The organism is Streptosporangium longisporum, from assembly GCF_039534895.1.
Taxonomy (GTDB): Bacteria; Actinomycetota; Actinomycetes; order Streptosporangiales; family Streptosporangiaceae; genus Streptosporangium; species Streptosporangium longisporum.
The window spans coordinates 1-54,504 of record NZ_BAAAWD010000002.1 but is presented as its reverse complement, the minus strand read 5'-3'; the positions used below and the strand labels follow the sequence as shown (position 1 = coordinate 54,504).

Annotated in this window: 57 protein-coding genes and 2 pseudogenes (1 of these 59 only partly in view); 33 read left to right on the top strand and 26 right to left on the bottom strand. The window is 73.8% G+C overall.

The window, feature by feature from the left end:
- Positions 1 to 1,026, top strand: partial view of an AI-2E family transporter gene (locus ABD832_RS00755; protein WP_344886865.1) — the 3' portion only. Its footprint begins 114 nt before the window's first position; only the last 1,026 of its 1,140 coding nucleotides appear in the window; its start codon lies beyond the left edge, outside the window; its stop codon occupies positions 1,024 to 1,026.
- Positions 1,027 to 1,072: 46 nt separating this feature from the next.
- Here the strand turns inward: ABD832_RS00755 and ABD832_RS00750 are convergent, their stop codons facing one another.
- Positions 1,073 to 1,675 carry a CGNR zinc finger domain-containing protein gene (locus ABD832_RS00750; RefSeq protein ID WP_344886863.1) on the bottom strand — a complete coding sequence of 201 codons (603 nt, stop codon included), beginning with the start codon at positions 1,673 to 1,675 and terminating at the stop codon, positions 1,073 to 1,075.
- A 166-nt stretch (positions 1,676 to 1,841) separates the two neighbouring features.
- Here ABD832_RS00750 and ABD832_RS00745 point away from each other — a divergent pair, with 166 nt between their 5' ends.
- Positions 1,842 to 2,921, top strand: coding sequence for a methyltransferase (locus tag ABD832_RS00745; RefSeq protein ID WP_344886861.1), 1,080 nt, complete (start codon positions 1,842 to 1,844; stop codon positions 2,919 to 2,921).
- A 73-nt stretch (positions 2,922 to 2,994) separates the two neighbouring features.
- Here the strand turns inward: ABD832_RS00745 and ABD832_RS00740 are convergent, their stop codons facing one another.
- Positions 2,995 to 3,372: a winged helix-turn-helix transcriptional regulator gene (locus ABD832_RS00740; RefSeq protein ID WP_344886859.1), complete on the bottom strand. Its 378-nt coding sequence runs from the start codon at positions 3,370 to 3,372 to the stop codon at positions 2,995 to 2,997.
- 130 nt (positions 3,373 to 3,502) lie between these two features.
- Between ABD832_RS00740 and ABD832_RS00735 the strand changes: the two genes are divergently transcribed.
- Complete coding sequence (locus ABD832_RS00735) at positions 3,503 to 3,868, top strand: DoxX family protein (protein WP_344886857.1); 366 nt, start codon at positions 3,503 to 3,505, stop codon at positions 3,866 to 3,868.
- A 145-nt stretch (positions 3,869 to 4,013) separates the two neighbouring features.
- Here ABD832_RS00735 and ABD832_RS00730 read toward each other — a convergent pair whose 3' ends face one another.
- Complete coding sequence (locus tag ABD832_RS00730; RefSeq protein ID WP_344886855.1) at positions 4,014 to 4,571, bottom strand: TetR/AcrR family transcriptional regulator; 558 nt, start codon at positions 4,569 to 4,571, stop codon at positions 4,014 to 4,016.
- Positions 4,572 to 4,682: 111 nt separating this feature from the next.
- Between ABD832_RS00730 and ABD832_RS00725 the strand changes: the two genes are divergently transcribed.
- Together ABD832_RS00725 and ABD832_RS00720 are read left to right on the top strand one after the other, a co-directional pair.
- Entirely contained in the window at positions 4,683 to 5,336 is a 654-nt protein-coding gene (locus tag ABD832_RS00725; protein WP_344886853.1) for a class I SAM-dependent methyltransferase, read from the top strand.
- A 168-nt stretch (positions 5,337 to 5,504) separates the two neighbouring features.
- Positions 5,505 to 6,221 carry a MerR family transcriptional regulator gene (locus ABD832_RS00720; protein ID WP_344886851.1) on the top strand — a complete coding sequence of 239 codons (717 nt, stop codon included), beginning with the start codon at positions 5,505 to 5,507 and terminating at the stop codon, positions 6,219 to 6,221.
- 15 nt (positions 6,222 to 6,236) lie between these two features.
- Here ABD832_RS00720 and trpS read toward each other — a convergent pair whose 3' ends face one another.
- Positions 6,237 to 7,226 carry a tryptophan--tRNA ligase gene (gene trpS / locus ABD832_RS00715; protein WP_344886849.1) on the bottom strand — a complete coding sequence of 330 codons (990 nt, stop codon included), beginning with the start codon at positions 7,224 to 7,226 and terminating at the stop codon, positions 6,237 to 6,239.
- A gap of 223 nt (positions 7,227 to 7,449) precedes the next feature.
- Here trpS and ABD832_RS00710 point away from each other — a divergent pair, with 223 nt between their 5' ends.
- On the top strand, positions 7,450 to 8,319 hold the full coding sequence (locus ABD832_RS00710; RefSeq protein ID WP_344886847.1) for a GNAT family N-acetyltransferase: 870 nt from the start codon (positions 7,450 to 7,452) through the stop codon (positions 8,317 to 8,319).
- A 66-nt stretch (positions 8,320 to 8,385) separates the two neighbouring features.
- On the opposite strand, the gene ABD832_RS00705 is transcribed toward ABD832_RS00710, so the two are convergent.
- The 4 genes from ABD832_RS00705 to ABD832_RS00690 form a co-directional block, all read right to left on the bottom strand.
- Entirely contained in the window at positions 8,386 to 9,528 is a 1,143-nt protein-coding gene (locus tag ABD832_RS00705) for an S-methyl thiohydantoin desulfurase family protein (protein WP_344886845.1), read from the bottom strand.
- Entirely contained in the window at positions 9,525 to 11,156 is a 1,632-nt protein-coding gene (locus ABD832_RS00700; protein WP_344886843.1) for a hydantoinase/oxoprolinase N-terminal domain-containing protein, read from the bottom strand. Before ABD832_RS00700 ends, ABD832_RS00705 begins: the two co-directional genes overlap by 4 nt.
- Positions 11,157 to 11,228: 72 nt before the next feature.
- Complete coding sequence (locus ABD832_RS00695; protein WP_344886841.1) at positions 11,229 to 12,566, bottom strand: purine-cytosine permease family protein; 1,338 nt, start codon at positions 12,564 to 12,566, stop codon at positions 11,229 to 11,231.
- Positions 12,567 to 12,654: 88 nt separating this feature from the next.
- A complete protein-coding gene (locus ABD832_RS00690) occupies positions 12,655 to 13,248 on the bottom strand; it encodes a TetR family transcriptional regulator (RefSeq protein ID WP_344886839.1) in 594 nt (197 codons plus the stop codon).
- A 75-nt stretch (positions 13,249 to 13,323) separates the two neighbouring features.
- On the opposite strand from ABD832_RS00690, the gene ABD832_RS00685 reads away from it, so the two are divergent.
- On the top strand, positions 13,324 to 14,148 hold the full coding sequence (locus ABD832_RS00685) for a class I SAM-dependent methyltransferase (protein WP_344886837.1): 825 nt from the start codon (positions 13,324 to 13,326) through the stop codon (positions 14,146 to 14,148).
- A 181-nt stretch (positions 14,149 to 14,329) separates the two neighbouring features.
- Here the strand turns inward: ABD832_RS00685 and chrA are convergent, their stop codons facing one another.
- Genes chrA through ABD832_RS00670 form a run of 3 tightly spaced genes read right to left on the bottom strand, consistent with a single transcriptional unit; the run spans position 14,330 to position 16,862 of the window.
- Positions 14,330 to 15,772: a chromate efflux transporter gene (chrA, locus tag ABD832_RS00680; RefSeq protein WP_344886835.1), complete on the bottom strand. Its 1,443-nt coding sequence runs from the start codon at positions 15,770 to 15,772 to the stop codon at positions 14,330 to 14,332.
- 14 nt (positions 15,773 to 15,786) lie between these two features.
- Positions 15,787 to 16,218: a chromate resistance protein ChrB domain-containing protein gene (locus ABD832_RS00675; protein WP_344886833.1), complete on the bottom strand. Its 432-nt coding sequence runs from the start codon at positions 16,216 to 16,218 to the stop codon at positions 15,787 to 15,789.
- Positions 16,215 to 16,862 carry a Chromate resistance protein ChrB gene (locus ABD832_RS00670; RefSeq protein WP_344886831.1) on the bottom strand — a complete coding sequence of 216 codons (648 nt, stop codon included), beginning with the start codon at positions 16,860 to 16,862 and terminating at the stop codon, positions 16,215 to 16,217. The genes ABD832_RS00675 and ABD832_RS00670 overlap by 4 nt, the downstream gene beginning before the upstream one ends.
- 161 nt (positions 16,863 to 17,023) lie before the next feature.
- Here ABD832_RS00670 and ABD832_RS00665 point away from each other — a divergent pair, with 161 nt between their 5' ends.
- The 3 genes from ABD832_RS00665 to ABD832_RS00655 all read left to right on the top strand — a co-directional run bounded on the left by ABD832_RS00665 (position 17,024) and on the right by ABD832_RS00655 (position 19,656).
- Complete coding sequence (locus ABD832_RS00665; protein WP_344886829.1) at positions 17,024 to 17,698, top strand: ABC transporter ATP-binding protein; 675 nt, start codon at positions 17,024 to 17,026, stop codon at positions 17,696 to 17,698.
- A complete protein-coding gene (locus ABD832_RS00660; RefSeq protein ID WP_344886827.1) occupies positions 17,695 to 18,495 on the top strand; it encodes an ABC transporter permease in 801 nt (266 codons plus the stop codon). The genes ABD832_RS00665 and ABD832_RS00660 overlap by 4 nt, the downstream gene beginning before the upstream one ends.
- 156 nt (positions 18,496 to 18,651) lie before the next feature.
- A complete protein-coding gene (locus ABD832_RS00655) occupies positions 18,652 to 19,656 on the top strand; it encodes an RNA polymerase subunit sigma-70 (RefSeq protein WP_344886825.1) in 1,005 nt (334 codons plus the stop codon).
- A gap of 99 nt (positions 19,657 to 19,755) precedes the next feature.
- Here the strand turns inward: ABD832_RS00655 and ABD832_RS00650 are convergent, their stop codons facing one another.
- Together ABD832_RS00650 and ABD832_RS00645 are read right to left on the bottom strand one after the other, a co-directional pair.
- The gene (locus ABD832_RS00650) at positions 19,756 to 20,340 is read right to left on the bottom strand and encodes a dihydrofolate reductase family protein (RefSeq protein ID WP_344886823.1); all 585 of its coding nucleotides are present in this window, start codon (positions 20,338 to 20,340) and stop codon (positions 19,756 to 19,758) included.
- 102 nt (positions 20,341 to 20,442) lie between these two features.
- Entirely contained in the window at positions 20,443 to 21,597 is a 1,155-nt protein-coding gene (locus ABD832_RS00645) for a hypothetical protein (protein ID WP_344886821.1), read from the bottom strand.
- Positions 21,598 to 21,683: 86 nt separating this feature from the next.
- On the opposite strand from ABD832_RS00645, the gene ABD832_RS00640 reads away from it, so the two are divergent.
- The 3 genes and pseudogenes from ABD832_RS00640 to ABD832_RS00630 all read left to right on the top strand — a co-directional run bounded on the left by ABD832_RS00640 (position 21,684) and on the right by ABD832_RS00630 (position 23,519).
- The gene (locus ABD832_RS00640) at positions 21,684 to 22,850 is read left to right on the top strand and encodes a sensor histidine kinase (protein WP_344886819.1); all 1,167 of its coding nucleotides are present in this window, start codon (positions 21,684 to 21,686) and stop codon (positions 22,848 to 22,850) included.
- 53 nt (positions 22,851 to 22,903) lie between these two features.
- Positions 22,904 to 23,047, top strand: a pseudogene (locus ABD832_RS00635) (response regulator); the annotation flags it as partial.
- Positions 23,048 to 23,144: 97 nt separating this feature from the next.
- A complete protein-coding gene (locus ABD832_RS00630) occupies positions 23,145 to 23,519 on the top strand; it encodes a helix-turn-helix domain-containing protein (RefSeq protein ID WP_344886817.1) in 375 nt (124 codons plus the stop codon).
- 14 nt (positions 23,520 to 23,533) lie between these two features.
- Here the strand turns inward: ABD832_RS00630 and ABD832_RS00625 are convergent, their stop codons facing one another.
- Positions 23,534 to 23,962, bottom strand: a complete 429-nt coding sequence (locus tag ABD832_RS00625) for a winged helix-turn-helix transcriptional regulator (RefSeq protein WP_344886815.1) — start codon at positions 23,960 to 23,962, stop codon at positions 23,534 to 23,536.
- 91 nt (positions 23,963 to 24,053) lie between these two features.
- On the opposite strand from ABD832_RS00625, the gene ABD832_RS00620 reads away from it, so the two are divergent.
- The 3 genes from ABD832_RS00620 to ABD832_RS00610 all read left to right on the top strand — a co-directional run bounded on the left by ABD832_RS00620 (position 24,054) and on the right by ABD832_RS00610 (position 27,581).
- The gene (locus tag ABD832_RS00620; RefSeq protein ID WP_344886813.1) at positions 24,054 to 24,911 is read left to right on the top strand and encodes an SDR family oxidoreductase; all 858 of its coding nucleotides are present in this window, start codon (positions 24,054 to 24,056) and stop codon (positions 24,909 to 24,911) included.
- Positions 24,912 to 25,124: 213 nt separating this feature from the next.
- Positions 25,125 to 26,828 (top strand): MFS transporter, encoded by a 1,704-nt coding sequence (locus ABD832_RS00615; RefSeq protein WP_344886811.1) that lies wholly within the window; start codon positions 25,125 to 25,127, stop codon positions 26,826 to 26,828.
- Between the two features lie 240 nt (positions 26,829 to 27,068).
- Positions 27,069 to 27,581 (top strand): calcium-binding protein, encoded by a 513-nt coding sequence (locus tag ABD832_RS00610; RefSeq protein WP_344886809.1) that lies wholly within the window; start codon positions 27,069 to 27,071, stop codon positions 27,579 to 27,581.
- A 93-nt stretch (positions 27,582 to 27,674) separates the two neighbouring features.
- Here the strand turns inward: ABD832_RS00610 and ABD832_RS00605 are convergent, their stop codons facing one another.
- On the bottom strand, positions 27,675 to 28,145 hold the full coding sequence (locus ABD832_RS00605; protein WP_344886807.1) for an STAS domain-containing protein: 471 nt from the start codon (positions 28,143 to 28,145) through the stop codon (positions 27,675 to 27,677).
- Between the two features lie 399 nt (positions 28,146 to 28,544).
- Between ABD832_RS00605 and ABD832_RS00600 the strand changes: the two genes are divergently transcribed.
- The gene (locus ABD832_RS00600) at positions 28,545 to 29,126 is read left to right on the top strand and encodes a hypothetical protein (protein ID WP_344886805.1); all 582 of its coding nucleotides are present in this window, start codon (positions 28,545 to 28,547) and stop codon (positions 29,124 to 29,126) included.
- A 241-nt stretch (positions 29,127 to 29,367) separates the two neighbouring features.
- Here ABD832_RS00600 and ABD832_RS00595 read toward each other — a convergent pair whose 3' ends face one another.
- Together ABD832_RS00595 and ABD832_RS00590 are read right to left on the bottom strand one after the other, a co-directional pair.
- On the bottom strand, positions 29,368 to 30,666 hold the full coding sequence (locus tag ABD832_RS00595; RefSeq protein ID WP_344886803.1) for a sensor histidine kinase: 1,299 nt from the start codon (positions 30,664 to 30,666) through the stop codon (positions 29,368 to 29,370).
- On the bottom strand, positions 30,663 to 31,316 hold the full coding sequence (locus ABD832_RS00590) for a response regulator transcription factor (protein ID WP_344886801.1): 654 nt from the start codon (positions 31,314 to 31,316) through the stop codon (positions 30,663 to 30,665). The genes ABD832_RS00595 and ABD832_RS00590 overlap by 4 nt, the downstream gene beginning before the upstream one ends.
- 290 nt (positions 31,317 to 31,606) lie before the next feature.
- Here ABD832_RS00590 and ABD832_RS00585 point away from each other — a divergent pair, with 290 nt between their 5' ends.
- The 6 genes from ABD832_RS00585 (at position 31,607) to ABD832_RS00560 (ending at position 36,856) form a co-directional block, all read left to right on the top strand.
- Positions 31,607 to 32,677, top strand: a complete 1,071-nt coding sequence (locus tag ABD832_RS00585) for a peptidoglycan-binding protein (RefSeq protein ID WP_344886799.1) — start codon at positions 31,607 to 31,609, stop codon at positions 32,675 to 32,677.
- Positions 32,674 to 33,432 (top strand): ABC transporter ATP-binding protein, encoded by a 759-nt coding sequence (locus tag ABD832_RS00580; protein ID WP_344886797.1) that lies wholly within the window; start codon positions 32,674 to 32,676, stop codon positions 33,430 to 33,432. Before ABD832_RS00585 ends, ABD832_RS00580 begins: the two co-directional genes overlap by 4 nt.
- Entirely contained in the window at positions 33,429 to 34,631 is a 1,203-nt protein-coding gene (locus ABD832_RS00575; RefSeq protein ID WP_344886794.1) for an ABC transporter permease, read from the top strand. Before ABD832_RS00580 ends, ABD832_RS00575 begins: the two co-directional genes overlap by 4 nt.
- 116 nt (positions 34,632 to 34,747) lie before the next feature.
- Complete coding sequence (locus tag ABD832_RS00570; RefSeq protein ID WP_344886792.1) at positions 34,748 to 35,758, top strand: LacI family DNA-binding transcriptional regulator; 1,011 nt, start codon at positions 34,748 to 34,750, stop codon at positions 35,756 to 35,758.
- Positions 35,759 to 35,826: 68 nt separating this feature from the next.
- Positions 35,827 to 36,090, top strand: coding sequence for a hypothetical protein (locus ABD832_RS00565; RefSeq protein ID WP_413224586.1), 264 nt, complete (start codon positions 35,827 to 35,829; stop codon positions 36,088 to 36,090).
- Positions 36,091 to 36,094: 4 nt separating this feature from the next.
- Positions 36,095 to 36,856 carry a class I SAM-dependent methyltransferase gene (locus ABD832_RS00560; RefSeq protein WP_344886790.1) on the top strand — a complete coding sequence of 254 codons (762 nt, stop codon included), beginning with the start codon at positions 36,095 to 36,097 and terminating at the stop codon, positions 36,854 to 36,856.
- Here the strand turns inward: ABD832_RS00560 and ABD832_RS00555 are convergent.
- Positions 36,831 to 37,703, bottom strand: a complete 873-nt coding sequence (locus tag ABD832_RS00555; protein WP_344886788.1) for a S1 family peptidase — start codon at positions 37,701 to 37,703, stop codon at positions 36,831 to 36,833. The genes ABD832_RS00560 and ABD832_RS00555 overlap by 26 nt on opposite strands.
- Positions 37,704 to 37,987: 284 nt before the next feature.
- A complete protein-coding gene (locus ABD832_RS00550) occupies positions 37,988 to 39,175 on the bottom strand; it encodes a DUF4394 domain-containing protein (protein WP_344886786.1) in 1,188 nt (395 codons plus the stop codon).
- A gap of 269 nt (positions 39,176 to 39,444) precedes the next feature.
- Between ABD832_RS00550 and ABD832_RS00545 the strand changes: the two genes are divergently transcribed.
- The 5 genes from ABD832_RS00545 to recD2 all read left to right on the top strand — a co-directional run bounded on the left by ABD832_RS00545 (position 39,445) and on the right by recD2 (position 43,953).
- A complete protein-coding gene (locus ABD832_RS00545; RefSeq protein WP_344886784.1) occupies positions 39,445 to 39,639 on the top strand; it encodes a helix-turn-helix transcriptional regulator in 195 nt (64 codons plus the stop codon).
- Positions 39,626 to 40,036 (top strand): hypothetical protein, encoded by a 411-nt coding sequence (locus ABD832_RS00540; protein ID WP_344886782.1) that lies wholly within the window; start codon positions 39,626 to 39,628, stop codon positions 40,034 to 40,036. Before ABD832_RS00545 ends, ABD832_RS00540 begins: the two co-directional genes overlap by 14 nt.
- A gap of 236 nt (positions 40,037 to 40,272) precedes the next feature.
- Entirely contained in the window at positions 40,273 to 40,476 is a 204-nt protein-coding gene (locus tag ABD832_RS00535; protein WP_344886780.1) for a hypothetical protein, read from the top strand.
- A gap of 298 nt (positions 40,477 to 40,774) precedes the next feature.
- On the top strand, positions 40,775 to 41,611 hold the full coding sequence (locus tag ABD832_RS00530) for an SDR family NAD(P)-dependent oxidoreductase (RefSeq protein ID WP_344886778.1): 837 nt from the start codon (positions 40,775 to 40,777) through the stop codon (positions 41,609 to 41,611).
- A 128-nt stretch (positions 41,612 to 41,739) separates the two neighbouring features.
- The gene (gene recD2, locus ABD832_RS00525; protein WP_344886776.1) at positions 41,740 to 43,953 is read left to right on the top strand and encodes an SF1B family DNA helicase RecD2; all 2,214 of its coding nucleotides are present in this window, start codon (positions 41,740 to 41,742) and stop codon (positions 43,951 to 43,953) included.
- A gap of 207 nt (positions 43,954 to 44,160) precedes the next feature.
- On the opposite strand, the gene ABD832_RS00520 is transcribed toward recD2, so the two are convergent.
- Together ABD832_RS00520 and ABD832_RS00515 are read right to left on the bottom strand one after the other, a co-directional pair.
- Complete coding sequence (locus ABD832_RS00520) at positions 44,161 to 44,928, bottom strand: alpha/beta hydrolase (RefSeq protein WP_344886774.1); 768 nt, start codon at positions 44,926 to 44,928, stop codon at positions 44,161 to 44,163.
- Complete coding sequence (locus tag ABD832_RS00515) at positions 44,925 to 45,320, bottom strand: hypothetical protein (RefSeq protein ID WP_344886772.1); 396 nt, start codon at positions 45,318 to 45,320, stop codon at positions 44,925 to 44,927. Before ABD832_RS00515 ends, ABD832_RS00520 begins: the two co-directional genes overlap by 4 nt.
- Here ABD832_RS00515 and ABD832_RS00510 point away from each other — a divergent pair.
- Both ABD832_RS00510 and ABD832_RS00505 read left to right on the top strand, forming a co-directional pair.
- Entirely contained in the window at positions 45,286 to 46,026 is a 741-nt protein-coding gene (locus ABD832_RS00510; RefSeq protein ID WP_344886770.1) for a sensor histidine kinase, read from the top strand. The two genes, ABD832_RS00515 and ABD832_RS00510, sit on opposite strands and share 35 nt — an antisense overlap.
- Before the next feature lie 13 nt (positions 46,027 to 46,039).
- Positions 46,040 to 46,684, top strand: a complete 645-nt coding sequence (locus tag ABD832_RS00505; RefSeq protein WP_344886768.1) for a LuxR C-terminal-related transcriptional regulator — start codon at positions 46,040 to 46,042, stop codon at positions 46,682 to 46,684.
- A gap of 88 nt (positions 46,685 to 46,772) precedes the next feature.
- Here the strand turns inward: ABD832_RS00505 and ABD832_RS00500 are convergent, their stop codons facing one another.
- From ABD832_RS00500 to ABD832_RS00485, 4 genes are all read right to left on the bottom strand, one after another.
- Complete coding sequence (locus ABD832_RS00500) at positions 46,773 to 47,543, bottom strand: ArsR/SmtB family transcription factor (protein WP_344886766.1); 771 nt, start codon at positions 47,541 to 47,543, stop codon at positions 46,773 to 46,775.
- A 140-nt stretch (positions 47,544 to 47,683) separates the two neighbouring features.
- Positions 47,684 to 48,013 carry an STAS domain-containing protein gene (locus ABD832_RS00495; RefSeq protein ID WP_344886764.1) on the bottom strand — a complete coding sequence of 110 codons (330 nt, stop codon included), beginning with the start codon at positions 48,011 to 48,013 and terminating at the stop codon, positions 47,684 to 47,686.
- Between the two features lie 6 nt (positions 48,014 to 48,019).
- A complete protein-coding gene (locus ABD832_RS00490) occupies positions 48,020 to 49,105 on the bottom strand; it encodes a cobalamin B12-binding domain-containing protein (protein ID WP_344886761.1) in 1,086 nt (361 codons plus the stop codon).
- On the bottom strand, positions 49,102 to 50,880 hold the full coding sequence (locus tag ABD832_RS00485) for a SpoIIE family protein phosphatase (RefSeq protein WP_344886759.1): 1,779 nt from the start codon (positions 50,878 to 50,880) through the stop codon (positions 49,102 to 49,104). The genes ABD832_RS00490 and ABD832_RS00485 overlap by 4 nt, the downstream gene beginning before the upstream one ends.
- Positions 50,881 to 51,262: 382 nt before the next feature.
- Between ABD832_RS00485 and ABD832_RS00480 the strand changes: the two genes are divergently transcribed.
- Positions 51,263 to 52,489 (top strand): L,D-transpeptidase, encoded by a 1,227-nt coding sequence (locus ABD832_RS00480; protein WP_344886757.1) that lies wholly within the window; start codon positions 51,263 to 51,265, stop codon positions 52,487 to 52,489.
- A gap of 105 nt (positions 52,490 to 52,594) precedes the next feature.
- Here the strand turns inward: ABD832_RS00480 and ABD832_RS00475 are convergent, their stop codons facing one another.
- Entirely contained in the window at positions 52,595 to 53,557 is a 963-nt protein-coding gene (locus ABD832_RS00475; RefSeq protein WP_344886755.1) for a radical SAM protein, read from the bottom strand.
- A gap of 146 nt (positions 53,558 to 53,703) precedes the next feature.
- On the opposite strand from ABD832_RS00475, the pseudogene ABD832_RS41975 reads away from it, so the two are divergent.
- Together ABD832_RS41975 and ABD832_RS00465 are read left to right on the top strand one after the other, a co-directional pair.
- Positions 53,704 to 54,031, top strand: a pseudogene (locus tag ABD832_RS41975) (DMT family transporter).
- A gap of 152 nt (positions 54,032 to 54,183) precedes the next feature.
- Positions 54,184 to 54,504: GNAT family N-acetyltransferase (locus ABD832_RS00465; RefSeq protein WP_344887539.1), on the top strand; the 321-nt coding region annotated here is incomplete at its 3' end.

Below are 54,504 nucleotides of genomic sequence, written 5' to 3'. Positions count from 1 at the left end.
GGCCAGATGTGGTCCATCATCTGGCCGCTCGTGATCGCCCTGCTGCTCACCACGCTGACCTGGCCGGTGACCCGCTTCCTGCGCCGGCGCGGCTGGCACCCCACCCTGGCCGCCTCGGTCGTGACCCTGCTCTTCCTGCTGGTCGCCGCCGGCATCGTGGTGCTGATCGCCGTCCCGGTGGCCTCCCAGTCCGGTGAGCTGGTCACCGGCGTGGGCAACGGCATCCAGCGCCTGCGCGACTGGGCCGCCGGGCCGCCGTTCAACTTCGGCGACAACCAGGTCAGCAACGTGTTCGACACCGCGGTCGCCCGCATCCAGTCCAGCGTGGGCAGCATCGTCTCCGCCACCCTCAGCGGGGTGGGCACCGTGGTCAGTGGCCTGGTCACGACCGTCCTGGCGCTGTTCCTGATGTTCTTCTTCCTCAAGGACGGCCCGCGGTTCCTGCCCTGGCTGGCCCTCCAGCTCCCCGGCCGCCTCGCCAGGGACGTGCCGGCCGTGGCCAAGCTCGGCTGGACCACCCTCGGCTCGTTCGTCCTCTCCCAGGCGTTCGTGGGCCTGCTCGACGCCGTCTTCATCGGTATCGGCCTGTGGATCGTGGGGGTGCCGCTGGTCCTTCCCCTGGCCGTCCTGACGTTCGTCGCGGCGTTCGTCCCCATCATCGGGGCCCTGTTCGCCGGCTTCGTCGCGGTCCTCATCGCGCTGGTGTCCAACGGCCTGACGGACGCGCTGATCGTGCTCGCCATCATCGTCGCCGTGCAGCAGCTGGAGGGGAACGTATTCCAGCCCATGGTGCAGAGCCGCGGCCTGGGCCTGCACGCGGCGGTGATCCTGCTGGCGGTGACGCTGGGCGGCAGCCTGGCGGGCATCGTGGGCAGCCTGCTCGCCGTACCGGTCGCCGCCCTGATCGCGGTGGTGTGGCAGTACCTGCGCGAACAGCTCAGCGACCCGATCCCGATCCCGGAGCCCGGACCGGAGACCGCCGTACCGGGCACCGGCACGACCGCCCCCGCGCCGAAGCCCACCTGACGCACGGTCCGTGCCGCGCTCTCCCCTCGCCGTACGTGAGACCGGGTCAGGGGTCCGTGGCCCGGCGGGCGCGCAGGGCGCGGAGCTTGTGGCGGTTGCCGCAGCGCTCCATCGCGCACCAGCGCCGGGCGCCGGGGCGGGAGGAGTCGACGAACACCAGGGGGCAGTCGTCGCTCGCGCACTCGCGGAAGCGGCCGGAGAGCGGACCGGACAGCAGCTCGATCATCTCCCGCGCCAGCGTCGACAGCGCCTGCGCGACCCGTACCGGAGCCGCCCATCCCGCTCTCGTGCCGTCGGCGGCGAGCTCTGGGACCAGCGGGGCCTCGGCCGCGGCCCGGTTGAGGGTCGCGACCGCCCCGGCGGGCAGGGGGCGGCGCGCCGCCCGGGAGTGCGCCGCGTCCCAGATCGCCTGGCGGAGGAGCCTGGCGGCGGCCAGGTCACCGGCCGTCACGGGGACCGTCACGGTCGCGGCCGGGGACGAGCCGGCCAGCCATTCCGCGAGGTCGGCGGGCTCGTGGAGGATCTCGAACACCGCGTAGCGGCCCTCGCCGCCGGTGTGGGCGAAGTCCAGGCAGGCGGCGCCGGCGTCGAACCAGAACGATCCCCCCTTGGGGTCGTGCAGTACCCGTCCGGTCGTGCTCGCACGCATGAACCCACCATAACCGGTGTCGTTCCCGGGGAGGTTCGGGGGTCTCACCGGGCCGGTCCCGGAGGCGCTCCCGGCCGATCTCCGATTCGTCCAAGACCGGCGGATCGGCCGACCCGTAGCTTCCGGACGAGCGAATTCCGATCCCGCGCGAGGGGAGTCTCCCGGTATGACCGGCATCCAGGACGATCACGAGGAACGGCACCGGCGGCCGTCGGAATGGGAGACGGCCTGGGAGGTGCTGGCGCCCGTGACCGACCTGGTCACGCCGATGGCGGTGCGGGTCGCGGCCACGCTGGGACTGGCCGACCTGATGGCCGGCGGCGCGGTGCCCGTCGAGGAGCTGGCCCGCCGCTCCGGGACCGACGCGGACGCGCTGGGCCGGTTGCTGCGTCACCTGGCCTGCCGGGGCGTCTTCGCCGAACGGGAGCCGGGCAGGTTCACGGTCAACGCACCGGCCGCGCTGCTGGCCTCCGACCACCCCGCCCGGATGCGGGAACGCCTGGACCTGAGCGGTTTCGGCGGGCAGATGGACCTGGCGTTCACCGGCCTGCTGCACACCGTCCGCACCGGGGAACCGGCGTGGGAGACGGTCTTCGGCGCCCCGTTCTGGCGCCATCTCGCCGCGGACCCGAGGATGAGCGCGTCGTTCGACGCGACGATGGCCGCCGGAGCGGAGTACGCCGCCGACGCGGCCGGGGAGTGCGACTGGTCCGGCGCGCGGCACGTGGTCGACGTCGGCGGTGGCGCCGGGACCCTGCTCGCCGAGGTGCTGCACGCCCACCCGGGCATCCGGGCCACGCTCGTCGACCTGCCGGACACCGTGGAGCGGGGCCGGCGGTACCTGGCCGGGCGCGGGCTGGAGGGGCGGTGCGCGTTCGCCGGCCAGAGCTTCTTCGATCCGCTGCCCGCAGGCGGTGACGTCTACGTGCTCAGGCGTGTGGTGCACGACTGGGGCGACGACGAGGCCGTGGCGATCCTGCGCCGGTGCGCGGAGGCGGCCGGGCCGCGCGGACGGGTCGTGGTGATCGAGTCGGACGACGGCTCCGGTGACGATCCGGCCCTGTTCGCCGAGATGGACCTGCGCATGCTCGTGCTCAGCGGTGGCCGTGAGCGCACCGTCGAGGACTACATCGCCGTCACCGCCGAGGCCGGGCTCGGCCTCACCGGCGTCCGCACCACCCCGCTCGGGCAGGTCGTCCTGGACTGCGTCCCGGCCGGGCCGACGACCGTGACGCGCACGCCGTGACCGGTCTTCCCCCCGTACGGCGGGACGCGCACGCCGTGACCGTGGCCGGCCGCGACGGCCGGACCGCGAGGGGTCATCGCTCCCGGGTCCGGTAGGCGTCCCGGCTGGCCTCGATGTGCGGGACGTGCTCGATGGCCCATCCGGCGAGGGCCAGGGCGGGGGAGATGAGGCTCTTGCCGGTGGGGGTCAGCGCGTACTCGACCCGTGGCGGGACCTCGGCGTGCACCGTCCGGGAGACCAGGCCGTCGCGTTCGAGGTTCCGCAGCGTGAGGGTCAGCATGCGCTGGGAGATCCCGGTGACCTGCCGGTGCAGGTCGGTGAAGCGCAGGCTTCCCTGATCGAGGGTCGCCACGACCAGCAACGTCCACTTGTTGCAGATGCGGTCGAGGACGGCGCGGAGCGTCCGCCCCCCGTCGCCCCGGATCATGCAGGTGTGCTCGTACTTCGACATGACGGTCCCCTGTGCGTAAGGCACATGGATGTGCCTTTTGTATGGGTTTCAATAGTGACGCATCATGGGGCTCCTTACGAGTGGTAACCATCGTGGCCCGCGCCACGTCCCAGCCTCCGAGGTGTCCTTCATGCAGCTCTCCTATTGGATCGTCGCGGCACTCCTGGCCGCCCTCTACCTCTACGCCGGAGGCAAGAAGATCGTTCAGAGCCGGGAGCGGCTGCGGCCGATGATGGGCTGGGTCGACGACTTCCCCATGCCGCTCGTCCGCGTGATCGGTGTCCTGGAGGTCCTGGGCTCGGCCGGCCTGATCCTGCCGCCGCTGACCGCGATCGCCCCCTGGCTCGCCGTCGCCGCGGCGATCGGCCTCGTCCTGGTCCAGGTGGGCGGTATCGCGGTCCACCTCAGGCGCGGCGAGGCCCGGCTGATCGGGTTCAACGTCGTCCTCCTGGTCGCCGCCGCGGCGGCGGCCTGGCTCGGCACCGCCTGGCTGTGAGCCGTCCGGCTTCCGGCCACCCGCCCGTCCGGCCGGACCAGGCCGGACCAGGCCGGACGGGCGGACGGACGGCGTGACCCGTCCTCGCTCCGCCCACCGACAGCGGCCCCGCGATCCCGGCGGGCCGAGCCGGGGCCGCGGGGCGTCACTCCCGGGCCAGCATCTCCCGCACCCCCGGCCCCACCGCCGCGTGGAAGGCCTCGTCCAGCTCGGCCGGGGTGGCGGTGATCTCCTCGTCCACCCACCGCACCAGCAGGGCCATGAACGCCCCGACGACGCAGGTCACCGTCAGCTCCAGCGACATCGAGGCCGGCGCGCCCCGGGCGAGCAGTTCGTCGCGGACGAGGTCCCGCAGCACCTGCTCGCCGTGGGCCGTCACCGCCCGGCCGCTGCGCCGCCCGAGCAGCGCCCGCACCAGCCTGCGCTGCTCCAGCACGTGCTCGAACATCGCCCGGCTGAAGGCGAACGGCGGCCCGTCGGCGCTGATCGCCGGCCGCAGGAAGGCCATCTCCGACAGGTTGGCGAACAACACCGCCTGCTTGCCGTCGAAGTGTGCGTAGAAGGTGGAGCGGCCCACGTCGGCACGGTCGATGACGTCGGTGACGGTCACCGCCTCGTACCCCTTCTCCAGGACGAGTTCCACCAGCGCGCGCTGGATCGCCTGCCGGGTACGCCGCACCCGCCTGTCGGGGTTTCCGGGCACTTCACCGCTCCCTGTTCGGTACCGCACGGAGGGGCCGAAGTGACCGTTGACCCCGCCGGATCAGTGAACACACCATACATAACGGAACAGGTTGTTCGAGAGGAGAGGTTCATGGGACTGGGCAGACTGCTGCACGAGCACGCCGAGCACGCCGACGCGGGCGGGACGATCGACCACCCGCGTGCGTACGAGGTCATGTCGGAGATCGGTTTCCTCGGGCGGCGGCGTGAGATCTACACCCGGCTGGCCGCGCTGTCCGGGGCCCGTCCGGGGGACCGGGTGCTCGACGTCGGCTGCGGCACCGGCTATCTGACCCGCATCCTGGCCCCCGTCGTCGGCCCGTCCGGGCAGGTGACGGGCGTCGACCTGTCAGCCCCCATGATCGGACGCGCTCGTCGTGACGCCCCGGGCAACTGCTCCTACCGGGTGGGCGAGGGACAGGCCCTCGACCTGCCCGACGCCGGCTTCGACGTGGTGGTCTCCAGCCTGGCCCTGCACCACATACCGGCCACCGAGCGCGGCGCCGCCGTACGGGAGATGTTCCGGGTGCTGCGGCCGGGCGGGCGCCTGCTGATCGCCGAGTTCCGGCCGCCGTCCGGCCGGCTGCTCTCCCACCTGCTCACGATGCTGACGGGCCCGGCGATGCGGCACGGCCTGCGGGACCTGCTCGGCGACCGGATCCCGCAGGCCGGCTTCCACGTCGACGACGAGGGCGACCTGCCGGTCATGATCTCCTACGTCCGGGGCTCCCGGCCCGCGCTCTGACCTTCGCCGGACGCCAGGACGCGGGCGCGGCGGGCGATGGGGGGGAGCGTGGCGGGACGACCCGGGCCACGACCCGGACCGGGATCGTCACGTGGTCGGCGCCGTCGCCGGACGCCGAGTGTAGGGTTCGACGGTACTCATCGAGGATCACGAGGACGTACCTTCACCATGCGGTTGCGGCCCATCGACCTGGCGCGCGAGCACGGCCTGTCCACGCAGGCGGTGCGCAACTACGAGGAGGCCGGGTTCCTTCCCCCGGCCGGACGCTCGCCGCACGGCTACCGCGTCTACGCCCCGCGCCACGCGGTGGCGCTGCGGGCGTTCCTGGCGCTGATCCCCGCGCACGGCCACGCGACCGCGGGGGCGATCATGCGGGCCGTGAACGACGGCGCGGTCGAGGAGGCGCTGCGGCTGATCGACGAGAGCCACGCGCAGCTGGCCGACGACCGGCGCACGCTGGAGGCGGTGGAAGGGGCGCTGCGCGACCTGGCGCCACCGCGTGAGCCGGAACCGGAGCCGGGGCCGGGACCGGGACCGGGGGTGACGTTCATCGGGCCGCTGGCACGCAGGCTCGGCATCCGGCCCGCCACGTTGCGCACCTGGGAACGGGCCGGGCTGATCACCCCCCGGCGCGACCCGCGGACCGGCTACCGCGTCTACACCTCCGCCGACATGCGCGACGTGCTCCTGGCCCACCAGCTGCGGCGGGGCGGGTACGGGCTGGAGCAGATCGCACGGGTGCTGGAGCGGGTACGGGCTGCGGGCGGGCCGGAACCGCTGCAGGCGACGCTGCGGGAGTGGCGCGACCGGCTGACGGGACGGGGCCTGGCGATGCTGGCGGGCGCGGCCGCGCTCGACGCCTGCCTGGGCCGCCGCAACGGCTGACGGCGCTTCCGGGTCTCAGCCGGGGAGCAGGCCGATCGCCGCCTTGGCCTGGCGTACCTTCACGCCGGCCGACTCGCGGGCCCGCTCGGCACCGGCCCGCAGGACCTTCCGGACGTGCGCCGGGTCCTGTGCCAGCCGCAGGTAACGCTCCCGGACGGGCGTCAGGGTGGCCACCACCGCGTCGGCGACCGCCTCCTTCAGCTCGCCGTACCGGTCGAACCGCCCGGCCAGCCGCCGCGGCTCGTCGCCGGTGCAGGCGGCCAGGATGTCGAGCAGGTTCGACACCCCGGGTTTGCGGTCCGGGTCGTGGGCCACCACGCCGTCGGTGTCGGTGACCGCGCGCATCACCTTGCGCCGCAGGACGTCCGGCTCGTCGAGCAGCCGCAGCGTCCCGGCCGCCGAGGGGGCCGACTTGCTCATCTTGTCGCCGGGTGAGGTCAGGTCCATGATGCGGGCCGCGACCGGCGGGTTGACCGCGCGCGGGACGGTGAAGGTGGGGCCGTAGCGGGTGTTGAACCGCTGGGCGATGCCGCGGGCAAGCTCCACGTGCTGGCTCTGGTCCTCGCCGACGGGCACCTCGTCGGTGTCGTACAGCAGGATGTCGGCGGCCATCAGGATCGGGTAGGTCAGCAGCGACATCCGGACCTGGCTCTGGCGGCCGGCCTTCTCCTTGAACTGGATCATCCGCTGGGCCTCGCCGTACCCGGTGGCGCACTCCAGCAGGTAGTGCAGCTCGGTGTGCTCGGGGACGTGCGACTGGACCAGGAACAGGCACGTGCCGGGGTCGGCGCCCGCGGCCAGCAGGACGGTCGCGAACTCCAGCGTCCGCCGCCGTACGTCGGCCGGGTCGTGTTCCAGGGTCAGGGCGTGCAGGTCGGAGATGAACACCACCGTGTCCGTCGTGTCCGTGGTGGCCTGCCCGGCGACGATCGGCGCGATCGCGCCGAGGTGGTTGCCCAGGTGCAGGTCTCCGGACGGGGTGAAGCCGGTGAGTCGTCGTGGCATCGGTGTGGCTCCCTCGGGATCGGGAGGCCGCCCGGACGGGCCACCGGGGTGCGAGAACACGAAACGGCCGCCCGTACCGGGCGGCCGCGTCATCAGGTCACGCGAATGAACGGTGCCGCCCCCTCAGGGGCGCCACCAGCCGGGAAAAGAACAGATCATCCGCACGCCGCGACCATATCACCCTGCACGGGCACCGTCGGGGGGCTCGTGCCACGATACAGAGATGATCTCTGTCGCCGATGCGCGTCTGGTCAGGGGCCTTCAGGAGAGGGCGGCCCGGGCCCTGCCCGCCGAGCACGTCGAGCGCCTGGGCGGATGGTGGCTGCGCCTGGCGCCCGACTGCTCCTGGTGGGTGGGGACGGTGCTGCCGCACGGCGAGACCGGGCCGCAAAGGTCAGAAGGGCTGGAGGCCGGGGTGAAGGAGGCCGAGGACTTCTACGCCCGCCACGGCCTGGACACCCGCTTCCAGATCACCCCGCGGGCCTGTCCCGACGGCCTCGACGCGTTCCTGGCGAAGCGCGGCTACCACCGCGGTGGCCGGGTGTCGCTCCAGGCGGCCACCGTCGCACGGGTGCTGGAACGGAGCGGGGAGCAGGTCCCGGCCGCACCGGTGCTGGGGCGGGCCCGGGAGCAGGCCCTGGTCGCACGGGTGCTGGAGCGGACCCGGGATCGGGCACCGGCCGAGCCCCTGCGGGTGCGGGTGGACGAGCGTCCGGCGGACGGCTGGCTGGAGGGCCTGCGCGCCGTGCACGGTCACGACGGCGAGCGGGAGCTGCTCGCCCGGGTGGAGGCGCCGAGCGCGTACGCCTCGGTGATCGCCGGGACCGAGGTGGTCGCGGTGGGCCGGGCGGTCGCCGACGACGGCTGGGCGGGGGTGTTCGGGATGGCGACGCTCCCGCAGGCGCGGGGTCGGGGCGCGTCCCGCCGGGTGCTCGCCGCGCTGGCCGCCTGGGCCCGTACCCGGGGCGTGGATCGGATGTACCTGCAGGTGGAGTGCGGCAACGACGCGGCCGTGCGGCTGTACGCGCGGGCGGGCTTCGAGGAGGTGTGCGGCTACCACTACCGCACGGCGAAGGCGCCCGCTTCCCGGTGAGACACCCCGGTGAGACACCCCGGTGGGACAGGGGGGCGGGACATCGGGAAGGCGGGTGCGGGCCCGTCAGGGGGTGGCGGGGGTCAGCTCCTCGAGCGGGGTGTAGGGCCGGTCCAGGCCGAAGGCGGACGGGCCGAAGCACGCCAGGGCCTCGGGGCTGCGCATGATGGCGGGCGTGGAGATGGCGTAGACGGTCAGGCGCTGGCCGTAGGCCAGGGCCTCGGTGGTCACCGGCCTGCCGGTCTCGGTGTTCAGCGTGCAGATCAGGTCGGGGACGATCGCGGCGACCTGGCCGTCCCGCTCGTGCCCGCCTTCGCGGACCGCGACCAGGTGCTCGTTCTGGAAGGTGATGACGATCCGGTCGCCGGGGTCGCCGGGGTCGCCGGATTCGCCGCCTGCGGCCAGGGTGACCTGGCCTCGGGCGAACCCGCCGACGGTGGTGCGGTCGACGTCGACGACCTTGCCGCGGAACAGGACGCGGCCGTGGGAGTAGAAGGTGCCGCGCAGTGCGGCGGTCAGCGCGTCGAACGGGTCACGGTGGTGCTCGCGGGCGGTGCGCAGCGCGGTGCCGATCCTCAGGGCCAGGCCCAGGGTGCCGGGCACCGCGGTCTCGCGCACGGTGGCGGCGCTCATCGGGTAGCTGGCGGTGTAGGCGGCACCGCCCATCCGGATGGTCAGGCCGCGGGCCAGCCACTCCATCCGGTCGTTGTCGGCGGCCTCGATCACGGCGCTGTCGCCGTGGTCGGAGGCGATGCCCATCGGGGAGCCCGGCACCCCCGCCACGTTGAACGTCACCATCTGGATCTCGGGGAAGGCGCGGCCCATCCCGTCGGCGTCGACGACCGGCAGGTCCGCCGCCGCGGCCGCCACCAGCGGCATCATGCTGTTCAGGCCGCCGGCCTCGAGCGGCATGATCGCGTCCACGGCGCGGCCCAGGTGCCTTTCCAGGGCGCGCAGCGCGGCCACGCTGCCCTCGGGGGAGGGGAGCTTCTCGATGAAGACGGTGGGGGCTCCCATCATCGCCACCGCGACCACCAGGGCGTCGTCGCGCAACGTGCCGAGGTCGACGATCCGCACGTCGCGGCCCGCCCGCAGCTGCCGCTCGACGAGCAGCCGGCCGATGTAGGGGTCGCCGCCCCCGCCGGTGCCCAGTACCGCGGCGCCCTCGGCCAGGTCGTCGAGATTCTCCGGGGTCAGGGTGAAACTCATCGCCTCGCGTCCTGTTCGTGTCCTCGTGCGGTGCCCGCCTCGGCGCGGGTCCCGTCCGCGGCGGGGCCGCCTGCGGGACGGTGTTCCAGGTCCAGGTCGCCCACCGCGCGGACCTGGACGCGCCTGCCGCCGGGCAGGTAGGCCACGTGCACCTCGGTGACGTCGACGATCCTGACGGTGCCGGGGGCGGCGCCCGCGGAGACGGCGATCCGTTCGGCCTCGGCGCGGGCGGCGGCGATGGCCTCCTCGCGGGCGCGGGGGCCGTCGACGGCGACGACCCGGTCGACGTCGCCGCCGATCTGGCCGATGGCGGCGCCGATGGCGTTGGCGACCGCGTGGTGCGGCGGCCGGTGCACGGCCAGGTCCCCGGGGAGCACCTCGGGCATGAGCACGCCGCCGCCGCCGACCACGACGATCGGCAGCGGCGCGGCCGACACCCGTATCCGGTCGACCAGCTCGACGACCCGGCCGGCCATCCAGTCCAGGCCGCGCCGGACCAGGCCGGGGTCCAGGTGCCGTACCAGGGAGGGGTCGCCGATCTCGGCCAGGCCGCCCGCGACGGCCAGGTCGGTGGCGGTGAGCACGTCGCCGCCGAACACCAGGGCCTGGCGGGTGAGCCGGAACCCGACGCTGTCGGGTCCGGCCGACACGGAGGGGCCGGTGGTGACCAGGCTGCCGCCGCCCAGGCCGATCGACAGCACGTCCGGCATCCGGAAGTTGGTGCGCACCCCGCCGATGTCGACCTCGCCGGTGGCCTGGCGCGGGTAGCCGCGGTTGATCACGCCGACGTCGGTGGTGGTGCCGCCGATGTCGACCACCGCGCAGTCGGACAGCTCCCCGGCCAGGAACGCCGCGCCGCGCATCGAGTTGGTCGGGCCGGAGGCGAAGGTGCGTACCGGGTAGCGGCGGGTGTACTCGGCGTCCATCAGGGTGCCGTCGTTCTGCGACAGGTACAGCGGCGCGGAGATCCCGGCCGTGCGCAGGGCCCCGACGAACGCCTCGACGATCTCGTCGGCCAGCTCGCGCAGGCAGGCGTTGATGACGGTGGCGTTCTCGCGTTCCAGCAGCCCGATGCGGCCGAGCTGGTGCGACAGGCTCACGTGCAGGTGCGGCAGCTCCTCCAGCAGGACGGCGGCGGCCTGTTCCTCCAGCTCCGGGGCGGCGGGGGAGAACACCGAGCCGATCGCCACCGTGCGGATGTCGTGGGCTTCCAGGTCCCCGGCGACGCGCAGCAGCTCCTCGCGGCGCAGGGGGGCGATGGCCCGGCCGTCGAACTCGTGTCCGCCGTGGCACAGGTGGACGCGCGGGTCGATCGCCGCGTGCAGGGCGGCGGGCCAGTTGACCAGGGGAGGGAGGCCGGAGGTGGCCGGCAGTGCCAGCCGTACCACGGCGGTGCGCGCCAGGCCCCGCCCGGTCACCAGCGCGTTGGTGAAGTGGGTGGTGCCGATCATCACCGCGCCGATCCGGTCGCGGTCGATGCCGGCCGAACTAACGAGATCGTGCAGGGCGGTGACCACCCCGCCGGTGACGTCCTGGGTGGTGGCGGTCTTGACGGACGCCACCACGGTGGCCGCGTCCATCAGGACGGCGTCGGTGTGGGTGCCTCCCACGTCGATCCCAACGCGCACAGGTGACTCCTCGGGAAGGTCGGGCGATGACGCCGGGACGGGGGAGCGGGGGCCTTTCCACCCGGTGGGGGGTCAGCCGGTGGTGGCCGTTCGCGTCCCGGGACCGCCGGTCAGGCCGAGCCTGCCCGCCACGGCGTAGGCGGCGAAGGCCACCGCCAGGGCGTTGAGGGCGGGGATGCCCCAGGTGAGGTACTTGCCGACCAGGGCGGCGGCCAGCCAGATCACCAGTGCCGCCGGGACCCATCCCGGTGCGGAGTCCGGCAGGGTGCCGGTGGCCGCGGAGGCGTCCAGGGCGGGGCGCCAGCGGCGTACCAGGTAGTACTCGGCGATCATGATGCCGGCGATCGGCGGGATGGCCACCCCGAGCAGGACGAAGAAGTCGATCAGGTGGTCGAGGATCCCGGCGGCGGCCAGGGCGGTGCCGATCACCCCGAGGGCGACGGTGAGCAGCGCGCGGCCCGGGCGGGCGCCGAAGGCGGTGTCCAGGGCGTTGGCCGTGCCCAGGCTGGCGGCGTACAGGTTCCAGTCGTTGATCTTCAGTGTCGCGGTGATCAGCACGATCGTGCCGACCACGCCGGAGGTGGTGGTGACGATGGTGATCACGTCGCCGGTGCGCAGCGCGTGGGCCAGCAACACCCCCACGAGCGCGATGACGTACTCGCCGAGGGTGATGCCCACGACGGTCTGCTTGACCACGTCGGCGGCGCTGCGGTTCCACCGGCACATGTCCGGGCTGATCACCGCGCCGACGATGAAGCCGCCGGCCACGATGGTGGCGCCCTCGGCCAGGCCGATGGCCGGTCCGGCGGGCGCGGAGGCGACCAGCGCGCCCAGGGAGTGTTCCGAGAGCTGGTCGGCGATCGCCCAGCCGGCCAGCGCGAGGAAGGCGGGTACGGTGATCCAGGCCGTCCAGGCCATGCCGGCGAAGCCGTGCACCACGATGGCGGTGACGGCCAGGCCCGCCACGATCGACCACACCCAGACCGGCGGCCCGCCCAGCAGGGAGGCCAGGCCCTGGGCGAGTACGGCCGACTGCACGCCGAACCAGCCCAGCAGCGCGGTGGCGACGACCAGGCCGACCACGGTCGCGCCGTGCCGGCCGAAGCCGGTCCAGCGGGCCAGCACGGCCGTCGACAGGCCCTCGCGCATCCCGGCGATGCCGATCGCGATCGCGACGACCTCCAGGATCACCGCGCCGAGCGTGATGGCCCAGACCGCGTCCCAGAACCTCATGCCCATGCCGAGGGTGGCGCCCAGCAGGAACTGCGACAGGGCGCTGAGCATGCCGAACCGCTGCACCGCGACGGTGACCCAGCCGTAGCGGGCCTCGCGCGGCACCCGTTCCAGGGCGTAGTCGTCGCGGGCCAGCCCGGCGTCGGCCGGGTCGCCGGCGGTCCTCGTATCGGCCATTCCCAGGCTCCTTCTTCAGCGGTGAAGGGTGTCCGAGGGATGACGCTAGGCGCCTTGTCGATCTTTGGGAAGAGGTGATCTTCTTCTGTTACGTCCGCGGTGCGGCGCCGGCCAGGACCGTGGTCACGATCTTGGCGACGGCCCCGGTCTCCGGCGGGGTGGCGTCGTGCCCGGCGTAGAGCAGGTGCGTGGTCCCGATCAGCATGGCCGAGAGCGTGTCGACGTCGGCGTCCGGCGCGATCCGGCCCAGGTCGCGCTCGGCGGCCAGGTAGGAGGCGATCATGATCGCGGCCTCCGTCAGCACCGGGACGCCGGCCGGCAGGTCCCGGCGCAGGCGGGCGCGGAGCTCGTCCCGGGCGGCGATGAGGCCGACGAACGCCAGCGCGGCCGACTCGAACAGCGACATCAGCGCGCCGGTGAGATTGCCGGCGACGGTGCCGGTGCCGGTGGACTCGCGCAGGGCGGCGGTCCGGTCGTCCATCCGGCCGACGCGGTCCAGCACGAGTTCGGCGAGGAAGGCGTCGAAGTCGGTGAAGTGCCGGTGCAGGACGCCCTTGGCGCAGCCCGCCTCGGTGGTGACCGCCCGGCTGGTCAGCGCGTTCGCGCCGTCCCGGAGCAGGACGCGCTCGGCGGCGTCGAACAGCTGCGCGCGCGCGTCGCGGATGTGTACCCCTGTCGGCACGGGGTGCCTCCCCTTCGCTCGCCGGGTCCTGACTCGATTATTGACGAGTGGGCACGTGCCCACTACGGTGGGCGCATGCCCACTACAGCGCAGGCGGCGGAACCCGGCCGCGAGCAGGACATCCACCGCAACCGGCAGGTGGCCGAGTCGTTCGGCGCGGATCCCGGACGCTACGACCGCACCCGGCCCCGCTACCCCGACGCCCTGGTGGAGCGGATCGCCGCCGCCGCTCCCGGACGCGACGTCCTCGACGTCGGCATCGGCACCGGCATCGCCGCCCGGCAGTTCCTGGCGGCCGGCTGCACCGTGCTCGGGGTCGAGGCCGACGCCCGGATGGCCGGATGGGCGCGAGAGCGCGGGCTCGGCGTCGAGGTGGCGCCGTTCGAGACCTGGGACGACGCCGGCCGCACGTTCGACGCGGTCGTCGCCGCCCAGACCTGGCACTGGGTGGACCCGGTCGCCGGAGCGGTCAAGGCCGCGCGGGTGCTGCGGCCCGGTGGCCGGCTGGCCCTGTTCTGGAACGTGAACCAGCCCCCGCCCGAGATCGCCGAGGCCTTCCTGGAGGCCTACCGCCGGGTGCTGCCCGACCTGCCGATCTACGACCGGGTGATGCCCGCCCTGGAGGCGTACGGGGTGATGTTCGACAAGGCCGCCGACGGGATCCGGCAGGCGGGCGCCTTCGGCGAGCCGGAGCAGTGGCGCTTCGACTGGGAGCGGTCCTACACCCGTGACGAGTGGCTGGACCAGGTTCCCACCTTCGGCGGCCACAGCCGGCTGCCCCAGGACAAGCTGCGAGAGATCCTGGACCTGATCGGGGCGGCGATCGACGCCGCGGGCGGCGCCTTCACGGCGCGCTACGCCACCGTGGCCGTCACCACGGCACGGACCGGCGCCTCCTGACCCTTCACTCCCTGCCCCTTTGCCCCTCCCTCCTGACCCGCCGCGGCTCGCGCGGCCCGGCCTCCGGAAAGGCCCGCTGAGGATTTCGCGGCCCGGGCTCCGGAAAGGCGGCGTGCCGTCAGAGCGGCACGCCGGGGCCGGGAGGGCAGGCGGGGCAGCGGGTCAGGAGAAGAGCGGCGGGTCAGGGCAGCAGCAGGGAGGCGATGCCGAGCAGCGCGCAGACGCCCAGGATGCGCAGCATCGGCCAGCGCAGCACGAACGTCATCACCAGCGCCGCCGCGGTGATGGCCAGCGCCAGGAGGTCGAGGCTGCCGATCACGGGCACCTGGACGTGCAGCGGCCCCCGGATCCACACGCTGGTGGCGTCGAACAGGGTGTGCTGGGCGAAGTACACGGCGAGGTTGGCGATGACACCGACGACGGCGGCCGTGATACCGGTCAGCGCGGCGCTGATCGCGGCGTTGTGGCGGAGCCGCTCGATGTAGGGGGCGCCCAGGAAGATGAACAGGAAACACGGCACGAAGGTGACCCAGGTGGTCAGCAGGGCACCCAGCAGCGCACCCGCCCAGGGGGTGAGCGGGCCGGAGTCGCGGAAGGCGCCCAGGAAGGCGACGAACTGCACGACCATGATGAGCGGGCCGGGGGTGGACTCGGCCAGGGCCAGGCCGCGCACCATCTCACCGGGGGTGAGCCAGCCGTAGGTCTGCACGGCCTGCTGGGCGACGAAGGCCAGCACCGCGTACGCGCCGCCGAAGGTGACCAGGGCGGTGCCGGAGAAGAACAATCCCTGGGTGGTGAAGACGCTGTCGGTGCCGGTCAGCAGGGCGACGGCGGCCACCGGCAGCCACCAGGCGGCCAGTCCCACGGCCAGGATCTTGCCCGCCGAGCGCCAGCTGGGGGTGGCGTGGTGCAGGGCGTCGTCGGAGATCAGCGGGGCGGGCCCGTCGTCGGCGCCGTGCCCGCCGCCCTTCTTCACCAGGGCGGGCCTGAAGCGGTGGATCGTCCAGCCGACGAGGGCGGCGACGGCGACCACGACGGGGAAGGGCACCGCGAACAGCGCGAGCGCGGCGAAGGCGGCCACCGCGAGGGCGACGTAGACCGGGTGGGTCAGCGAGCGTTTGGCGACCCGGATGACGGCCTGGGCGACGATGGCCAGCACGGCCGGGGCGATCCCGGCGAACAGTGCGACCACCAGGGAGGTTTCCTGCCAGATGACGTAGACGGCCGACAGGGCGAGCAGGGCGAGCATGCCGGGCAGCACGAACAGGGTGCCGGCGACCAGGCCGCCGCGGGTGCCGTTGAGCAGCCAGCCGACGTAGATCGCCAGCTGCTGGGCCTCGGGGCCGGGCAGCAGCATGCAGTAGTTGAGGGCGTGGTTGAAGCGCTGCTGGCCGATCCAGCGTTTCTCCTCCACCAGGGTGCGCTGCATGACCGCGATCTGCCCGGCGGGGCCGCCGAAGGTCTGCAGGGAGATCCCGAACCAGGCGCGCACCGCCTGGCGGAACGGGATCACGTCCCCGGAGCTCCCCGGGCTGCCCGGGGTCGTCGAGCTCACGGAGCTCGCGGAGCTCGCGGGATTCGCGGAGCTCGCGGGGGTCGCGCCCTGTGTCTGTGGGTCGGTCATGCTCTCTCTCCGGTTCAGGCGGGCGGTCGGCCGAGCAGGAACGCCCGCCGGTAGTACTCGTACAGGCCCTCGAAGATCGGGCCGGTCAGCTCCAGGACGCGTTCGTCGTCGCAGATCATCGACAATCCGCGCAGGATCACGTCCAGGCCGGGCGCCTCGGGGGCGTCGTAGCGCTCGTCGTCGATGTCGGCCTCGTGCACGATCTCGGCGATCTTCCACAGCACCGGGTCGGTCAGCTCGTGGCGGCGCAGGATCGTCTCGAAGCTGCAGTCGGCGCCGTGGTGCGACAGCTCCACGCCGCGCATGTCGAACGGGGTGGCGTCGGGCGGGACCTGCTCGGGGGAGTCGACGAACACGAAAGCGGCGTCGGGGTCGAGGTGGCGCCGGATCAGCCAGGCGCACGCCGCCCGGTCGATGTGCACGCCCGCGCGGGTCGCCCACCTCATCGGGCCCCTCCCCGCTGCGCCGCCGTCTTCCCCGCGGCCTCGGGGACCTCACGCGCCGCCGGGTCGCCGGGCTCCGCGAGCTCCGCGAGCTCCGCGAGCTCCGCGGGCTCCGCGGGCTCCGCTACCTCCGCGGATTCCGTCAGGTCGCGGCCGGTGGCCGGTCCGGGCGCGTTCAGGGCACGTACGGCCTGGTGGGCCGGGTCGCGTTCGGCGGGCGGGAAGAAGTCGCGGCGCCCGATGCGGCGCAGCTCGGCGCGCAGCCGGCCCGCCACGCGTGAGCGTTCCCCGGCCCTGGCGTCCTCGGCGGCCCGGGCCGCGGCGATGACCGCCCGGTACTCCTCCTGGCGGGCCTGCTGCATCTGCGTGGCGATCGCGCGTTCCTGGGACGGGCTCGCGGGGGTGGCCAGCCAGACCGTGGCGGTGCCGTCGGCGGCGACGATCTCTTCGGCGATCCAGTCCAGCTGCTCGCGGGTGCGCGCGTCGGCGGGCAGCGCGACCAGGCCGTCGCCCAGCCGGGCCACCCCGAGGCGCTCCAGCCTGCGCCAGACGGCGATGCGCGGCGCCGAGGGCAGGCTCGGGATCCGGTAGGCCAGCAGCACCCACTGCCCGGCGTGCCCGGGCGGGGCCGAAGGATCATGGTTCACGGGCCACTCCTGATTTTCGTAACCGTGGTCACTGTAACGGTTGTTACCCTCATCGAGAAAGGGTGGGGTGAGCCCGGTCGTCGTGGAGTGGTGGCGCGACGGCAGAATATGGCGGGAGACCACCGGGAAGACGGCAGGCGGATGACGGGAAGGTGGCTCGCGTGTCACAGGCGGGGTTCGTGCTGGAAGGGGTCGGCCTGCGCCGCGGGGGAGCGCCGGTCCTGACCGACATCTCCGCGCACCTGCCGCGGGGGTGCTGCACGCTGGTGACCGGGCCCAGCGGGGCGGGCAAGTCCAGCCTGCTGCGGCTGCTCAACCGCCTCGCCGAACCCGACACCGGGCGGATCCTGCTGGACGGCCGGCCGCTGAGCGGTCACGACCCGCTGCTGCTGCGCCGCCGGGTCGCCCTGGTGGCCCAGCACACCGCGCTGCTGACCGACTCGGTGGCCGGGGAACTGGCCGTGGGACGCCCCGCCCTGGACGCCGTCTGCGCCGCCGACCTGCTGGAGCGGGTGGGACTGGGGGCCTGTTTCCTGTCCCGCTCCACCGAGGGCCTGTCCGGCGGCCAGGTCCAGCGCCTGGGCCTGGCCCGCGCGCTGGCCACCGGCCCGGAGGTCCTGCTGCTGGACGAGCCCACCTCGGCGCTGGACGACACCGCGACCGGTCTCGTCGACGACCTGCTGGCCGCGTTCGTCACCGACGGCGGCACCGCGGTCCTGGTCAGCCACCGCACCGCGCACGCGCGGCGGCTGGCGGGCCACGCGCTGGTGCTGGAGGCCGGACGGCTGACCGAGGCCGGCGACCCGGCCCGCCTGCGCTACCTGGCGGCACCGTGAGCGTCCCGGCGGTCCCCGGCTGGCCGGGCGTGGCCGCCTCGGCGGCGCTGGTGGCGCTGGCCGCCCTGCTGGCGGGCCGGGCCCGGCTCGGCCTGGCCGCCGACATGCTCGTCGCCTCGGCGCGGGCCCTGGGCCAGCTCGTCGCGGTCGCCGCGGTGCTGGCGGCGGTCTTCGCCCACGGAGGCCTGCCCGGCTCGCTCGCCTGGATCGCGGTGATGGTGCTCATCGCCGGCCGCGTCGCCGCCCGCCGCGCCCGCGGCCTGCCGCGCGCCCCGGCCGTGGCCACCCTGGCGGTCGCCATGGCGACCGTCGTGACCGTGGCCACGCTGGTGGTCTTCGCGGTGATCGACACCCGGCCGCACGTGCTCATCCCGGTGTCGGGCATGGTGGTCTCCGGCGCGATGCAGGCCACGGCCCTGACGCTGACCCGCCTGCACGAGGAGGTCGAGACCGCTCGCCCGCGGATCGAAGCCCGCCTCAGCCTGGGCCTGGACGCCGCCGCGGCCTTCGCCCCGCACGCCCGTACCGCCCTGCGGACCGCGATGCTGCCCGCCGTCGACGCCACCAAGGTCGTCGGCCTGATCAGCCTGCCCGGCGCCATGACCGGCCTCATCCTGGCCGGGGTGGAGCCGCTGATCGCGATCCGCTACCAGATCGTGGTCATGTACATGCTGCTGGCCGCCGCCACGCTGGCCGCCGTGGCCACCGCGCGCCTGGCCCGGACCGCCCTGTTCGACGACGCCCACCGGCTCCACGAGCTCCCCGCCCCGCCGGACGGCCGATCGTCCCCGCGCTGACCCGGACTCCCGGCCCCGGGTTCTCGGTCCCGGACTGCCGGATCCGGACTGCCGGCCTGGCGAACGGCCCGGTGCCGGCGGCTCCACCGCTCAGAAATCCTCCGCCACGCCGTCAGTCCTGGTGGCCCCTTGCCACCCGCGGAAGGATTGACGACCATGACCGACGACAGACTGCCGGGCGACGAGGCCGCGTTCATCGCGGCGGCCCGCTCGAACGACCCGGCACCGTTCACGCTCGTCACGGAGCGCTACCGGCGTGAGCTGCAGGTGCACTGCTACCGGATGCTCGCGAACTACGAGGACGCCCAGGACATGACGCAGGAGACGTTCCTGCGGGCGTGGAACAAGCGGGAGTCGTTCAAGGGCCACGCCGCGCTGCGGACCTGGCTGTACCGGATCGCGACGAACGCCTGCCTCGACTTCCTGGAGAAGCGCAACGACCGCACACCCGTGCCCGCCGAGCTGCCGGGTGCGGGCTGGGAAGTGCGCTACCTGCAGCCCTACCCGGACCGGATGCTCCCGGAGGACCCGCAGGACTCGGTGGTGGCGCGGGAGACGATCGAGCTGGCGTTCATCGTCGCCGTTCAGCACCTGCCGCCGCGGCAGCGGGCGGTGTTCATCGTGCGCGACGTCCTCGGCTGGCCGGCGTCGAAGGCCGCCGACACCCTCGAGCTGACCGTCCCATCGGTGACCAGCGCACTGCAGCGGGCGCGCGTGACGATGCGCGAGCAGCTGCCCGGCCACCGCCTCGACTGGCGGAGCCCTGCCACGCACGAGCTGTCGGACGACGAGCGCGGCGTGGTGAGGTCGTACATGGACGCCCATGAGCGCAACGACCTCGACGCACTGACGGCCCTGCTGCGCGACGACCTGCGCTTCGCGATGCTGCCCGGGTCGGGCGCGTTGATCGTCACGGCCAGGGACGCGGTGGACGGCTGGGTCTCCGGTGGGCTCTTCCGGCGCGGCCACGACGACTGGCGCTGCATCGCCACGACGGTCAACCGCATGCCCGCCGCCGCGCTGTACCTGCGCACCCCCGGCGACCCGGAACACCGTCTGTACACGATCGCGGTCCTGCGCATCGTCGACGGGAAGATCGCCGAGCTCACCGGATTCGACGCCGCCGGCACCCCGTGGCTGGGCCTGCCCGCGACGCTGTGATCGGAGGAGTCCGAGGGGCACGGTGAGCACGCGGGGAAGGATTCCGGCCCGGCTCACGAGCCGGGCATCCGGCCCGTGCTCATCCCGTGCCCATCGTGCTCATCGTCTCGTCTCGTATCGGGTCAGCACCACGCCGCCGGGAAACGTCCGCGTCTCGACCAGGTTCAGGTTCACCCAGCTGTCCAGCGCGGTGAAGAACGGCGTGCCGCCGCCCACCAGGACCGGCGCGGTGACCAGCACGTACTCGTCGATCAGCCCGGCCCGCATGGCCGCCGCGGCGAGCGTCGCGCCGACGATGTCCATCGGGCCGCCGTCCCCGTCCCTGAGCCGGGCGATCTCGGCGACCGCGTCGCCGGTGACCAGGCGGGTGTTCCAGTCGACCTTGTCGATCGTCGACGAGAACACCACCTTCGGCATGTCCCGCCAGCGGCGGGCGTACTCGATCTCCGCCGGGGTGGCACCCGGCTGCTGGTCGGCGGTCGGCCAGTGGGAGCTCATCGCCTCCCACAGCTTGCGCCCGTACAGCGCCAGGCCCGTCGCGTCCACCCGGTCGGACCACCACTGGAACAGCTCGGCGCCCGGCGACGAGTCCGGTCCCTCGCCCCCGCTCCAGCCGAGGTCGTCGCCTGGCGCGGCGGTGTAGCCGTCCAGGGTCACGTTCATGGCGAAGGTCAGTTTCCGCATCGTGTCAGCCTCTCGTGAGTCGATCTCACACGTACAGACGGTCGCGGCGCGGAAACCTCATCGGTCGCCGGTGGTCCTCACGTTCCGGACGCGGGCGGTGTGTCACCGTCCGCGGTGGTCGCTCGACGCCGGACTTCTCGCGGACGTTCCCCACGGACCGGCCGTGGCCCGGGTGGCCCGCGTGATCGGCGCCGGGTGCTCGGGGGCGGTCCCGGCTCCGCGGCGCAGCCGGTAGGCCAGGACCGCGGCGGCCAGCAGGACCCCCCAGACCGGGTACGGCCACAGCAGCAGGAGCAGCGGCTGTCCCCACTGCACGGCGTTGACGGTGAGGCCGGGCGAGGCCAGGCAGCAGGCTCCCGCGACCAGCCCTCCCGCGGTCACCGGCAGCCGCACCGGCACGGGACGGCCGTGCAGGACCGGCACCCAGCGCGGCCACACCTCGCCCCACCCAGCGATCAGGCCGAGCGTCAGCAGGGACCCGCCCAGGGCGCCGAAGCCGATGGCCAGGCCCTGCATCCTCAGGCCCGGGTTCGCGGCCAGCTCGGCCGCGCCGATGTCGGTGGGCCACGGGGTCAGCCAGGTCAGCCGGTAGAGCGCGTACGGCAGCGGGCACAGCGCCGCCGCGATCGTGACCGGGCGTCCCCAGCGGGCGGCGGCTTCGGGCCGGGCCCAGCGCGGCGTGCCACCGGCCCGGAAGGCCGCCACCGCGACGACCGCCCACAGGGCACAGGCGAGCGCGTCGGCCAGCGTCCACGCCACGCGCCCGGCGTAGGAGGAGAAGCTCGCGGCGAGGTTGGCGAGCAGGCGGTCGAACGGGACGAGCCCGGTGAGCGTACCGCCCGCGACCAGGACGAGCAGTGACACCAGGACCACGAGGGCCGGGACCCTCGCCCGTCCGCGGCGCGCGCAGGCCATGACCAGGACCGCCACCAGCGCGAGCGGGCCGATCAGTGCCATGCCGTAGCCCAGCAGGGACATGATGCCCGCGTCGGACATCACCACGCCGAAGAAGAGGACCTGCGCGACCGCGCCCGCCTTCAGCGCCACACCCGAGGTGAAGGCCGTCACCAGCCCTGCCAGCCCGGCCACGACGGTCATCGGGCCGCCCACGTCGTGCTCGAACAGGTGCGACAGCGACACGGTGACGCGGTCGAGCGCGCCGAAGGGGTAGCTCGCCGGGGTGGTCCACCACCACAGCCCGACGGCCGTCACGGCGATCGACAGCAGGGCGCCCGCGATCCGGAGGTTTCTCGTCATGGCGCTCACCGTAGGAACGTCCCCGCCGCGTCACCTCCCCCTGGCGGGGGAGGGCCCCCGGCGGCGCCGTCACTAGCATCGTCGTCGTGAGCGGACACCTGGCACGCGCGCTGCGGGCGGCGATCTACCCGGTGCTGGGCGCGGCCCTGCTCACCCCGGTGGCGGGGGCGCTCAGCCTGGTGATCGTCACCGAGGTGACGCCGGCGCGCGTCCTGACGCTGTGGGCGGCGTGCCTGCCCGCCTCCGTGCTGCTGGCCGCCGCGCCGCTGGTGCGGCGCATCGAGACCGTCGCGCTGTCGGAACTCCTCGACGTCGACGTCCCGGGCAGGGCCGACCGGCTCTACCTGGTGGCCCTGACGAGCCTGCACCTGTACGGCGGCGCCACGCTGGGCGCCGGGCTGCTCCTGCTGTTCCCCGGGCTGGCGCGCGCCGGTGACCTGGCGTTCTGGCGCGAGAGCCCCGCGCGGACGGCGGAGCCGTTCCTGCTGGCCGGTGCGGTGGTGGCCGCCATGGTCGTCGCCGGACTCGGCCAGCGGTGGGCGGCGCGCCGGCTGCTGCGCGCCGAACCTTCCCGGGCGCTGCAGGAGCTCGGCCGCCGCCAGACGCTCGCGCTGGAACTGCACGACGCGGTGGGGCACGCGCTGAGCGTGGTCCTGGTGCAGGGCATGGCCGCGCAGGCGGCGCTGGAGCGGCCCGAACCCCGGGTGGGCCAGGCCGCGGACTCGCTGGGCCACCTGCTGGACACCGCCCGCGCCGCCCAGGAGGAGCTCGACGTGCTGCTCGGCGTGCTGGACGAGGACGACACCGCGCGCACCCCCACGCTCGACGCGCTCGGCGCGCTCACCCGCGGTCTCGACGTGCGGGTACGCGCCGCGGACCTGGACAGGGTGCCGGCGGCGACCTCGCGCGCCGCGTACGCGATCGCCAGGGAGGCGCTCACCAACGCCCTGCGTCACGGGCACGGACCCGTCACGCTCGACGTGGCCGTCGACGGCGACCTGGTGCTGACGGTGGAGAACCCCACCGGCGCCCCCGCCGACGCGGACGGCACGGACGGCACGGACGGCACGGACGGCACGGACAGCACGGACGGCGGGGACGGCGCGGACGGCGCGGACGGGACCGGCCGGGATCCGGCGGTGAACGGGCTGGGCCTGACGGGCATGCGGATGCGCGCCCGCCTGGTCGGCGGCACCTGCACGCTGGAGGAGGCGGGCGCCACCTGGCGTGTGCGGGCGAGGCTGCCGCTGTGATCCGCGTGGTCCTGGCCGACGACGACCGGCTGATCCGCACGGGATGGTCGGCGATGCTCTCCGCCTGCGACGACCTCACCGTCGTGGGCGAGGCGGCGGACGGCCACGAGGCCGTCGAGGCCGGAACCGGGGCGGACGTCGTGCTGATGGACGTCCGCATGCCCCGGATGGACGGCCTGGCCGCCACCGCCGAGCTGGCCCGCCGCTCGCCCTCCACCCGCGTCGTGGTGGTCACCACCTTCGAGAACGACCAGCTGGTCTGGGGGGGCGCTGCGCGCGGGAGCGGCCGGGTACGTGCTCAAGCGCGCTCCCGCGGCCGAGCTGGTGGACGCCGTCCGGCTGGTGCACTCGCGGGACGCGGTGCTCTTCCCCGACGCGCTGCGGCGCATCGCCTCGCCGCACCACGGCAGCGCCAGGCCGCGCCACCCGGTGAACCTGACCCCGCGCGAGCTGCAGGTGTTACGTCAGATCACGCTCGGGCAGGCCAACGCGGAGATCGCGCAGGTGCTGCGCGTGTCGCGGGAGACGGTCAAGACCCACGTCACCAACGTCCTGGACAAGCTGGGCGCCCGCGACCGCACGCAGGCGGCGGTCCTGGCCTACGAGCTCGGCCTGGTCGTGCCCGGCCTCGATGTCCGCGAGCTCCGCGAGCCCCACGAGTTCCGTTGACGCCGTAAGCCCCTTCAGCCCTGGCGGCGCTCGTAGGACCGCCGGGCCGCCTCCACCTCGGGGGCGGTCTCCTCCAGCAGGTCGGCCAGGGCGCGCAGGTGTCGGGCGACCCGGGAGCCGAGCGGGGTCAGTGAGTACTCCACCCGGGGCGGGATCGTGCTGAGGACCTCGCGGGTGAGCAGGCCGTCGCGCTCCAGGGCCTGCAGGGTCTGCGACAGCATCTTCTCGCTCACCCCCTGGACCCGGCGGCGCAGCGCGTTGAAGCGGTAGCCGCCCTCGCCCAGCGCCAGCAGCGCGAGTGAGGCCCATTTGGCCGTCACGTCCTCGAAGGCGGCGCGGGAGGTGCAGGCGCTGGCGAAGACGTCGGTGACGAGCTGCTGGGAGGGCTCCGCCGGGGGTTCCGCCGAGGGCTTCGCCGGGGACTGCGCACGCTGTTCGGACACACCGTCACCCTACCCCAGTCGCTGCGGAACAGCGGGTGCTGTACTTTGGTTAGTGCTTTCTAAAACACAGTGCTGATCGAAGGGATCCACCATGCCCGCCTATGCCGTCACCGGAGCCACCGGCCACCTCGGCCGCCTCGTCATCGCCGACCTGCTCACCCGGGGCGTGCCGGCCGGCGACATCGTCGCCGTCGCCCGTACCGAGGCCAAGGCCGCCGACCTGGCCGGACGCGGTGTCGAGGTCCGCCAGGGCGACTACTCGCTGCCCGAGACGCTGCCGGCCGCCCTGGCCGGGGTGGGCCGCCTGCTGCTGATCTCCGGCGACGAGCCCGGACGGCGCCCGGCCCAGCACGCCGCGGTGATCGAGGCCGCCCGGGCCGGTGGCGTCGAGCGCATCGTCTACACCGGCATCCTGCGCGCCGCCACCAGCGCCAACCCGCTGGCGCCCGACCACAAGGCCACCGAGGAGACCCTGGCCGCCTCCGGCGTGCCGTACACCCTGCTGCGCAACGGCTGGTACACCGAGAACTACACCGACCAGCTCGACGGCTACCTCCAGCGGGGGGAGATCCTCGGCGCCGCGGGTTCCGGCAGGGTCTCCGCCGCACCCCGCGCCGACTACGCCGCGGCCGCCGCCACGGCACTGACCGGCGACGGGCACGACGGCGCCGTGTACGAGCTCGGCGGCCCCGCCTTCACCCTCGGCGAGCTGGCCGCGACCGTCACCGAGGTCACCGGCACGAAGGTCGTCTACCGCGACCTCTCGCCGGCCGAGTACGCCGACGCGCTGCGCCGCAGCGGGCTGGACGCGGGCACCGCCGCCTTCGTCGCCTCGCTGGACGAGTCCATCGCCCGCGGCGACCTGGAGACCACCACCGGCGACCTGACCCGGCTGCTCGGCCGCCCGGTCACCTCGCTGGACGAGGCCGTCCGGAACGCCCGCCCCTGAGCCCGGCCCCGCCCTCCCTCCCACCGGGAGGGAGGGCGAGCGGCCCGCGAGCACTCCCGCCACCGGCCGCCGACCGTGTACGCCGTCCCCGTCCCCGTCCCCGTCCCCGTTTCGATCCGCGCCGATGTCGAGAACCGGCCGGCCGCTCCGACCGGTCCCTGACGACCGGCCCCGCGGCGTGCGGATCACCCGGTGAACGTGGAAGGACCTGTCATGAACGACGCGACCCCGGCGAGGGCCGGGCGGCGGGAGTGGATCGCGCTCGCCGTGCTCGCCCTGCCGACACTGCTGGTCTCCATCGATGTGTACGTCCTGCTCCTGGCGCTTCCCCACCTGGCGGCGGACCTGGGCGCGAGCGGCGTCGAGCAGCTGTGGATCACCGATGTCTACGGGTTCCTGCTCGCCGGGTTCCTGATCACGATGGGCACGCTCGGTGACCGGATCGGCCGCAGGAGGCTGCTGCTGATCGGGGCCGCGGCGTTCGGCGTCGTCTCCGTCGTCGCCGCGTACTCGACCGGCCCGGCGATGCTGATCGCCTCCCGCGCCGTGCTGGGCGTGGCCGGTGCGATCCTGGCCCCGTCGACCATGTCGCTGATCCGCTCGCTGTTCCGGGACCCCCGGCAGATGGGGGTGGCGATCGGCATCTGGGGACTGTGCTTCTCGGCCGGTGCGGTGATCGGCCCGGTGGTCGGCGGCGCGATGCTGTCGCGGTTCTGGTGGGGTTCGGTCTTCCTGCTCGGCGTACCGGCGATGGCTCTGCTGCTCGTGGCCGGCCCGTTCCTGCTGCCCGAGTACCGCGACCCGGACGCCGGGAGAGTGGACCTGACCAGCGTGGCGCTGTCACTGGCCGCCGTGCTGCCGGCCGTCCACGGGCTCAAGGAGCTGGCCAAGGACGGCCCGCGGACGCCGGCGGTCGCCGGCATCGTGGCCGGGGCCGTCTTCGCGGTCCTGTTCGTCCGCAGGCAGCGGCGGCTGGAGCACCCGTTGCTGGATCTGCGGCTGTTCGCCGACCGGTCGTTCAGCACGGCGCTGGGCGGCATGATGGCCTGCACGCTGCTGATGGGCTCGATCATGCTGTTCATCACCCAGGACCTGCAGCTGGTCGAGGGGCTCTCGCCCTTCGAGGCCGGCCTGTGGATGATGCCCGCCGTCGCGGCCAACGCGCTGTCGTTCGTCGTGTCGCCGGTCCTGGCCCGCCGTTTCCGGCCGGCGTACGTGATCGGCGCCGGGCTGGTGATCTCGGTGTCGGGCCTGGTCGTGCTCACCCAGACCGACACGACGTCCGGACCGCTCACCCTCGCGGCCGGATACGCGCTGATCCTCCTCGGTGCCGGCCCGCTCGTGACGCTGAGCATCCACCTGATCATGGCCTCCGCGCCGCCGGAGAGGGCCGGTTCGGCCGCCGCGCTGAACGAGACCAGCGGTCAGTTCGGCTACGCGTTCGGGCTCGCCGCGCTCGGCAGCATCGGCGCCGTCGTCTACGAAGGCCGGTTCACCCCGCCGGACGACGTCCCGGCCGCTGCCGCCGACGCGGCGCGGGAGGGCCTCACCGAGGCCGTCACCGTCGCCCGTGACCTTCCCGCGGACCTGGCCGCGGCGCTGCTCGCGCCGGCACGGGAGGCGTTCGTCGGCGGGCTGCACCTGGTCGCCGCGATCAGCGCCGTGATCCTCGCGGCCGTCGCCGTGCTGATCGTCCGGCTGCTGCGCGGTGTTCCCCCGATCGGCACCCCGCCCGCCGGGACGCCGCCCGCACCGGACGCCCCGCGCGGCGGGGACGGCGAGGACGGCGGGGACGGCGGGGACGGAGGGGACGAAAGCGTCGCGCCGACGGGCCGGGCCCAGGGAGCGCGCGGCGATGGGGCATGCACGGGGACGCCTGCCCGGAGCCCGGCGGTCCCGGGGCCGGGCCGGCGATGATCGGCCGGGGATCGGCCCGACCCGCGATCCCCACCCGGGGCATCTCATCGTAAAACGCCATTGAAAGGCATTTTCCGGCATATTCTTGTTCAATGTACGGGTGGCGTTCCCGGTCACATACCCGCACCTCACAGGCCTGGGAAAACACGAACGGCATGTGCGCACAATGACGCAGACGGCGACGCGAAGAAGCGGTTGTCTGAGACTCGTCCGAACGACACGTCTCGAAAAGGATTTCACATGTCGCGTATGCGTCGCCACATCGCCACCCTGTCCCTGACCGCGGCCGGGCTGGCCGCCGGCGCCGTCCTGGCGGCTCCGGCCCACGCCGCCGGGGCCACCGTCACGGTGGGCTCGTTCCAGAACATGTCCGTCGTCGGCACGACCGGCAACGACAGCATCGACATCAGGCCCCTGAACGGCAAGATCACCGTCTCGTCCGTCCAGCACTCGGTGACCGCGGGTGCCGGGTGCGTCCAGCAGGGACCCAACACGGTCTCCTGCGCGGGGGTCACCAACATCCTGGTCAACGTCAGGACCGGGGACGACGTCGTGCGCAACAACACCTCGCTGTTCGCCGAGATCTTCGGCTCGGCCGGCTCCGACCGCCTGTCCGGCGGTTCGGGTCGCGACATCCTGGCCGGCGGGAGCGGCAACGACTTCCTGACCGGCAACCTCGGCAACGACACCACCGACGGCGGGGCCGACTTCGACACCTGCAGCGGCGAGTCCGAGCCCAACTGCGAGGCCTAGGAGGAGAGCCCTCGTCACCGCGGCCCGCCCGGCGGCCGGAGCCGTCAGGTGCGGTCAGGTGCCTCAGGTGCCGTCAGCGCGGTCAGGCGCCGGTCAGGTGCGGTGGCGACGGGCCCGCAGGCCCGCGGGTACGGCACGGCGGGCGCCCAGGCCGCGGAAGGACGGCAGGTGCCGGGGCGCGGGCGGCGGACCGGTGAAGTCCTCACCGACGGACCCGGCGCAGGCCCTCAGGGCCTCGGTGACGTCGGCGTAGTGCACCGGCGCGTCGGCGTGGTTCCCGGCGACCAGAGGCGTCAGCCGCCGCATCGAGCCCGACGCCCCGGCGACGGCCAGGCCCCCACCGTTCTCGCTCAGGGTCCGGTGGGCGGAGGTGAGCAGGCGCAGCCCGGCCACGTCGCAGAAGCTCAGCCGGGACGCGGCCAGCACGATGTGGCAGGGCCCGGGCCCCGGCGGCGGGACCAGGGACGGTGACAGCAGCGGCGCGCTGTACAGGTCCAGGTCACCGGCGACGGTGACCACGAAGGTCGCCGCCCGTACGCGGAAAAGATGCACTGACAGGTTCAAGGGCTTTCCGTTCCGCTTCTGGGGCGGCCCTGGGGGTGGGGGCCTGTGGCCGGCGGATCGCCGGACGAGGGCGGGCCGCCGCGAGCGGACGGCCTCTCCGATCGGGCACGCACCGCGGACCGGCCGCACCCCTTCCGTTCTACGGCATTTGTGGGCCGTTGTGGGTTTCCGGCCGGAAACATCAGGCTTGCCGTCATCTGATTCGTTTCTCAGGTGCATACGGATGCAGACAGGGAGAAATATCTCTGTCGCTCCGATCGGCCGCCCGGCCGCCCGTTCGGGCGGATGCCGGGCCGATCCGGAGGGTCCGCCGGGCTTACACCTCGCTAACCTCCGCCTCCGTAGACAGGGTGCACCCGCGGGAGGCGTCCGACCTCCCGGGGACGGAGGTGCATCCACATGACGTTCCGGCGTGCGGCACTGCTCGTCGGGGTGCTCGCGGCCCTGGCCCCGGCCGGCTGCGGCCAGGCACCCACCGGGGGCGGCGTCGCCTCGGTGGCCGACACCGTCCGGCCCTCGTCGGCGGCCTCGTCGGGGGCCTCGTCCTCGGTGTCGCCCTCGGCGTCCCCCGACCCTCTCGCGTTCGCCCGGTGCATGCGCGAGAACGGGATCGACATGGCCGACCCCGAGCCCGGCGGCCCGGCCAGGATCCATGTCGGGGGCAAGGACAAGGGTGCCGTGGAGAAGGCGCACAAGGCCTGCTCGAAGTACATGGGAGGCGGGGAGGGTGCGGCGCGTGTCGACCCCGAGGCCCACGACCGGCTGCTGGCGTTCGCCAAGTGCATGCGCGAGCACGGCGTCGACATGGCCGACCCCGTACCCGGTGACGGCAGGGTGATGATCAAGCGTCCCGAGGGGGGTGAGGCGGCCTCGGAGAAGGCCCACAAGGCCTGCGAGCATCACCTGCCGGGACGGCCGGGCGGCCCGCAGGATCCGCAGGGCCCGGGGGGTCCGGAGGGCTCCGGTGGTGACGCCGGGTGAGCGGCTGAGCCCCGCGCTCTCGTTCACGTGACGAGGACCGGGGTGAGGGGACGGCCGGAACACCGGGGCCCGGCCGGACACCCGCCCACAGGCCGGGCCCGCGTGGCCGGGGGAGCCGCGCGGACCGGGCGGACCTGCCTGACGGATCGGGAGGTCGCAGGCCGCAGGAGGTGCCGAGGCCGGAGGCGGCCGGGCCCACAGGCCGGGCCCACAGGCCGGGCCCGGGAGCCGCCGGGCCCGCCTACCCGGCCGATCCCGGCCCGGCGAGGCGTACGGTACGGGCCGCCTCGCGCGCCAGGGGCAGCCGCACCGTGACGGACAGGCCGCCACCGGGGCGCGGCACGGCCGTCACGGTGCCGTCGTGCGCCACCACGATGGCCCGTACGATCGACAGGCCCAGACCGGCTCCCTGGGCCGAGCCGATCCGGTCGTGCAGGCGGCGGAACGGCTCGAACAGGTCACCGGCCTCGTGGGCGGGGACCAGCGGGCCGGTGTTGTCCACGACGAGCGTGAGCTCCTCGCCGCTCGCGGCCAGCCGTACCTGCACGTGCCCGTCCGGGACGTTGTACTTGAGGGCGTTCTCCACCAGGTTGAACACGCAGCGTTCCAGCAGCAGCGCGTCGCCGCGGGCGGGGGCGGGCGACAGGTCGGCGCGCAGTGCGACGCCGCGCCGGCGCGCTGCGGCCCCGAGCTGTTCCAGCGCCGACGCCGTGACGTGCTCCAGGTCCACCGGCCTGCGGGCGACCAGCTCGTTCTCCGAACGGGCCAGCAGCAGCAACCCCTCGATGAGCCGTTCGTGGCGCGCGTTGACGCCGAGCAGCGCCCGGCCGAGCGCGTGCACGTCGTCGGAGGCGTCCGGCTCCTCCAGCGCCACCTCGATCAGCGTCCGGTTGACCGCGATGGGCGTGCGCAGCTCGTGGGAGGCGTTGGTGACGAAGCGGCGCTGGGCGTCGAAGGAGCGCTGGAGGCGGTCGAGCATCGCGTCGAAGGTGTCGGCCAGGCGTTTGACGTGGTCGGGCGGGCCGTCCAGCGCGATGCGCTCGTGCAGGGTGCTCTCCGACAGGCGTTCGGCGGTACCGGTCACCCGCTGCAGGGGGCGCAGTGCCCGGTCGGTCATCAGCAGGCCGAGCAGGGTCGCGACCACGCCGATCACCACGAGCCCGATCACCGAGTTGCGCAGCAGCTCCTGCAGCACGTCGGCCTTGCCGGCCTCCACCTGATGGAGCAGGTCGCCGGCGGTGCGCAGGAAGAACCCCTCCTGCGGCGGCGGCAGCGGTCCTCGCAGGGGGTCGTCCTTGGGGACCGCCGAGATGCGGGTGACGATCCGCTGCTGCATGGTCCGTGCCGTCAGCGCGTAGGTGACCCAGAGCAGGATCGCGCCCGCGCCGAAGAACAGGCCGCCGTACAGCAGGGTCAGGCGGGTGCGCAGCCCGAACCCGCGCCAGGCCCGGAGCCGTTCCCGCACCCGTCCGGCCGCCCTTCCCCGCCGCGCCTTCCTCGGTGACGACTGCGGCTGCGGCTGCGGGGGGAGGCCGGTCACAGGCGGTATCCCCGTCCCGGGACGGTCTCGATGACCGGCGGGTCGCCGAGCTTCCTGCGCAGCGTCGTCATCGCCACCCGCAGCGCCCCGGTGCCCGACTCGTAGTACTCGTCCCAGGCCCGGGCGAGCAGGTCGCGGGTGCGCACCACCTCGCCGTCGGCCAGCAGCAGCACCTGCAGCAACGCGAACTCCTTGCGGGTCAGGGCCAGGCGCGCGCCGTCCCTGGTCACGGTCCGCCCGGCCGGGTCCAGCCGCACCCCGGCGCGCTCCAGCACCACGGGCCTGACCGAGGCCGTGCGCCGGGCCAGCGCGCGCACCCGGGCGGCCAGCTCGGCGATCGCGAAGGGCTTGGGCAGGTAGTCGTCGGCGCCCAGCCCGAGCCCGTCCACCCGCTCGCCCACCCCGCCCATCGCGGTCAGCATCAGGATCCCCCCGCCGCCGCCCATCGCGACCAGCCGACGGCACACCTCGTCGCCGTGCAGCCCCGGCAGGTCGCGGTCCAGCACCACCACGTCGTAGCCGGTGTGTCCCAGCCGCTCCATGGCCTGCGCGCCGTCGTAGGCGACGTCCACGGCGATGGCCCTCCGCCGCAGGGCACGGGCGATGGCGTCGGCCATCTCGTCCTCGTCCTCGACCACCAGCACGCGCATGCCCGCACCTCCGCCGACCAGCGTGGGCCATCGGACGTTAGGCCGCGATAAACCCGCGCGCCACCGCGCCACCGCCCGGCCGCTCCTGGTGCGTCCGCACGCCGTCCTCATGCGTCGGTACGCCGTCCTTCACGTCCGTACGCCGTCCGTACGCGGTGTGCCCGCGTGCGGCGGGGCTTACGGGCCGCTAACCCCGGCCGCCGTAGACATCGGACCGTGCCGCGGGCGTGCGTCCCGCCGGTACGGAGGTGAGCACGGATGACGACTCCCGCAGACGGCGGAGGCGGCGGATGAGACGTGGCAGAGCGGTGCTGGCCGGGACGGTGGCCGCCGTGGTGCTCGGCGGGGCGGCCGCCGCGGCGGTGGGCCTGGACGGCACCGGGGAGGCGGCCGGGCCGTCGGCGCCACCGGTGCCGCCGACGGCGGAGATCACCCGTGGCGACGTGGTGGACACCACCTCGGTCGCCGGCAGGCTGACGTACACGGGGGAGTACACGGCGGTCGCGGGTGCCGGCGGCACGGTGACCACGGTGCCGGCCGAGGGGCGGGTGATCCGCCGGGGCCGGGCGCTGCTGAGGATCGACCGCAGGCCCTTGACGCTGATGTACGGCCAGGTGCCGCTGTACCGGCCGCTGCGGTCCGGCGTGGACGACGGGCCCGACGTCGAGCAGCTGGAACGCAACCTCAGGGCGCTGGGGTACGGCGAGGACCTGACGGTGGACGAGGAGTTCACCTCCGCCACCTCCTGGGCGGTCCAAAAGTGGCAGCGCGATCGCGGCCTGCCGCAGACCGGTGCCGTCGACGCCGCCCAGGTGGTCTTCCTGGACGGCCCGGTACGGGTGGCCGAGGTGGCGGCGAAGGTGGGCGACCGGGTGCGTGCCGGTGCGCGGGTCCTGACCCTGACCGGTACCCGCAGGATCGTGCAGGTCGACCTGGACACCGAGGACCAGCAGATGGCCCGCAAGGGTGCCGGGGTGCGGGTGGAGCTGCCCGGCGGGCGCGAACTCAAGGGGAGGATCACCTTCGTCGGCTCGGTCGCCAAGGCCGTCGCGGGCCAGGGGGAGGACCAGGAGGGGTCCTCGACGATCGACGTCGAGATCACCCTGGTCAAGGGCTCCACCGGAAGGCTGGACCAGGCGCCGGTGACGGTGGAGATGGAGAGCGAACGGGTGCGCAACGTGCTGAAGGTCCCCGTCGAGGCGCTGCTGGCGCTGCGCGAGGGCGGTTTCGCCGTCGAGGTCGTGCAGGGCTCGGCGACCCGGCTGGTGCCGGTGCAGACCGGCGCGTACGGCGGCGGGGACGTCGAGATCGAGGGCACGGGCCTGGCGCGGGGCATGAAGGTCGGGGTGCCGCGCTCGTGAACATCGTCGAGCTCACCGGGGTGACCAAGCTGTACGGGCAGGGGGTGGCCGCATTGCGCGGGGTGGACCTGCGGATCGGTGCGGGCGAGCTGCTCGCGATCGTCGGCCCGTCCGGTTCGGGCAAGTCCACCCTGCTGCACATGATCGGGACCCTGGACCGGCCCACGGCCGGCACGATCAGGATCGCCGGCCACGACGTCGGCGCGCTGGGTGATCGCGAGCTGTCCGCGCTGCGCTCGCGTCATCTGGGCTTCGTCTTCCAGCAGTTCCACCTGGCCGCGGGGGTGAGCGCGCTGGACAACGTCGCCGACGGCCTGCTGTACGCCGGTCCGCGTCTGCGCGAGCGGCGCGAGCGGGCCGCGGCCGCGCTGGAGCGGGTCGGGCTGGGTCACCGGCTCGGGCACCGGCCCCACCAGCTGTCCGGCGGGGAGCAGCAGCGGGTCGCGGTGGCCAGGGCGGTGGTCGGCGAGCCGCCCCTGCTGCTGGCCGACGAGCCCACCGGCAACCTCGACAGTGCCTCCGGCGCCGAGGTGCTCGGCGTGCTGGGCGCCCTGCACGCCGCGGGCACCACGATCGCGGTGATCACCCACGACGACGAGATCGCCGCGTGGGCGCCGCGCCGGGTGCGGGTCAGGGACGGCCTGATCGTCTCCGGCGCCGACGCCGGCATCGTCTCCGGCATCGTCTCCGGCGTCGGCCCCGCGGCCCGCGATCACGCCGATCACGCCGGGGACGCCGGGGAGGTGACCCGGTGAGCGGCGCGGACGAGCGGCTGCGCCCGCCGCGGCTGCGGGTGGGCGACGTGCTCAGGGTCGGCGCCGCCGGGTTGCGTGCCCGGCCGGCGCGGGTGACGCTGTCGGCGCTGGGCATCGCGATCGGCATCGCCACCATGGTCGCGGTGATCGGCATCTCCTCCTCCTCCCGGGAGGACCTGCTGCGCAGGCTCGACCGGCTCGGCACCAACCTGCTGACCGTCGAGGCCGGGCAGACCGTGTTCGGCGGCCAGACCAGGCTGCCGGTCGGCGCGACCGACATGGTCCGCAGGATCGCGCCGGTCACCAGCGCGGCCGCCACCGGGACCGTGGACGCCACGGTCCGGCGTACCGGAAAGATCCCCAAGAGCGTGACCGGGGGCATCGCGGTGCGGGCCGCCGACGTCGAGCTGCTCACCACCCTGCAGGGGGCGGTACGCGCAGGCACCTGGCTCAACGCCGCGACCGCCCGCTACCCGGCGGTCGTGCTGGGGCCGGTGGCCGCCGAGCGGCTCGGCCTGACCGGGCCGGGCGCCCAGGTGTGGATCGGCGGGCGGTGGTTCAGCGTCGTCGGCGTCCTGGACGCGCTGCCGCTGGCGCCGGAGATCGAGCGCTCGGCCCTGGTCGGGTTCGAGGCCGCCGAACGCTACCTGGACTTCGACGGTCACCCGACCACCATCTACGAGCGTTCCGCGGACGCGGCCGTGGAGGCGGTACGCCAGGTGCTGCCGCGGACGGTCGATCCGCAGAACCCCGAGGAGGTGAACGTCAGCCGTCCCTCGGACGCCCTGAGCGCCAAGGCGGCCGCGGCCGGCGCGTTCACCGGTCTGATGCTGGGCCTGGGGGCGGTGGCGCTGCTGGTCGGCGGCGTCGGCGTGGCCAACACGATGGTGATCTCCGTGCTCGAGCGGCGCAGGGAGGTGGGCCTGCGCCGCTCGCTGGGGGCGACGCGGGGGCAGGTGCGCGTGCAGTTCCTGGCCGAGTCGCTGCTGCTGTCGGCGCTCGGAGGGGTGGCCGGGGCGGCGCTCGGCGCGCTGGCCAGTACCGGTTACGCCCTGTCCAAGGGCTGGCCCGCGGTGGTTCCGCCGTGGGCGTTCGGCGGCGCGATCGGCGCGACGCTGGTCATCGGCACGCTCGCCGGGCTGTATCCGGCGATGCGCGCCGCCCGCCTGCCGCCCACCGAGGCGCTGGCGGCGACCTGAGCCGGGCTCCGTCGCGTCCGCAGCGGCGGGGACGGCGGAAGGGGGCTTGGTACGATGCCCGCCCAGGAGATCGCGTCTGCGGCCGGTTCCGGTGCGCTTTGCGTCAGGGGTGACACGTGGCGGACCGCACGACCATCTACGACGTCGCCGGCGCGGCGGGCGTCAGCATCTCCACCGTCTCCCTGGCCCTGAACTCCCCGGCCAGGGTCAGCCAGGAGACCCGCCGCAAGGTCCTGGAGGCCGCCGACGCGCTCGGTTTCGTCCCCAAGCCGGACGCGGTCGCCAAGGCCCGCCGGGGCGTGGGGCGCGTCGGGGTGATCGCTCCCTTCACCTCCTACCCGTCGGTGGCCCGGCGGCTGAACGGCGTCCTGGCGGCCGTCGGCGACCGGCCGCTGGAGGTCGTGCTGTTCGACCAGGAGTCGGCCGCGCAGAGCTCCTCGCCGCTGCTGGCCGGGCTGCCCATCACCGGGCGGCTGGACGGGCTCGTGGTCGTCAGCCTCTGCCTGGAGGAGGGGGTGGCCGATCGCCTGGTCGCCGCGCGGCTGCCCACGGTGCTGGTCGACGTCCGCCACGCCGGTTTCGACTCGGTGCACACCGACGACGCCGCAGGCGGCCGGATGGTGGCCGAGCACCTGCTCGCCGCGGGTCACCGCCGGTTCGCCTTCCTGGGCGAGGCGCAGCGGTCGGGCCTGTACGTCTCGCCGTCCCAGCGGCGCCTGGCCGGTTACCGTGAGGCCCTGGCCGAGGCCGGCCGCCCCCTCGCCGAGGGTGACGTGCGGCTGAGCGGGCACGACCTGGCCGCGGCCCGCGCCGCGGCCGGGGAGCTGCTGTCGGGGCCGGGGCGCCCGTCGGCCGTCTTCGCCGCCGACGACACCCTCGCGGCGGGGGTGCTGCGGGCCGCGGGCGACCTGGGCCTGGCCGTCCCCGGTGACCTGGCGGTGGTCGGCTTCGACGACGGCGACCTGGCCGAGGCCCTGGACCTCACCACGGTGCGCCAGCCCCTGGAGGACTCCGGCCGTACCGCGATGGAGCTGCTGCTGCGGCGGCTGGAGCGGCCCGGTACGGCCCGCCAGGTGATGCTGGAGCTGCACCTGATCACCCGGGGCACGAGCACGCCCGGACACTGACCCGGCACCGACCCGGCACCGGGCGGACCGGCCGGGACGTCGTTCACCGGGCCGGTCGTGCGGCCGGCGTGATCGTGTCGCACCACTTCACGTTCGACGAGGGCAGGCAGGCCCGGCTGTTTCGCTCTCCGCACCGCTATGTCTGGCCCTCCGAGCTGGACCTGATGGCCCAGATCGCCGGGTTCGGCCTGGAGAGCAGGCACGCCGACTGGGCCGGGGGCGACTTCACCGCCGAGTCGCCCTCGCACGTGTCCGTCTACCGTCTCGCGCCGGAGACGGCCCCGACCGGGGGGATATTCGATGGCCCGGCCGCGTCCCGGCAGGGATCATGAAGGCATGTCACGAACATTCGAGGATCTGGTGGCCGAGGCCGAGGCCGTCTCGGTGGACGGCTGGGACTTCTCCTGGCTGCACGGCAGGGCCGAGGAGCAGCGTCCCTCGTGGGGGTACCAGCGTCTGATGAGCGAGCGGCTGGGCCGGGTCTCGGCCGCGCTGGACATCCAGACCGGTGGCGGGGAGGTCCTCGCCGGGGCGCGGCGGCTGCCGCCGGTGATGGCGGCCACCGAGTCCTGGCCGCCGAACATCGCCCGGGCGACCGGGTTGCTGCACCCGCTGGGCGCGCTCGTCGTCGCCGACGCCGACGAGCCGCCGCTGCCGTTCGCCGACGAGGCCTTCGACCTGGTGACCAGCCGCCATCCGGTGACCGTCTGGTGGCAGGAGATCGCCCGGGTGCTGCGGCCCGGGGGGACGTACCTGTCGCAGCAGGTGGGGCATGCCAGTGTCGCCGAGCTCGCCGAGTACTTCCTGGGCCCGCCGCCACCGGGTGATCTGCGCCGGCGCCACCCCGACGACGCGCGCCGGGAGGCCGAGGCGGCCGGGCTGGAGGTCGTCGACCTGCGTTTCGAGTCCCTGCCGATGGCGTTCTTCGACGTCGGCGCGGTGATCTACTTCCTGCGCAAGGTGATCTGGATCGTCCCCGGCTTCACCGTCGAGCGCCACCGCGACCGGTTGCGGGAGCTGCACGACAGGATCGAGGCCGAGGGAGCGTTCACGGCCCGGTCGACGCGCTTCCTCATCGAGGCGCGCAAGCCCGCCTGAGCGGGCACGTCCACGCCGCCCCGGCCGGGGGTGTGCCCGCTTCCGCAGGGGGCGGGAAGAGGGTTTGCGTGCGCGCCCGCTCCGGGGCGGGTGCGGGCCGGAAGGCCGGCCCCGGCTGCTCGGTGGAGGGCAGCACGACCACCGCGGCCGGGTTCACCCCGATGGACTTGATGATCCTCTCGGTCGTCGCGGGTCTCTGGGAGAGCACGACGACCCTGTTCAGCCTCACGTCGATGTAACGCACGCTGGCGCCCGCGGGATGGACGGACAGGGCGGCGTCGATCCTTTTGCGGATCGGGGTCAGCTGTGCCAGCGACCACTTGACCACCGTGGGCCGGGCACCGGCGGCGGTGATCCTGGGGACGTCGGCGGCGCTGACGGTGGCCACCACCAGCGTCTGGGACAGGAGCCCGTTGAACCAGGACCCGCCGAAGCGGGTGCCCAGCTCCTCGCGCAGCCGTGCCTCGACCGGGGACAGCGCGATCTCGTTCAGCAGCCGTTCGTAGACCTGTTCCCTGGTGAGGCCGAGGTCGCGCTGGAGCGCGGCCAGCATGTCCGGCGGCACCCACGGCACCTTCGGCGGCGGGGTCACCGCCTGCAGCCGGGACGGCCGGGCGGGGGTCGCCGTCCGTACCGGGGCCGCGGGGGTCACCACCGGCGCGGGGGTCGCCACCGGTGCCCGGGTCGCGCGCAGGGAGGGCAGGGCCTGGCCCGGCCCGGCCCGGTCCACGGCCGTCGCGCCCAGGGGGAGCACGCCCGGCCCGACGACGGCGGCCAGGGCGGTGAGCACGGTGAGCACGGCGAGCGTCAGGGCACGTCCCATGCTGGCGGTGTGGTTGCGCGACATGCGTGCTCTCCTGGGCCTCGGCTTTCACAGCGGGAGGGGGAGCGTCCGCGCGTCGCTGGTCGATCGCACGACGCGGGCGAGGCCACCCTAGAACAACCGGCGCCTCCGGGACCGGTGGAGGCCGTACGCCACGCGGGTGAAGCCCTCCGGCGGGCACGCAGCGGCAGCAGGACCGGAGCGGAGCGGCGGCCGGAGCGGGCGCGGGACCCGTGGCGGTGCCGGGCAGGGGACCACGACAGGACCACGACAGGACGAGGGCAGCACTGTGGCGGGACCGGGTGCGGTCAGCCGCGGTCGAGCCGGATCGCGATGTCGACGACCTGGCGACGGGCGGGAAAGACGCCGTAGCGGTAGTTGACGGCGCCGGTGAGCAGGTTGAGGCCGTACAGGCCGTAGCGGCCGGCGACCTTGAGCGTGGCGAAGGCGCTGTTGGAGACGGTGCTTCCGCCGCGCAGCGAGCTGTAGACGTCGAACCCCACCGGGCCGCTCGCGGCCACCCGCAGGCTGCCGGTGGGGGTCAGCACACCGGCGTCGGCGGGCGACTGAAGGCTGAGCCGGTCGGCGACGGTGTCCACGGCGAAGAGCGCGGTGGCGGTGGCGGGGCTGAGGTCGTTGTTGATGTGCGCGGCCCCCGAGACGCCGAGCACGACGGCGAGCGCGGCGACCGGTGCGACCGGCGCTGCGGTCGGCGGTGCGACCGGCGGTGCGGGCACGGCGGTGGTGGCGGCGGTGGCCGGGGTGGCGGGTGCGGCGGGCGGCGCGGCGGGGATGGCGGGCAGTGCGGCGGGTGATGGGAGGGACGGGGCGCTCAGCGGCCTGCCGGCCACGGTCCGGCCCGGGGCCGTCACCCCTTCCGGGCCGCCGACGGCGCCGAGGCCCTCCAGGTCGTGCCGCAGGTTCTGCCCGGTGTCGCCGACCACGCGCAGCACGTCGGCGGCCGGATCGAAGTCGACGCCGAAGGAGGAGCCGCTGAGCGCCACCGTCAGCTGGGAGGTCTTGGTGGCCTTGGCCGACCCGGTGAGCCGGTACACGCCGCCGTGGTCCCCGACGCCGTACAGTTCCCCGTCCTGTACGCGGTGGTCGATGCCGACGATCTTCGTGTCGTCCTGAAGGCCGTGGATGCGGCCCAGGTCGCGAAGGCGGGCCGGGAACCGGATGTCGAAGGTCACCAGGCGCTGGTCGGGGGTCAGCCCGACGACGTCGATCCCCCCCTTTCCCCGGGTGGCCCGGGCCGCGTTCCCCGTCGCGCCGCCCGCCGTACCGGACGCGACGGTGCCCCCGACGGTGCCCCCGACGGTGCCCCCGACGGTGCCCCCGATGGTGCCTCCGGTGTCGTCCCGCGTGCTCCCGGCGGTGCCGCCGATCGCCCCCTGACGTCCGGGCCCGGCCGGGGCCACCTCCGAGGCGAGCCCCGGGACCGGTACGACCGCGGTGACCAGCGCCACCAGGACGGTGGTCAAGGTCCTTCGCATGTGTCTCTCCTTCTCGATCGGGGCTCGTGCCGCCCGGGCAGCGACGGTTCCCTCACGGATGGTAGATGCTCTCTCACACAGGGCGATGGCGCGATCCGGCCAAGGGAGCCCCAAAGGGGGCCGAAGGAGTGCCGCCCGGCTTCCTCGCCGGCGTCGCGCACCCCTGCGCGGGCACGGCGAGACGTCGGGACGCCCGCGGCGGCCCCGGGACGACATCCGAAATGTAAAGCACGCTTGACACCTCCGGGGCTGTAAAGCATGCTTTACACATGCGCAACACGGTGCGGGAACTACGGACGCGGCGCGGCCTGTCGCAGGGGGACCTCGCGACGGCCATGGGCGTCTCGCGCCAGACCATCAACTCGATCGAGACCGGCCGGTACCTGCCGTCCCTGCCGCTCGCGATCGCGTTGTCACGTTTCTTCGGCACAACGGTGGAGGAGGTCTTCGATGTCGATCGATGAGGGTTCGGCGCACGGGACACGGTCATGGAAACGATGGATCACCCCCGGGGCCGCCGTCCTGGGCGGCCTGGTCTACCTCGTGAGCGGCTGGTCCGGGGGTGATCGCACCTTCGCGTTCGGCGGGCTCGCCGTCATGCTCGCCCTCGCGGTGGCGCTGGTCCTCCTGGCCCGCAGGAGCGAGACGGTCGCGGGCCTGCTCGACGGCAAGGACGAGCGGATCAACCACATCGACGGCGAGGCGACCGGCATCGCGGGCAGGACGCTGATGGCCGCCGTCGTGATCGGTTTCGTCGTCGAGATCGCACAGGGGCAGGACGGCCACCCCTACGACATGCTGGCCATGATCGCCGGGGTCGCCTACGTCCTCGCGCTCGTCGTGCTGCGCATCCGCCGCTGATCACATCCGGACGGGCCGCGAGGGCGGGCCCGGCCGAGCGGCCGGACCCGCACCGGATCCCGGACCCCTTTCCGGTACGGCGGACACCGGGCCGGCCCCTGATCCTGCGGCCCCGGAAGGTCCGTGACCACCGCGGACGCGGGGGAGCGGTGATTGGGCGGGCCGGACCGGGGCAGGCACAGCGCGATCGCCTTTCCGCCCGTTCAGCACGGGCGCCGTCATATTCGGGAGGAACCATGTCGCACTCCGAACCCACCTCCGACCAGGACGTTCCGCTGGCGGACCGCCGGGCGGACGACCAGCAGGACCTCCACGACGAACCCGACTTCGCCGACGAGTTCGCCCCTTCGCCGACCGACCCGGCCGGCCAGCCCGAGGACGACCCGAACACCGCCGTCCACGGGGAGGACGAGGGCTACGACAGGCCCACCTCGTCCTGACGGGCTCATCCCCTTTCCCACCCGGCCGTCCTGCCCGCAAGGGCAGGACGGCCGTCCGTGTCCGGCGTCCCCGGCCTCCTCACACTTTCGAAGTGCTTCGATAGAAGCAATTGACACAGGGGCGGGTGATCCCTTCTCATAGGGGAGCGGCCGGTCCCGCCACCGAAGGGCACCGGCCACCGGCGCCCTTCACCCGACCCGGCCGAACCGGCCTGGCCGAACCGGCCGGCAGTCCGAGCCGGCCGAGGCCGGGGACGGCTGAGACGGCAGGGGCGCCCCGACCGGAAGGGGACCGAGCGTGAGCCGTTCGTACGTGGTGACCGGAGGGGGCCGTGGCATCGGCCGGGCGGTGGTCGAGCGCCTGCTCGCCGACGACCGCGGCGACGCCGGCAGCGGCGGCAGCGGCAGCGTTGTGGTGGTCGTCGAGCGTGACCCGGCCGCCCTGGCCTGGCTGCGCGACCACCCCGCGGCGGCGCGCCTGAGCGGGGTGGCCGGGGACGGCGCGGACGAGAGCGTGGCCGAACGGGCGGCCGACCTCGCCCAGGCGGCCGGCACCCTCACCGGCTGGGTCAACAACGCGGCCGTCTTCCAGGATGCCCGCCTGGACCGCGATCCGCCCCGGCGGGTGCTGGAGCTCATCGGCGCCAACCTCGAAGGCGTCGTCGTCGGCTGCGCCGTCGCGATCCGCCGCTTCCTGGCCCGTCAGGAGCCCGGGGCCACCGCCGAAGCCACCGCCGAAGCCACCGTCGGGGCCATCGTCAACGTCTCCTCCCACCAGGCCCGCCGGGCGGTACCGGGCTGCCTGCCCTACGTCACGGCCAAGGCGGCCATCGAGGGGATGACCCGTGCCCTGGCGGTGGAGTACGGCCCGCACGGCATCCGCGTCAACGCCGTGGCGCCCGGCTCGGTGCGCACCGAACGCTACGAGGACCTCCTCGCCTCCCAGGGGCCCGAGGCCGCCGCCCGTATCGAGCGGCAGATGGCGCAGCTGCACCCGCTGGGCCGCGTCGCCCGCGCCGAGGAGGTCGCGTCCGCGATCGTCCACCTGCTCGGCGACGACGCCGCCTTCATCACCGGCGCCACCGTTCCCGTCGACGGCGGGCGATCGGTCCTGGCCCACGACCCCGAGGCGTGACGGCCCGGGTTCCCGGCGGCGATCAGGCGGCGATCAGGTCGCGCGGCCGCTGGCCTACACTTGCGCCAGCGGATCCGCGGGGCTCCGCAGAGCTCCGCGGGGCGGGGACCCGGGGGAGGGGAGGGGGCGTGCAGTCAGCCGAACGCGGCGTCTCGGCCACGCTGGACGCGGTCCTGGAGCGCATCACCTACGCCAACGAGGAGACCGGCTACACCATCGCGCGGGTGGCCACCGACCGCTCCGGCGCCGACCTGCTGACCGTGGTCGGCCCCCTGCTGGGCGCCCAGCCCGGCGAGTCGCTGCGACTGACCGGGCGCTGGACCTCCCACCCCCGCTACGGCAAGCAGTTCGAGGTGTGGTCCTACACCACCGTGCTGCCCGCCACCGTGCAGGGCATCCGCCGCTACCTGGGCTCGGGACTGATCAAGGGCATCGGCCCCAAGATGGCCGACCGCATCGTCGACCACTTCGGCGTCGACACCCTGGAGGTCATCGAGACCACCCCCGAACGGCTCGTCGAGGTCCCGGGCCTGGGCCCCAAGCGCACCAAGATGATCGGCGTCGCCTGGGAGGAACAAAAGATCATCAAAGAGGTGATGATCTTCCTGCAGGGCGTCGGCGTCTCCACCTCCATCGCGGTGCGCATCTTCAAGCAGTACGGCGACCGCTCCATCACCGTCGTCAGGGCCGAGCCCTACCGGCTGGCCGACGACGTGTGGGGCATCGGCTTCAAGACCGCCGACACCATCGCCCAGGCCGTCGGCATCCCGCACGACAGCCCCGAGCGCGTCAAGGCCGGCCTGCGCTACACCCTGTCGCAGGCCGCCGACGACGGCCACTGCTACCTGCCCGCCCCCAACCTCGTCGCCGACGCGGTCAAGATCCTGGAGGTCGGCGCCGAGCTCACCGCCCGCTGCCTGGAGGAGCTCGTCGTCGAACAAGGCGTCGTCCGCGAGGACGTCCCCGTCGGCGAGGGAAGCGTCCCCGCGGTCTACCTGGTGCCCTTCCACCGCGCCGAACTGTCCCTGGCCGGTGCACTGCGCACCCTGCTGACCTGCGAGAACGACCGCCTGGCCGCCTTCTCCGGCATCGACTGGGACACCGCCCTGAAATGGCTGCGCACCAGGACCGGCGCCGACCTGGCAGAAGAGCAGGCCCACTCGGTACGCCTGGCGCTGACCCGCAAGGTCGCGGTGCTCACCGGCGGCCCCGGCTGCGGCAAGAGCTTCACCGTGCGCTCCATCGTCACCCTGGCCCGCGCCAAGAAGGCCAAGGTCATCCTGGCCGCCCCCACCGGCAGGGCCGCCAAGCGCCTGGCCGAGCTGACCGGCCACGAGGCCACCACCGTGCACCGGCTGCTGCAGCTGCGACCGGGCGGGGAGGCCACCTTCGACCGCGACAACCCCCTCGACGCCGACCTCGTCGTGGTCGACGAGGCCTCCATGCTGGACCTGCTGCTGGCCAACAAACTCGTCAAGGCCATCGCCCCGGGCACCCACCTGTTGTTCGTCGGCGACGTCGACCAGCTGCCCTCGGTCGGCGCCGGCGAGGTCCTGCGCGACCTCCTGGCCGCCGAGGAGGAGATCCCCCGGGTACGGCTGACCCACATCTTCCGCCAGGCCCAGGAGTCGGGGGTCGTCGTCAACGCCCACCGCGTCAACACCGGCCTGCCCCCGGCCCTCGCGGGCATGAACGACTTCTTCCTGTTCCCCTGCGAGGAGCCCGAGGAGATCGCCGCGCTGACCGTCGACGTCGTCGCCAACCGCATCCCGCGCCGCTTCGGCCTCAACCCGCGCCGCGACGTGCAGGTCCTGGCCCCGATGCACCGCGGCGCCGCCGGAGCCGGAAACCTCAACAACGCCCTGCAGGAGGCCCTGACCCCCTCCCGCGAGAACATGCCCGAACGCCGCTACGGAGGACGCGTCTACCGGATCGGCGACAAGGTCACCCAGCTGCGCAACAACTACGAAAAAGGCGCGGCCGGGGTGTTCAACGGCACCGTCGGCACCGTCGTCGACATCAAACCCGACGAGCACAAGCTGACCGTGCTGACCGACGAGGACGAGAACGTCGAGTACGCCTTCGACGAGCTCGACGAGCTCACCCACGCCTACGCGGTGTCGATCCACCGCTCCCAGGGCAGCGAGTACCCGGCCGTGGTCATCCCGCTGGCCACCAGCGCCTGGATGATGCTGCAGCGCAACCTGCTCTACACCGCCATCACCCGCGCCAAGAAGCTCGTCGTCATCGTCGGCTCCCGTCGCGCGCTGGCCCAGGCGGTACGCACCCGCGGCGCCGGACGGCGCCACACCAGCCTCACCCACCGGCTGCGCCACCCCTGAGCCCGCAATGTGGGCCCGCCGGCCCGCTCGCCCTCTGGCCCCGCCCCCCTGAAGCCCCTTGAGCCCTCCCAGCCCCCGGATCGACCGCGATGCCCGGCTCCCGGCACGCCGCGGTGCCGGGACCGCCCCGCGAAGGGCCGCCCCGGCACCGCCCACCGCCCCACCGCCGCCCCACCGCCACCTTGGTGCCACCGGGCGACGACGAGGTCATTCGGCCGGGCAGACCGTGCCCGGCGCGGGCAGCGTCAGATCGGTCAGGTAGACGGTGGCGTACCTGACCGGGCACTTCTTGCCCATCAGGTACAGGGCATGCCCGGGCCCGTCATAGGCCACCGTGACCGAGCCCGGGATCATCGCGGTGAAGCTCTCGGTCCACACCTGGTCCCCCCAGGTGCTGCCGGCTCCCAGCACCGGCGGCAGGCCCCGCACCGGCAACGGGCGAGGAGGGTTGGCCACCGGCAACGGCCACCCCGTACAGCCCAGCCCGCTGAAGAAGACCGTTCCGAGGTTCGGCCCCGCCTTTCGCGCCTGACGGCCCACCTGGCGCATGTGCGCGTACCCGCTGTACCCGCGCCCGTCCGCGCACGTCATCGCCAGCACCCCCGGCATGGCCCAGACCCGCATGTTGCCGACGATCACCTCGGCGAAACCGGACCCGTCGCCGTCCCGGGCCCGCTTCACCGCGTCGGCGAACGTCAGCCATGCGGAATGGCCGGGCCCCGGGTCGGGCGGGAAACCGAGGGAGCGCAGATGCCACCCGGTCAGCTCCGCCTTCCCGAACTCGGCGGTGGTGACCGCGATCGGCTCACGGTCGGCGTCGGAGGTCAGCTCGCGCCACAGGGCCCCGGCGTCCTGACCGTGCAGCGCGCGGGCCGGTGTGGCCGCGCACCAGCGGGTGAAACGGGCGAACACCCTCTCCGCCGGGTACAGCCACATCGTCATCTGATCGAAGAACCCCCGGGTCTGGTTGATCACCCCGTCGAGGTACAGGGCACGGATGCGCTGCGGGAACAGCCGCGCGTAGCGGCCGAGGGCACCCCGCCGTAGGAGTTGGCCATGAAGCTCAGCCTCTCCTCGCCCAGCGCCTCACGGACCGCGTCCATGTCCCTGGCCACCGACAACGAGTCCAGGTGGGCGAACAATCCGGTCCGGTCGGCCGTGCGGCAGGCGGTGAAGCCCTTGGCCATCGCCGCGGCCAGGGCGTCGTACTCCCCGCGGTCACGCGGCTCCGACAGCGTCACCGCGGGCTCCTGGCACACGGCGGGCATCCGCTCCAGCCACACGGTGGTGCGGGGGTCGTAGGCGACGAGGTCGAAACGCCGGCGCAGCTCGGTGCGGTGGATCGCGCGTTCCCTGCTGGGCCCCACCCGCGGCGCCCTGCGGATCCGCGCGCTGGAGGAGACGCGCACGCGTGCCGTGGACGACGCGGCCGCCGAGCTGCGCCGTATCGAACGCGACCTGCACGACGGCACGGCGGCCCGGCTGGTGACGCTGGCGATGACACTGGGCATGGCCCAGGAGGACCTCACCCACGCCGCCCACGCCGCCCACACGCCTCACGACGGGAGCGACGGGAACGGGCAGAGCGACGGGCGGGAGCACCTCGAGCGTGCCCGCGCGCTCATCGACGGCGCGCACCGCAACGCCAAGGACACCCTGACCGAGCTGCGCGAACTGATCCACGGCATCCACCCGGCCGCGCTGGACAAGGGCCTGGAGGTCGCCCTGGCCACCCTGGCCGCGCGCAACCCGCTGCCCGTCACCGTGCGGGCCGACCTGCCGCAGCGGCCCTCACCGGCCGTCGAGAGCATCGTCTTCTTCTGCACCGCGGAACTGCCCGCCAACGTCGTCAAGCACAGCGGCGCCCGGCGGGCCCACGTCGAGGTACGGGCACACCGCGGCCTGCTGCGCCTGCTGGTACGCGACGACGGCACCGGCGGCGCCGTGACGGGCGCCGGAACCGGCCTGAGCGGCCTGGCCGGCCGGATCGGCGTGGTGGACGGAACGATCACCGTCCACAGCCCGCACGGAGGGCCTACGGTGGTCACCGTCGAGCTGCCCCTGCACCTCTGAACGGAAAAGCCGCATGCGCATCGTGATCGCCGAGGACGCCGTGATGCTCAGGGACGGCCTGTGCCTGCTGCTGACCTCCCGCGGCCACGAGGTGCCCGCCGCCGTGGGGGACGGCCAGGCGCTGCGCGCGGCGGTGGAGGAGCACCGCCCCGACCTCGCGGTGATCGACGTGCGCATGCCGCCCACCCACACCGACGAGGGCCTGCGCGCCGCGATCGAGATCCGCCGCGACCACCCGCAGGTGGGCCTGCTGGTGTTCTCCCAGTACATCGAGACCCACTACGCCGCCCGGCTGCTGGCCGGCGAGGCCCACGGGGTGGGATACCTGCTGAAGGAACGCGTCGCCGACGTCAAGGACTTCCTGGAGGCCCTGCGGCGGATCGCGGCGGGGGAGACCGTCCTGGACCCGCAGGTCGTCACCCAGATCATGGGCGCCGCGAGACGGGCGGAGGCGCTGCAGGCCCTCACCCCCAGGGAGCGCGAGGTGCTGTCACTGATGACCCAGGGACGCTCCAACAGCGCGATCGCCGAGGCGTTGTTCCTGTCCTACGGCTCGGTGGAGAAGCACGTGACGCAGATCTTCACCAAGCTCGGCCTGCCCCCGTCCGACAACGACCACCGCCGGGTGCTCGCCGTCCTGCACTACCTGCAGGCCTGAGCACGCCCGACCCGGTCGTGCGGCCGTGAACCCTCCGTCCCGAACCCTCGGTCCCGTGCTCGAAGGAAGACGTGCCCGGCGTACGGGATCACGCGGGTACGGTGCCGTGGTCCGGTGACAGGCCCAGCAGGTCGCCCAGGGCCCGCTGCCCGGCCGCGCTGACGGCCAGTGCGCGCTCGGAACCGATCCGGGTCACCCACCCGCGCTCCAGCGCGGTCGCGCACAGGACCGCTCCCGCGCTGCCGGCCAGGTGGGGGCGGCGTTCGGTCCAGTCCAGGCAGCCCCGCGCCATCGGGCGGCGACCGCCCGCGGGCAGCCGCGCGCCGAGGTCGGTGGCGAACCATTCCAGCCCGGCCCGGCTGAGCGCGAACCCGCCCTCCTGCCACAGCAGCCCGCGCGCGGTGAGCGCGTCGGTGATCGCCACCCCGAGCCGGCCGGCCAGATGGTCGTAGCAGGTACGCGCCTGCGCCATCGCCCGTGCCGCGCCGGCGGCGCGCAACGTCCCCGGCCGGGCGGCACCACCCGTACCGGCCCCGCCCTCATGACCGGACCCGCCGGGTTCGCCGGGGCGGCCGGTCGTCAGGGCGCAGGCGGCCAGGTCCTCCACGAGCTGGGCCACCTGCGGCGAGGCCAGGCGCACGTACCGGTGGCGCCCCCGGCGCTCCTCGGCCAGCAGCCCGCCGCCGACGAGCCGCGACAGGTGCTCGCTGGCGGTCGAGGCCGCCACCTGCGCGTGCGCGGCCAGCCGGCCGGCGCTCCAGGCCCGCCCGTCCAGCAAGGCCAGGCAGAAACGGGCACGGGTGTCGTCGGCGAGCAGGGCGGCCAGGGCCGCCAGCGGCACCGGGGCGGTGGAGCTCATCGCCCCATCATCGGCCCGCCCCGCCCCGACCATCCACCCGGCCCCGCCCAACGTCCCCGACGGCACACGGGACACCCGGACGGCCCGCCCTTCCGGACGCTCCACGGCCCGGTCCCGGCCGGGGAGCGGGGGAGCGGACCTCACTCGGGCGGCAGCCGGAAGACCTGGTCCAGGGCCGTCACCCGGAACAGGTGACGCAGGTAGGACGTCAGCGCGACGATCCGCATGCCCGCCTGATGCTCCCCGGCGCAGTTGTAGACGTTGATCAGCGCCGCCACCCCGGAGGAGTCGACGAAGTCCAGCCCCGACAGGTCCAGCGCCAGATCGCTCACCTGCCCGGAGAACAACTCCCGCACGAAGGCGAACAGCTCCGGCGCGGTGTCGTAGTCCAGATCACCGGTCAGCACGAGCAGGGTCGTGTCCGGAGGAACGGCACGCACCTCGGTACGGAACGGGGTCTTTTCCAGCATCTGTCGTCAGTTCTCCTGATCGGCGCGGGTGATGCGCGCCACCTCGATCCCCTGGACCAGCATGCGGCGGGCCCGGGGGAAGTCTCGTAGTTCGTCGTGCAGGACACCCAGTCCCACCCGCAGCGCCTCGGCCGTGACCCCGCGCGCACCCAGCACCGACCCGGTCCAGCCGACGAAATCGGTGAACACCGGCGCGTCGTCGACGTACAGCGCCGCGCCCAGGAAGTCGATCAGGTGGCCCAGGTCCTCGGCGGTGGCCTCCAGCTGCTGGGGATCGTAGGCCGCCACCGGCGGGTAGGTGCGGGCCAGGGCCGCCATCGCCCCCTCCAGCAGCTCGGCGCGCCGGCGCCGCAGGTGGGTGTACTCCTCGTCGCCCAGGTGGGCCAGCGCGCCGGGCACCGCCGGCAGCGCGGGCACGCCCTCGCGCTCCAGCCGGTCGGCGGCGGCGTCGGCGGTGGGCGCCCAGGCGTCGGCACCCAGCAGCCGCGCGTAGCGGCCGTCGCGGCCGAACCCGCCGCCCCCGGCCATCACCGGCACCCCGGCGCTCTGGCAGGCGGTGATCGTGGCGTGCGCGCGGGGCAGCCGGGTGGCCAGCGCGCAGCCCAGCGCGACCACGTCCGGACCGCTCTGGTGCAGATGGGTGATCAGATGCGGGCCCGGCACGTTGGCGCCCAGGAAGTCGACCCGCCAGCCGCGCAGCCGCAGCACCTCGGCCAGCAGCCGGGTGGGCAGCGCGTGGTACTCGCCGTCGGTGCAGGCCACGGTCACCCGCCCGCGGGTGGGCCGGGGCCGCACGTACGTGGCGATCGCGGCCACGGCGCGTTCACTGACGGCGGTGGCGCCGTGCTCGCGGGCCACCGACCACTCGTTGGCCGCCCACAGCTCCCCGATGCGCCGCTGGGCGGGCGCGACCAGCTCCAGCAGCAGCCGCTCGGGATCGGCCCCCGCCCGCAGCAGGTCCACCACCAGGTCGACGGCGGCGAACTCGTCGGCGCGCCCGACGCACTCGAGGTAGTCCTCACCGGCGCGGACCAGGTCGGCGCCGGTCAGGCCGGCCGCACTGGCCGCGCTCGCCGTGCTCGGCGCGGTCATCGCCGGGGCCTGGCGCGCACGACCAGCAGCGCCCGGTCGTCCTGGACCTCGCCGCCCAACCAGTCGGTACTGATCTGCTCCAGCCGTTCGACCACCGCCGCCGCGGGCATGCCCGCGCACCCGGCCAGCGCGTTCTTGAGCCGCTGCTCGCCGTACATCTGCCGGCCGGTGGGCCCGCCGAACGCCTCGGTGATCCCGTCGCTGTAGAGCAGGCACAGCTCGCCGGGGGCCAGGTCGATCTCGGCGGGGGTCAGCACCGTGCGGGGGAGCGCGCCCAGCATGGAGCCGCGGGCCGGGCACTCGTGCACGCTGCCGTCGCGGCGCAGGATCAGCGGCGGCAGATGGCCTGCCACCGCCAGGCCGACACGCAGGTGACCGTCGCCGACGGCCCGCACCGTGGCCAGGACCAGGGTGACGTAGGGGTTGGGGGTGGGCGAGCCCAGCAGGGAACGGTTCAGCAGCGGCACCAGCCGCTCAGGACGCTCCTCGACCAGCAGCAGGCTGCGCAGGCAGTGGCGGACCTGCCCGGCCAGCACGGCGGCGCGCGGGCCCTTGCCGCACACGTCGCCCAGGACGACCATCGCCTCGGCCGGTGAGCCCCCCGAACCGGCCGAGGCGCCGGAGCCGGTGGAGCCGGCCGAGCCTTCGGAGCCGCTGGTGGCGGCGGGGGAGCCGGGCAGGTAGACGTCGTAGAAGTCACCGCCGATGAGACCGGCCTGACGGGCCGCGCGCAGCGACCCGGCCAGTTCCACCCCCCGCAGGTGCGGCAGCGAGGGGGGCAGCAGGTCGTCGCTGAGGATGGCGTTGGTGGCGCTCTGCTCCTGGTAGAGGGAGGCGGCCGAGATGGCCGCCCCGGCCCGGGCGGCGAACAGCCGCACCAGGGTCTCGGCGTCCTCGTCGAAGGCCGGCCCACCGGCCCGGCGGGCCAGCACCAGCGCACCGGCCGGCACCCCGTTGCCCGGCAACGGCGTGACGATCAGATGCCCGGCCGGGCCGAACCCCTGCGGCAGCACCCACCCGGGCACCTGACCGGGGTCCAGCCAGCGGCTGGGCACCGGCGGGAACCCGGCCAGCGCCTCGGTCAGCCCCGGCACCTGCCCGGCGGCGTTCAGGGCGATGGCGCCCTCCTGCAGGCGCCGGTCGTCGCCGCTCAGGCGCAGCCAGTCGGCCTGGCGGCGCCCGGCGGGAGGCAGCACGACCATCGCGGTGTCGGCCAGGAAGGGAACGGCCAGCTCGACCGCGGTACGCGCGCAGCGGCGCAGGTTCAGCGAGGCCGACAGCCTGTGCCCGGCCTCCAGCAGGAACGCGGTGCGTCCCCGCTCGGCCAGCAGCGCGTCGGTCCTGGCCGACTCGGCGCTGACGTCACGCAGGTACCAGGCCCGGTGGGCGACGCCGAAGCTCTCGCGGCGCACCAGCAGCCGCCGCCCCCCGTGCTCGTGCTCACGACTCTCCCCTTCGGCCCCCTGCCCGTCCAGCAGCGCCGCGGCCGGGCCGGAGGCCGGCACCCGGCCGGGGACGATCTGCGGCGCCAGCTCGGCCGCGGCGGCGTTGCGCATCACGACCACGCCCAAGGCGTCGCACACGACGATCCCCTCGCCGCACTCCTGCACGATGGCGCGCAGCAGCCGCTCGTCCGGCGCGCGCCCGTACGACAGGTCGGGTTCGGCGCCGTGGTCACCGGAGGGGCGCCGCCCGGCGGACGGGCCGGGGACGCCGTCGGCCTGGCCCAGGCCGGTCAGACCGGCCAGGCCGCCGATGGAGGAAGGTCCTGTCATCACCCGGGGCTTTCCGTTCGCGTAGGGGCAGACCAGATTATCTTTTCGCCGCCCGGGGGCGGACCGGCCTGGGCCGGACGGGCGGGGGAGCGGCACTGGGAAGACCCGTGGGCACCACCCTGCCCGCCGCGGCGCCGTTGATGCACGCCGGGCCCGGCCGGGGCGGCGTACCTGGCCGACGAGGGTTTCGGCCCGGCGCCACCGGCACCGCCCCGAAGGCGATCCCGGCTGGTCACCGCGGCGCCGCGTGACCGAGGCCCGGTGTTTTTCCGGCCTTACGAAGAGACCGAAATGTTACCAAACCGGGCGCAACCATGCTCAGTCACCATGCATCTCCTATTAGTGTTTTAAGCGCACTTTGTTGTAGTGGGGGAGAGAAATTGTGCTGATCGTAGAACGCCGACACCTCAGGACGCCGCTGGCCGGTCTGGCCCTGGCGACCGCGGCGGTGCTCGCCACCGCCTGCTCCGGGGGGGCCGCTACGAAGGACTCCGGAGCCAAGCCCGGCTCCGGGACCGAGGCGGCACCCGCCGCCTCCAGCACGCCCACGCCCGCCGCACCCGTCATAAAGATCAGCCCCGCCGACGGCGGCAAGAGCGTGCGCCCCAACAAGAAGGTCGTCGTCACCGCCGCCGGCGCCGCCCTGGAGGAGGTCGTCGTCAAAAGCGGCGACCAGCCCCTCAGCGGCGACTTCGACGCCGAACGCACCCGCTGGGTCTCCAGCACCCCCATGATCCCCGCCAGCGACTACACCGTCTCGGCACGCGCCGTCGACGGCACCACCGCCACCAGCTCCTTCCGCACCCTCAAACCCGAGCGCGAACTCCAGGTCACCGACGTCACCCCGGCCGTCAAGGGCGAGAAGGTCGGCGTCGGAGCACCCATCATCGTCACCTTCAACCAGCAGATCACCGCCAAGGCCGGCAAGGCCGCCGTGGAACGCGCCCTGGAGGTCACCTCGGAAAAACCCGCCCAGGGCGCCTGGCGGTGGATCAACGACACCACCGTGATCTACCGCACCGCGAAATTCTGGCAGCCCCACCAGAAGGTCACCTTCACCGCCCGCCTCAAGGGCGTCCAGGGCGGCAAGGACATGTACGGCACCAAGAACACCACCAAGGTCATCCGCATCGGCCCCGCCCAGATCGCCACCATCGACACCCGCAAGCACAAGATGATCGTCAAGCGCGACGGCAAGGTCGTGCAGACCATGCTCATCAGCGCCGGCAACGCCAGCACCCGCGAGTACACCACCACCAGCGGCGTCCACCTGGCGATGGGCAAGTCCAACCCCGAGCGCATGATCTCCCCGGGCCGCAAGAAGGGCGACCCCGGCTACTACGACCTCATGATCAACCACGCCGTCCGCTTCTCCAACAGCGGCGAGTACGTCCACGCCCTCAACAACGTCTGGGCCCAGGGCCGACGCAACGTCAGCCACGGATGCATCAACTCCCGCCCCGACCAGGCCCGCTGGTACTACAACCAGGTCCAGCGCGGCGACGTGATCACCATCAAGGGCACCGACCGCGAGATGGAGTGGAACAACGGCTGGGGCTTCTGGCAGCTGCCCTTCAAGCAGTGGAAGAAGGGCAGCGCCATCGGCTGACGGCTGACGGCACCCGCCCGCACAGAAACCGGACAGACCGCAAAGGGGGGCCGGCCCGCACGGGCCGGCCCCCCTCGCGTCTGCAGATCTCTCGCGTCTGCAGATCTACAGAAGACTCATCTGCGCCTGACGCGGCAACGCCAGCGGCAACGGCTGCTCGGGCCGCGCCGGCCCCATCCCGTAACGCGCCGCCAGCTGCAGCACCTGAGCGGTCACCGCCCGCACATACCCCTCCTCGGCGTCGGCCCCACGCCCGTACAGCTCCGCATACCGCTCCACCAGCGCCGGATGGTGCTCACCCAGCCACCCCAGATACCACTCACGAGCCCCCGGCGGCAGCCGCAGCACATGCGGCACCAGACTGACCGCCCCGGCGTCGGCCACCCGCCGCACGGTCGCCGCCAGCTGGTCGGGGGAGTCGGTCAGCAACGGCAGCACCGGCGCCATCGCCACCCCGCACGCCACCCCCCGCTCGTTCAGCTCGGCCACCAGCTCCAGCCGCTTCTGCGGCCCCGGCGCACCCGGCTCCACACTGCGGCGGATACGGTCGTCGACGAACGCGATCGACACCACCACCCCCGCCCCCGGAGCCGCGGCCAGCAGATCGGCGTCCCGCAGGATCGACCGGCTCTTGGTGTACACCGTGAACGGCGCCCCGGCCTCGCGCAACGCCGCCAGCACCCCCGGCATCAACCGGTAGATGTCCTCGGCCCCCTGGTAGCAGTCACCGCCCACACCCACGCTCACGTGCTCGCCGTCCCAGCGCGACCCCAGCTCGGCCCGCAACCGCCGCACGATGTTGGTCCGCACCACGATGCGCGAATCGAAGTCCGCACCCGCGTCCAGCCCCAGGTAACGGTGCGCCCGCCGCGCCGAACAGTACCGGCACGCATGCGCGCACCCCCGGTACGGACTGACCGCCCACCCCTGCGGAGTGCTCTCCAGCGCGGTACGCGCCTGCACCTCGTAGCAGGTCAGCGCCCCGTGAACCCTGGTCAGCGCGGAACGCTCGATCCGCGGCCTGACGTCAGGCGGAGCGGAGAGCAGGACAGGCGCATCCCATGGCATACGGCTCAGTGGAACACGCTTTCGACACCACTCGCAAGTGGAGCAGGTCGCGGCCCGGATCCGCGCCGCCACCCCCGCGCCACCACACCCCGACGACCCCATGAAAAGGTACTGATTGTACTTTTCATCACTCAGGGGGAGACACCATGGCATGGCTGATCCTGGCCGCCGCGATCATCGTCGAGGTCGTGGCGACCACCGCCCTCAAACTCAGCGACGGCTTCTCCCACAAGGGCTGGGCCCTCGTCGTCGTGGCCGGATACGCCGCCGCCTTCCTGCTCCTGGCCCAGGTACTGAAACTCCAGATGGACGTCGGCACCGCCTACGCCGTCTGGGCGGGGCGCCGGAACCGCGGTCATCGCCGCCATCGGCGTGCTCTTCCTCGGCGAGAGCATCAACCTCGCCAAGGCCGCCGGCATCGCCCTGATCATCGGCGGAGTCGTCATGCTCAACCTCGCCGGAGGCACCCACTAGCCCCACCCCGGCCCGCGCACCCCTCACCGCACCTCCCGCGCACCTCCCGCGCGCCCCCCGAGCCGCCGTGCTCCCGTGCTCCTCCCGGGCCCGAGCCCGTACCCCCGGAAATCCGATCGCCACCGACCGGCCCCGCCCTCTACCCTGGCGCGGTGCTCACGCCCACCTACCCCATCAGGACCGAACGCCTGATCCTGCGCCCCTACACCCCCGACGACCTCGACGCCCTGCACGCCATCCAGCGCCTGCCCGAGGTGACCCGCTACCTGTACTGGGAACCCCGCACCCGCACCGAGAGCGAGAAGTCCCTGCACACCAAGATGGCCCAGACACGACTGCTGGAGGAGGGACAGACCCTCACCCTGGCCGCCGAACTGGCCACCACCGGCCAACTGGTGGGCGACGGCATGCTCCACTGGTACAGCAGCCGGCACCGCGGCGCGGAACTCGGCTACGTCCTGCACCCCGACCAC

Excerpts from the sequence above, each read along its gene's own strand:
- ABD832_RS00495 (WP_344886764.1), bottom strand. The coding sequence starts at position 48,013 with ATGCTGGAAAAGACCCCGTTCCGTACCGAGGTGCGTGCCGTTCCTCCG.
- ABD832_RS00725 (WP_344886853.1), top strand. The coding sequence starts at position 4,683 with ATGGGACTGGGCAGACTGCTGCACGAGCACGCCGAGCACGCCGACGCG.
- ABD832_RS00710 (WP_344886847.1), top strand. The coding sequence starts at position 7,450 with ATGATCTCTGTCGCCGATGCGCGTCTGGTCAGGGGCCTTCAGGAGAGG.
- ABD832_RS00620 (WP_344886813.1), top strand. The coding sequence starts at position 24,054 with ATGCCCGCCTATGCCGTCACCGGAGCCACCGGCCACCTCGGCCGCCTC.
- ABD832_RS00695 (WP_344886841.1), bottom strand. The coding sequence starts at position 12,566 with ATGGCCGATACGAGGACCGCCGGCGACCCGGCCGACGCCGGGCTGGCC.
- ABD832_RS00745 (WP_344886861.1), top strand. The coding sequence starts at position 1,842 with ATGACCGGCATCCAGGACGATCACGAGGAACGGCACCGGCGGCCGTCG.
- ABD832_RS00600 (WP_344886805.1), top strand. The coding sequence starts at position 28,545 with ATGACGTTCCGGCGTGCGGCACTGCTCGTCGGGGTGCTCGCGGCCCTG.
- chrA (WP_344886835.1), bottom strand. The coding sequence starts at position 15,772 with ATGACCGACCCACAGACACAGGGCGCGACCCCCGCGAGCTCCGCGAAT.
- ABD832_RS00675 (WP_344886833.1), bottom strand. The coding sequence starts at position 16,218 with ATGAGGTGGGCGACCCGCGCGGGCGTGCACATCGACCGGGCGGCGTGC.
- ABD832_RS00500 (WP_344886766.1), bottom strand. The coding sequence starts at position 47,543 with ATGAGCTCCACCGCCCCGGTGCCGCTGGCGGCCCTGGCCGCCCTGCTC.
- ABD832_RS00585 (WP_344886799.1), top strand. The coding sequence starts at position 31,607 with ATGAGACGTGGCAGAGCGGTGCTGGCCGGGACGGTGGCCGCCGTGGTG.
- ABD832_RS00655 (WP_344886825.1), top strand. The coding sequence starts at position 18,652 with ATGACCGACGACAGACTGCCGGGCGACGAGGCCGCGTTCATCGCGGCG.
- ABD832_RS00750 (WP_344886863.1), bottom strand. The coding sequence starts at position 1,675 with ATGCGTGCGAGCACGACCGGACGGGTACTGCACGACCCCAAGGGGGGA.
- ABD832_RS00720 (WP_344886851.1), top strand. The coding sequence starts at position 5,505 with ATGCGGTTGCGGCCCATCGACCTGGCGCGCGAGCACGGCCTGTCCACG.
- ABD832_RS00555 (WP_344886788.1), bottom strand. The coding sequence starts at position 37,703 with ATGTCGCGCAACCACACCGCCAGCATGGGACGTGCCCTGACGCTCGCC.
- trpS (WP_344886849.1), bottom strand. The coding sequence starts at position 7,226 with ATGCCACGACGACTCACCGGCTTCACCCCGTCCGGAGACCTGCACCTG.
- ABD832_RS00550 (WP_344886786.1), bottom strand. The coding sequence starts at position 39,175 with ATGCGAAGGACCTTGACCACCGTCCTGGTGGCGCTGGTCACCGCGGTC.
- ABD832_RS00505 (WP_344886768.1), top strand. The coding sequence starts at position 46,040 with ATGCGCATCGTGATCGCCGAGGACGCCGTGATGCTCAGGGACGGCCTG.
- ABD832_RS00560 (WP_344886790.1), top strand. The coding sequence starts at position 36,095 with ATGTCACGAACATTCGAGGATCTGGTGGCCGAGGCCGAGGCCGTCTCG.
- ABD832_RS00645 (WP_344886821.1), bottom strand. The coding sequence starts at position 21,597 with ATGACGAGAAACCTCCGGATCGCGGGCGCCCTGCTGTCGATCGCCGTG.
- ABD832_RS00535 (WP_344886780.1), top strand. The coding sequence starts at position 40,273 with ATGTCGCACTCCGAACCCACCTCCGACCAGGACGTTCCGCTGGCGGAC.
- ABD832_RS00615 (WP_344886811.1), top strand. The coding sequence starts at position 25,125 with ATGAACGACGCGACCCCGGCGAGGGCCGGGCGGCGGGAGTGGATCGCG.
- ABD832_RS00540 (WP_344886782.1), top strand. The coding sequence starts at position 39,626 with ATGTCGATCGATGAGGGTTCGGCGCACGGGACACGGTCATGGAAACGA.
- ABD832_RS00705 (WP_344886845.1), bottom strand. The coding sequence starts at position 9,528 with ATGAGTTTCACCCTGACCCCGGAGAATCTCGACGACCTGGCCGAGGGC.
- ABD832_RS00475 (WP_344886755.1), bottom strand. The coding sequence starts at position 53,557 with ATGCCATGGGATGCGCCTGTCCTGCTCTCCGCTCCGCCTGACGTCAGG.
- ABD832_RS00485 (WP_344886759.1), bottom strand. The coding sequence starts at position 50,880 with ATGACAGGACCTTCCTCCATCGGCGGCCTGGCCGGTCTGACCGGCCTG.
- ABD832_RS00590 (WP_344886801.1), bottom strand. The coding sequence starts at position 31,316 with ATGCGCGTGCTGGTGGTCGAGGACGAGGACGAGATGGCCGACGCCATC.
- ABD832_RS00735 (WP_344886857.1), top strand. The coding sequence starts at position 3,503 with ATGCAGCTCTCCTATTGGATCGTCGCGGCACTCCTGGCCGCCCTCTAC.
- ABD832_RS00610 (WP_344886809.1), top strand. The coding sequence starts at position 27,069 with ATGTCGCGTATGCGTCGCCACATCGCCACCCTGTCCCTGACCGCGGCC.
- ABD832_RS00685 (WP_344886837.1), top strand. The coding sequence starts at position 13,324 with ATGCCCACTACAGCGCAGGCGGCGGAACCCGGCCGCGAGCAGGACATC.
- ABD832_RS00490 (WP_344886761.1), bottom strand. The coding sequence starts at position 49,105 with ATGACCGCGCCGAGCACGGCGAGCGCGGCCAGTGCGGCCGGCCTGACC.
- ABD832_RS00650 (WP_344886823.1), bottom strand. The coding sequence starts at position 20,340 with ATGCGGAAACTGACCTTCGCCATGAACGTGACCCTGGACGGCTACACC.
- ABD832_RS00545 (WP_344886784.1), top strand. The coding sequence starts at position 39,445 with ATGCGCAACACGGTGCGGGAACTACGGACGCGGCGCGGCCTGTCGCAG.
- ABD832_RS00740 (WP_344886859.1), bottom strand. The coding sequence starts at position 3,372 with ATGTCGAAGTACGAGCACACCTGCATGATCCGGGGCGACGGGGGGCGG.